Annotated in this window: 40 protein-coding genes and 2 tRNA genes; 19 read left to right on the top strand and 23 right to left on the bottom strand. The window is 56.3% G+C overall.

Annotated features, from left to right (window positions below):
- Position 1 precedes the first annotated feature (1 nt).
- Entirely contained in the window at positions 2–1,270 is a 1,269-nt protein-coding gene (gltA, locus tag ACTF5F_RS06640) for a citrate synthase (protein ID WP_438956087.1), read from the top strand.
- Between the two features lie 37 nt (positions 1,271–1,307).
- Here the strand turns inward: gltA and ACTF5F_RS06635 are convergent, their stop codons facing one another.
- Both ACTF5F_RS06635 and dksA read right to left on the bottom strand, forming a co-directional pair.
- Entirely contained in the window at positions 1,308–2,489 is a 1,182-nt protein-coding gene (locus ACTF5F_RS06635) for an FAD-dependent monooxygenase (RefSeq protein ID WP_438956086.1), read from the bottom strand.
- The gene (gene dksA, locus ACTF5F_RS06630) at positions 2,464–2,886 is read right to left on the bottom strand and encodes an RNA polymerase-binding protein DksA (RefSeq protein ID WP_438956085.1); all 423 of its coding nucleotides are present in this window, start codon (positions 2,884–2,886) and stop codon (positions 2,464–2,466) included. The genes ACTF5F_RS06635 and dksA overlap by 26 nt, the downstream gene beginning before the upstream one ends.
- A gap of 185 nt (positions 2,887–3,071) precedes the next feature.
- On the opposite strand from dksA, the gene ACTF5F_RS06625 reads away from it, so the two are divergent.
- The 6 genes from ACTF5F_RS06625 (at position 3,072) to ACTF5F_RS06600 (ending at position 8,789) form a co-directional block, all read left to right on the top strand.
- Positions 3,072–3,911: an AAA family ATPase gene (locus ACTF5F_RS06625; protein WP_438956084.1), complete on the top strand. Its 840-nt coding sequence runs from the start codon at positions 3,072–3,074 to the stop codon at positions 3,909–3,911.
- Between the two features lie 156 nt (positions 3,912–4,067).
- The gene (locus ACTF5F_RS06620; protein WP_438956083.1) at positions 4,068–5,510 is read left to right on the top strand and encodes a DUF2927 domain-containing protein; all 1,443 of its coding nucleotides are present in this window, start codon (positions 4,068–4,070) and stop codon (positions 5,508–5,510) included.
- A gap of 12 nt (positions 5,511–5,522) precedes the next feature.
- Complete coding sequence (locus tag ACTF5F_RS06615; protein WP_438956082.1) at positions 5,523–5,693, top strand: hypothetical protein; 171 nt, start codon at positions 5,523–5,525, stop codon at positions 5,691–5,693.
- A complete protein-coding gene (locus ACTF5F_RS06610) occupies positions 5,694–6,881 on the top strand; it encodes a vWA domain-containing protein (protein WP_438956081.1) in 1,188 nt (395 codons plus the stop codon).
- 39 nt (positions 6,882–6,920) lie between these two features.
- Positions 6,921–8,066 (top strand): M24 family metallopeptidase, encoded by a 1,146-nt coding sequence (locus ACTF5F_RS06605; protein WP_438956080.1) that lies wholly within the window; start codon positions 6,921–6,923, stop codon positions 8,064–8,066.
- A gap of 30 nt (positions 8,067–8,096) precedes the next feature.
- Positions 8,097–8,789, top strand: coding sequence for a M48 family metallopeptidase (locus tag ACTF5F_RS06600; protein WP_438956079.1), 693 nt, complete (start codon positions 8,097–8,099; stop codon positions 8,787–8,789).
- Between the two features lies 1 nt (position 8,790).
- Here ACTF5F_RS06600 and uvrA read toward each other — a convergent pair whose 3' ends face one another.
- Complete coding sequence (gene uvrA, locus ACTF5F_RS06595; RefSeq protein ID WP_438956078.1) at positions 8,791–11,658, bottom strand: excinuclease ABC subunit UvrA; 2,868 nt, start codon at positions 11,656–11,658, stop codon at positions 8,791–8,793.
- A 195-nt stretch (positions 11,659–11,853) separates the two neighbouring features.
- Between uvrA and ACTF5F_RS06590 the strand changes: the two genes are divergently transcribed.
- The 4 genes from ACTF5F_RS06590 to ACTF5F_RS06575 all read left to right on the top strand — a co-directional run bounded on the left by ACTF5F_RS06590 (position 11,854) and on the right by ACTF5F_RS06575 (position 13,216).
- The gene (locus tag ACTF5F_RS06590; protein WP_438956077.1) at positions 11,854–12,147 is read left to right on the top strand and encodes a vWA domain-containing protein; all 294 of its coding nucleotides are present in this window, start codon (positions 11,854–11,856) and stop codon (positions 12,145–12,147) included.
- On the top strand, positions 12,144–12,503 hold the full coding sequence (locus ACTF5F_RS06585) for a hypothetical protein (RefSeq protein ID WP_438956076.1): 360 nt from the start codon (positions 12,144–12,146) through the stop codon (positions 12,501–12,503). Before ACTF5F_RS06590 ends, ACTF5F_RS06585 begins: the two co-directional genes overlap by 4 nt.
- A gap of 87 nt (positions 12,504–12,590) precedes the next feature.
- Positions 12,591–12,749 (top strand): hypothetical protein, encoded by a 159-nt coding sequence (locus ACTF5F_RS06580; RefSeq protein ID WP_438956075.1) that lies wholly within the window; start codon positions 12,591–12,593, stop codon positions 12,747–12,749.
- Positions 12,750–12,883: 134 nt separating this feature from the next.
- A complete protein-coding gene (locus ACTF5F_RS06575; protein ID WP_438956074.1) occupies positions 12,884–13,216 on the top strand; it encodes a hypothetical protein in 333 nt (110 codons plus the stop codon).
- On the opposite strand, the gene lpdA is transcribed toward ACTF5F_RS06575, so the two are convergent.
- The 5 genes from lpdA to ACTF5F_RS06550 form a co-directional block, all read right to left on the bottom strand.
- Complete coding sequence (lpdA, locus tag ACTF5F_RS06570) at positions 13,203–14,597, bottom strand: dihydrolipoyl dehydrogenase (protein ID WP_438956073.1); 1,395 nt, start codon at positions 14,595–14,597, stop codon at positions 13,203–13,205. The genes ACTF5F_RS06575 and lpdA overlap by 14 nt on opposite strands.
- A gap of 145 nt (positions 14,598–14,742) precedes the next feature.
- Positions 14,743–15,330 (bottom strand): DUF924 family protein, encoded by a 588-nt coding sequence (locus ACTF5F_RS06565; RefSeq protein WP_438956095.1) that lies wholly within the window; start codon positions 15,328–15,330, stop codon positions 14,743–14,745.
- A gap of 74 nt (positions 15,331–15,404) precedes the next feature.
- The gene (locus ACTF5F_RS06560; protein WP_438956072.1) at positions 15,405–16,655 is read right to left on the bottom strand and encodes an MFS transporter; all 1,251 of its coding nucleotides are present in this window, start codon (positions 16,653–16,655) and stop codon (positions 15,405–15,407) included.
- A 95-nt stretch (positions 16,656–16,750) separates the two neighbouring features.
- Positions 16,751–17,806, bottom strand: coding sequence for a tRNA preQ1(34) S-adenosylmethionine ribosyltransferase-isomerase QueA (gene queA / locus ACTF5F_RS06555; protein WP_438956071.1), 1,056 nt, complete (start codon positions 17,804–17,806; stop codon positions 16,751–16,753).
- On the bottom strand, positions 17,803–21,081 hold the full coding sequence (locus ACTF5F_RS06550) for a YhdP family protein (protein ID WP_438956070.1): 3,279 nt from the start codon (positions 21,079–21,081) through the stop codon (positions 17,803–17,805). Before ACTF5F_RS06550 ends, queA begins: the two co-directional genes overlap by 4 nt.
- 76 nt (positions 21,082–21,157) lie before the next feature.
- Here ACTF5F_RS06550 and bcp point away from each other — a divergent pair, with 76 nt between their 5' ends.
- The 4 genes from bcp (at position 21,158) to ACTF5F_RS06530 (ending at position 24,381) form a co-directional block, all read left to right on the top strand.
- Positions 21,158–21,625, top strand: a complete 468-nt coding sequence (gene bcp, locus ACTF5F_RS06545; RefSeq protein ID WP_438956069.1) for a thioredoxin-dependent thiol peroxidase — start codon at positions 21,158–21,160, stop codon at positions 21,623–21,625.
- A gap of 9 nt (positions 21,626–21,634) precedes the next feature.
- The gene (locus ACTF5F_RS06540) at positions 21,635–22,462 is read left to right on the top strand and encodes a ferritin-like domain-containing protein (RefSeq protein ID WP_438956068.1); all 828 of its coding nucleotides are present in this window, start codon (positions 21,635–21,637) and stop codon (positions 22,460–22,462) included.
- Between the two features lie 145 nt (positions 22,463–22,607).
- Positions 22,608–23,918 (top strand): DUF5930 domain-containing protein, encoded by a 1,311-nt coding sequence (locus tag ACTF5F_RS06535; RefSeq protein ID WP_438956067.1) that lies wholly within the window; start codon positions 22,608–22,610, stop codon positions 23,916–23,918.
- Entirely contained in the window at positions 23,908–24,381 is a 474-nt protein-coding gene (locus ACTF5F_RS06530) for a bactofilin family protein (protein ID WP_438956066.1), read from the top strand. The genes ACTF5F_RS06535 and ACTF5F_RS06530 overlap by 11 nt, the downstream gene beginning before the upstream one ends.
- Before the next feature lie 46 nt (positions 24,382–24,427).
- Here the strand turns inward: ACTF5F_RS06530 and ACTF5F_RS06525 are convergent, their stop codons facing one another.
- The 8 genes from ACTF5F_RS06525 to ACTF5F_RS06490 form a co-directional block, all read right to left on the bottom strand.
- On the bottom strand, positions 24,428–24,952 hold the full coding sequence (locus ACTF5F_RS06525) for an endonuclease/exonuclease/phosphatase family protein (protein WP_438956094.1): 525 nt from the start codon (positions 24,950–24,952) through the stop codon (positions 24,428–24,430).
- Between the two features lie 3 nt (positions 24,953–24,955).
- On the bottom strand, positions 24,956–25,123 hold the full coding sequence (locus ACTF5F_RS06520) for a hypothetical protein (protein WP_438956065.1): 168 nt from the start codon (positions 25,121–25,123) through the stop codon (positions 24,956–24,958).
- Between the two features lie 281 nt (positions 25,124–25,404).
- Positions 25,405–26,532, bottom strand: coding sequence for a peptide chain release factor 2 (gene prfB / locus ACTF5F_RS06515; RefSeq protein WP_438956064.1), 1,128 nt, complete (start codon positions 26,530–26,532; stop codon positions 25,405–25,407).
- Positions 26,533–26,603: 71 nt separating this feature from the next.
- Positions 26,604–29,105 (bottom strand): penicillin-binding protein 1A, encoded by a 2,502-nt coding sequence (locus tag ACTF5F_RS06510; RefSeq protein ID WP_438956063.1) that lies wholly within the window; start codon positions 29,103–29,105, stop codon positions 26,604–26,606.
- Between the two features lie 279 nt (positions 29,106–29,384).
- Entirely contained in the window at positions 29,385–29,765 is a 381-nt protein-coding gene (locus tag ACTF5F_RS06505; RefSeq protein ID WP_438956062.1) for an N-acetylmuramoyl-L-alanine amidase, read from the bottom strand.
- A 14-nt stretch (positions 29,766–29,779) separates the two neighbouring features.
- Positions 29,780–30,100: a hypothetical protein gene (locus ACTF5F_RS06500; protein WP_438956061.1), complete on the bottom strand. Its 321-nt coding sequence runs from the start codon at positions 30,098–30,100 to the stop codon at positions 29,780–29,782.
- Positions 30,101–30,154: 54 nt separating this feature from the next.
- Positions 30,155–30,277, bottom strand: a complete 123-nt coding sequence (locus tag ACTF5F_RS06495; RefSeq protein ID WP_438956060.1) for a hypothetical protein — start codon at positions 30,275–30,277, stop codon at positions 30,155–30,157.
- A gap of 119 nt (positions 30,278–30,396) precedes the next feature.
- Entirely contained in the window at positions 30,397–31,542 is a 1,146-nt protein-coding gene (locus ACTF5F_RS06490; RefSeq protein WP_438956059.1) for a pyridoxal phosphate-dependent aminotransferase, read from the bottom strand.
- A 119-nt stretch (positions 31,543–31,661) separates the two neighbouring features.
- Here ACTF5F_RS06490 and ACTF5F_RS06485 point away from each other — a divergent pair, with 119 nt between their 5' ends.
- Positions 31,662–32,387: a DsbA family protein gene (locus tag ACTF5F_RS06485; protein WP_438956058.1), complete on the top strand. Its 726-nt coding sequence runs from the start codon at positions 31,662–31,664 to the stop codon at positions 32,385–32,387.
- Between the two features lie 48 nt (positions 32,388–32,435).
- Here ACTF5F_RS06485 and ACTF5F_RS06480 read toward each other — a convergent pair whose 3' ends face one another.
- Positions 32,436–33,629: a helix-turn-helix domain-containing protein gene (locus ACTF5F_RS06480; RefSeq protein ID WP_438956057.1), complete on the bottom strand. Its 1,194-nt coding sequence runs from the start codon at positions 33,627–33,629 to the stop codon at positions 32,436–32,438.
- Positions 33,630–33,734: 105 nt separating this feature from the next.
- Positions 33,735–34,958 carry a 5-aminolevulinate synthase gene (gene hemA, locus ACTF5F_RS06475; protein WP_438956056.1) on the bottom strand — a complete coding sequence of 408 codons (1,224 nt, stop codon included), beginning with the start codon at positions 34,956–34,958 and terminating at the stop codon, positions 33,735–33,737.
- Between the two features lie 236 nt (positions 34,959–35,194).
- On the opposite strand from hemA, the gene ACTF5F_RS06470 reads away from it, so the two are divergent.
- On the top strand, positions 35,195–36,574 hold the full coding sequence (locus ACTF5F_RS06470) for a M20/M25/M40 family metallo-hydrolase (RefSeq protein ID WP_438956055.1): 1,380 nt from the start codon (positions 35,195–35,197) through the stop codon (positions 36,572–36,574).
- 74 nt (positions 36,575–36,648) lie between these two features.
- Here ACTF5F_RS06470 and ACTF5F_RS06465 read toward each other — a convergent pair.
- The 4 genes from ACTF5F_RS06465 to ACTF5F_RS06450 form a co-directional block, all read right to left on the bottom strand.
- A tRNA-Asp gene (locus ACTF5F_RS06465) sits at positions 36,649–36,725 on the bottom strand.
- Between the two features lie 500 nt (positions 36,726–37,225).
- A tRNA-Val gene (locus ACTF5F_RS06460) sits at positions 37,226–37,301 on the bottom strand.
- 42 nt (positions 37,302–37,343) lie between these two features.
- Positions 37,344–37,922 (bottom strand): histidine phosphatase family protein, encoded by a 579-nt coding sequence (locus ACTF5F_RS06455; RefSeq protein ID WP_438956054.1) that lies wholly within the window; start codon positions 37,920–37,922, stop codon positions 37,344–37,346.
- A gap of 12 nt (positions 37,923–37,934) precedes the next feature.
- Positions 37,935–38,114 (bottom strand): hypothetical protein, encoded by a 180-nt coding sequence (locus ACTF5F_RS06450; RefSeq protein WP_438956053.1) that lies wholly within the window; start codon positions 38,112–38,114, stop codon positions 37,935–37,937.
- 415 nt (positions 38,115–38,529) lie between these two features.
- On the opposite strand from ACTF5F_RS06450, the gene ACTF5F_RS06445 reads away from it, so the two are divergent.
- Together ACTF5F_RS06445 and ACTF5F_RS06440 are read left to right on the top strand one after the other, a co-directional pair.
- On the top strand, positions 38,530–38,736 hold the full coding sequence (locus tag ACTF5F_RS06445) for a hypothetical protein (protein WP_438956052.1): 207 nt from the start codon (positions 38,530–38,532) through the stop codon (positions 38,734–38,736).
- A 337-nt stretch (positions 38,737–39,073) separates the two neighbouring features.
- Positions 39,074–39,289: a hypothetical protein gene (locus ACTF5F_RS06440; protein WP_438956051.1), complete on the top strand. Its 216-nt coding sequence runs from the start codon at positions 39,074–39,076 to the stop codon at positions 39,287–39,289.
- Between the two features lie 75 nt (positions 39,290–39,364).
- On the opposite strand, the gene lon is transcribed toward ACTF5F_RS06440, so the two are convergent.
- Positions 39,365–41,071, bottom strand: a 1,707-nt coding sequence (gene lon, locus ACTF5F_RS06435; protein WP_438956050.1) for an endopeptidase La, incomplete at its 5' end; no start/stop codon positions are given.

The raw sequence follows: 41,071 nt of genomic DNA, 5'->3' as shown, positions 1-41,071 counted from the left end.
GCTGACTATTGATGGGCAAGATTACGAATTGCCGATCTGCTCTCCCACCGCTGGTCCAGATGTTTTGGACATCCGCAAGCTTTATGGTCAGGCTGGCGTGTTCACCTATGATCCAGGCTTCACATCGACAGCCTCCACCGACTCGACCATCACCTTTATCGATGGCGGCAAGGGTGAGCTTTTGCACCGTGGCTATCCAATCGATCAGTTGGCGGCAAAATCACACTACCTCGAAGTCTGCTATTTGATGCTTTACGGTGAGCTGCCCTCCGCGACCGAGCTGGAAGACTTTGAAAGCCGCGTGACCAATCACACGATGCTTCACGAGCAAATGATGAACTTTTTTCGTGGCTTCCGTCGCGATGCTCATCCAATGGCTATCATGGTTGGCGTGGTGGGCGCGATGTCTGCATTCTATCACGACTCCACCGATATCGCTGACCCATGGCAGCGCGAAGTCGCGTCCATCCGTTTGATTGCGAAGATGCCAACGATTGCAGCGATGGCCTATAAGTACCACATCGGCCAGCCTTTCGTATATCCGCGCAACGATCTGGATTATGCGTCTAACTTCTTGCGTATGTGCTTCTCCGTCCCGGCGGAGGAATATCAGGTCGATCCGATCCTTGCCCGCGCGATGGACCGTATTTTCACCCTGCACGCGGATCACGAACAGAACGCATCAACGTCCACAGTTCGTCTCGCCTCCTCCTCCGGCGCGAACCCATTCGCCTGCATTGCAGCAGGTATCGCCTGTCTTTGGGGCCCGGCCCACGGCGGCGCAAACCAAGCCTGTCTTGAGATGCTGCGTGAAATCGGCACCGTTGACCGCATTCCGGAATTCATCGCCCGCGCTAAAGACAAAGAGGATCCATTCCGTCTGATGGGCTTTGGCCACCGTGTCTACAAGAACTTCGACCCCCGCGCGACCGTGATGAAGGAAAGCGCGGATGAGGTGCTCGACCTACTGGGCGTGGAAAACAACCCGACGCTACAGGTCGCCAAAGAGCTGGAAAAAGCGGCACTCGCCGACCCATATTTCGCGGAGAAGAAGCTGTTCCCGAACGTGGATTTCTATTCTGGCATCATCCTCGAAGCGATGGGCTTCCCCACATCAATGTTCACGCCGATCTTTGCACTGTCGCGGACGGTTGGGTGGATTTCACAGTGGAAAGAACAGCTCTCCGATCCAGCCCTCAAAATCGGCCGCCCACGCCAGCTTTATATGGGCGAAACGATGCGTGACTACGTCGATATCGAGAAACGCTAAGACGGCGGGCCGCTCTTGAGCGGCCTTTTTTTGATGGTTAGGCGGTAACGTCGTGATCGTAGAGCCATGAGAGTCGTTTCAGGAACGCATCGGGCGCCACCCGCCCAATGCCTTTGAGGGCCATCTGAGACACCACGCGGCGTGATCCAGATAGGTGATAGTTGACAGCATTGGCATTCGCAGCCGCAATGGCGCGTTTTACGCGTGGCACCCGCGTCGCCTGAAAAGTTAGAAGGCCCTCCGCCACACCCAACTCCCCAACTGTCCGCGCCAAGACATAAGCATCCTCAATTGCCAAATTTGCGCCTTGAGCCAAAAATGGGAGCGTCGGATGCGCCGCATCGCCGAGGATCGCGAGACGCCCGGACTGCCACCGCTCCACCAGCTCATGGCGGAAGAGGCCCCAGAGGTGTGATTGTTCAGCACGACCCAGCAACTCTCTGATACTGGGCGCAAAATCTGAAAACGCTGATTGCAGATTTGCTAGATCATCTGGGTGTGACCAGCCTTCCTCCGCCCAGTCTGACCGCTCCTGAACCGCAACGACGTTAATTTGGTCGGAGCCCAATGGATAGGTCACGATATGCTTTCCCGGCCCCATCGCGATCTGCGCACATGGTTCCATGTTGCCAGGCACAATCGCCCGCCATGCGACCTGCCCGGTGAAGAAAGGTTCACTGGCTCCATTCAACAAAATTCGGCCTATCGAATGAATACCGTCTGCAAAGACGACGAGGTCGAAGTCAGTGGCTTGGGACCCGCCCGCTGACAGATCACTTTCAAAGGTCACTTGACCATCTGGGGTGGCACTCAGCACGCGAGTGTCGGTTCGCAAGACCACGCCCCGCTTCCCGCAGGCCCCCGCCAACAGGTCGATGAGTTTGGCGCGATGGACGAAATGATAAGACGGGGACTGCTTAGTAAGACCAAAAGCTGTGATCGGTTTGCCGGTCAGCCCATCTACGGGCACCACAGCCTCCGACACCACACCGAGGACCGACAATTGTTGCAAAAGCCCCAGTGCATCTAGCACGCGGCCCGCGTTTGGGGTAATCTGAATCCCTGCTCCAACCTCAGTAAATTCTGGCGCTTGTTCAAAAACACAAACGGTTGCGCCGCGGTCAGCAAAAGCAAGCGCTGCGGTCAAACCGCCAATGCCACCGCCGACAATGCCAACGGTGGTGTCTGTTAGATCAGTCGTCGCGATGGACTTTCTCACGGCGCTCGTGGCGTTCTTGCGCCTCAAGGCTCATCGTCGCGATCGGGCGTGCATCCAAACGCTTGAGGGAAATTGGCTCCCCCGTAATGGCGCAATAACCGTATTCACCCTCGTCAATGCGACGCAGTGCGGCGTCGATTTTGGTGACCAGCTTGCGCTCGCGGTCACGGGTACGCAGTTCCAACGCGCGGTCCGTTTCCTCTGACGCGCGATCTGCAACGTCGGGAATATTGCGCGTTTGATCCTTCATACCGGCAACGGTATCGCTGCTGTTGTCGAGAATGTCGTTCTTCCAATTCACCAACTTCCGACGGAAGTATTCGATCTGGCGATCGTTCATGAATGGTTCGTCTTCTGCAGGACGGTAATCGTCATCCAAGAAAACTTCAGCTTTCATGCTCATTTCCCTTCAACTTCCCTTTTGGGCCGGGCTACTCGGCGACAAAAGATACTCCCCTTACGAATTGTGCCTCCTCTACGCCTTTGCGGGCGGACTGTCACCCCCAAAAACAGCTGGATACGGACTGTTGATGCAGCGACAAAGCGCGCATAGGGTGCGCAGAAATTTTTGATGAGGCAGACATGCGATTCCAAGGCACTGAAAGCTATGTGGCAACCGAAGATCTGAAAATTGCGGTCAATGCCGCCGTGACGTTGGAACGCCCTCTACTGGTCAAAGGCGAACCAGGGACCGGCAAGACCGAGTTGGCGCGTCAAGTCAGCGCCGCTTTGGGCCTGCCAATGATCGAATGGCACATCAAATCGACCACGAAAGCGCAGCAGGGCCTTTATGAATACGATGCTGTCAGCCGCCTGAGGGACAGCCAGTTGGGTGATGAGCGTGTCCACGACGTCAAAAACTACATCAAGAAGGGCAAACTTTGGCAGGCGTTTGAAGCTGGCGAAAAGGTCGTGCTTCTGATTGATGAGATCGACAAAGCGGACATCGAGTTTCCCAACGATCTTCTACAAGAGCTCGACCGGATGGAATTCCACGTCTACGAAACTGGTGAAACGATCAACGCGGACAACCGCCCGATCGTCATTATCACGTCAAACAATGAAAAAGAGCTGCCAGACGCCTTCCTGCGCCGCTGCTTCTTTCACTACATCCAGTTCCCCGATGCTGACACGATGCGCAAAATCGTTGAAGTGCATCACCCCGGCATCAAAGAGGCGCTTCTGACGACCGCCCTGACCCAGTTTTATGAAATCCGTGACACGTCTGGCCTGAAGAAAAAGCCCTCCACGTCAGAGGTTTTGGATTGGCTGAAATTACTTCTGGCCGAAGACCTCACAGCGGATGATCTGATGCGGGATGGCGCAAATGCGCTGCCGAAGCTCCACGGCGCATTGCTGAAAAACGAACAAGACGTGCATTTGTTCGAACGACTGGCGTTTATGGCCCGCGGCCAACGCTGATCCTGAGTCTTCCATGCAACGCGGCACTGAATTCTGCGCCGCGCTTACTTTAGTGGATGATTTACCTCCCTCTTCCATAGTTGATGGTGCTGACCCCGATCATGAGGGTCCGCAGCCCACTGCGGTTGGGCTGACGGCACGAAGGAGAACAGATCAGTGGCATGGCTGTCTCAGGCATTGTCTTTGCGCCCTTTTGGGCCGCTCAATCGTCTGCGCGACCAATTTCTTCCACCCAACAGTCTCATCGCCCGCCGGTCGGGCATTGCCGCTCTCTGCCTGCTTGTCGCCTGTGCGCCTGTCAATAATGATCCAAGCGCCGTCACCCGCGCAGCAAACACGATCCAGACGCTTCCGCCGCTGAAGGCCTTTGGCGCGTCCACCGTGCGGCCTGCAAGCCGCTCCAACACGGAAATTGCACAAGACTTCATGGATCTGTCTTTCCGCATGGAAAACGGTCGTCGCCTGCCAATCCTGACCCGCTTTGACGGGGCAATCACGGTGCGCTTCGAAACCGTGCCATCGCCAAGCCTGACCAATGATCTGACCGCCCTGCTTACTCGACTGAGGGGGGAAGCTGGGATCAGCATCATGCGGACCGATGCGTATACTGCGAATATCACAATTGAAACGATCCCGCAGCGCCAGTTGCAGCTCGCCGTGCCGCATGCGTCGTGCTTTGTCGTGCCGAACGTCACCTCATGGGCTGATTTTCAGCGCAATCGCCGCACCAAAGCCCTCGATTGGGCCACGCTCACCCACCGCGACACCGCCACGATCTTCATTCCGGCGGAGGCTACCCCGCAAGAGCAGCGCGACTGCCTGCATGAGGAATTGGCGCAGGCTTTGGGCCCGCTCAATGATCTCTACCGCCTACCCGACAGCGTCTTTAACGATGACAACATCCATCCAGTGCTGACAGGGTTCGATATACTGATCCTGAAAGCCTATTACGCGCCCGAATTGGCCAACGGCATGACGGCAGGCCAAGTGTCCAACCGGATCAACGGCATTCTCGCGCGGCTCAATCCCGCAGGCGAATTGCAACGGTCCGAGCGACCAAGGCAAACATCGCCAGAATGGATGGACGCGATGCAAACCGCCCTTCTGCGCGGATCGGCCTTGGCACGCCGTCAACGCGCAGCAGAACGCGCCATCGCACTCGGCGAACGCCAAGGCTGGTCTGGTCCGCGCCAAGGCTTTGCACATTATGCCTCTGGCCGGTTGCTGATCCGGTCTGATCCGGAAGCGGCGCTCAGCGCGTTTGAACGCGCCGATAGCTTCTACCAAGCCAGCCCCGATATGGAAATTCACCGTGCCCATATCTCCGCCCAACGGGCAGCCTTCGCCTTGGCGCGCGGTGATGTTGAAGGGACCCTGTCCATCACCGACGATGCGATCCCCGTGGCGTACCGCCACCAAGACGCCGCCCTGATGTCCACCTTGATGATGTTCAAGGCCGAAGCCTTGGACATGCGCGGCAATGCCCAAGCCGCTGAGACGGTCCGACTGGACAGTCTCGGCTGGGCAAGATACGGCTTTGGTTCAAACCGAAACGTTCAGGCGCGTTTGGCCGAAATCGCGGCGCTGCGCCCCTTCTAGAAGGATCACAGCATGATCTACCCCTTGGCAGGTCTTTTGATCGGCGCAATCGTCGGTGCGGTCCGTGCAAAGATGCGCGGCGGCAAACTGCTCGACATGCTGCAATGGGGCGCGGTCTTCGCCATGATCTTTGCCCTTCTCGGTCTCTTCCTTCTGATCTTTATTGAGCGCAGCTACACCTAAATGTTCCTGCCGTTTTTCGACAATCTGAGACGCGCCAAAGTTCCCGTCAGCCTGCGCGAGTTTCTGTCGTTCTTGGAAGCGATGAAGGCCGGTCTTGCGACCTATGATATCGAAGCCTTCTACTTCCTCGCCCGCGCAATCATGATCAAAGATGAACGCCATATCGATCGCTTTGATCAAGCCTTCGCCACCACCTTCAAAGGGCTTGAGGCAATCTCCACCGCCGAAGTCCTCGACGCGGTCGACATTCCTGCGGGCTGGCTCGAAAAGCTCGCCGAAAAACACCTCAGTGATGAGGAAAAAGCAGAGATTGAGGCCCTGGGCGGCTTCGACAATTTGATGGAGACGCTGAAAAAGCGGCTGGAAGAACAAAAAGGCCGCCACCAAGGCGGCAGCAAATGGGTCGGCACGGCAGGCACGTCGCCCTTTGGTGCCTATGGCTACAACCCCGAAGGTGTGCGGATTGGCCAAAAAGAAGGCCGCCACCGCCGCGCGGTCAAGGTTTGGGACAAGCGGGAGTTTCGTAACTTCGATGGCGACGTCGAATTGGGCACCCGCAACATCAAGGTCGCTTTGAAGCGCTTGCGCCGCTGGGCCCGCGATGGCGCGGTGGAGGAGCTTGATCTGCCGGGCACGATCCGAGCCACAGCAGAACACGGCTATATCGATGTCAAAACCCGCCCCGAACGGCGTAACGCCGTCAAAGTGCTGCTGTTTCTGGACATCGGCGGATCAATGGACCCGCATGTGAAGATCGTGGAAGAGCTTTTTAGCGCCGCACGAGCCGAGTTTAAACACATGGAGCACTTCTATTTTCATAACTGCCTTTATGAAGGCGTGTGGAAAGACAACCGCCGCCGCTGGAACGCACAAACCCCAACATGGGACGTGCTGCGAACCTATGGCCCAGATTACAAATGCATTTTCGTGGGCGACGCCAGCATGTCCCCTTATGAGATTGCCTTCGCGGGCGGTGCCAATGAGCATTGGAACCCAGAGGCGGGTCAAGTTTGGCTCGAACGCGCGCGTGACCAATGGCTAGGGCATCTTTGGATCAATCCGGTGCCTGAGAAATACTGGGGCTACACCCAATCCATCGCCATGATCCAACAAATTTTTGGCGCTGACCGCATGGTCCCGATGACCCTGTCGGGGATAGAAAGCGGGATGAAAGTCTTGGGCAGGTAACGCTTGACCTGACACTACGCCTTCAGGACTATCATTCACATGACATTGCATTTTAGTGAAACCGAATATGCCACCCGCCAAAGCCGTGCGACTGAAGCTCTTCAAAGGTCAGGTCTCGACGCGCTTTTGATGTTCGCGCCTGAAAGCCAATATTGGATATGCGGCTACGACACGTTTGGCTTTGCTATGTTCCAATGCCTTGTTCTGACATCCAAGGGCGACCTGCACTTGCTGACACGAACGCCTGACTTGAGACAAGCGCGCCTAACCTCAACCCTAACTGATGCGCAAATCCACATCTGGCCGGATCAAGAAGCGATCGACCCCGCCCGGCACCTTGCCGCTTTGTTGGCAGAATTGGGCATCTCTTCCAATATTGGTTTCGAGAGCGCAACAGCGGGCCTGACTGACGCCAACGGACAAGCCATTCGCAGAGTAATTCCAAACCTCATCGATACTTCGGAGTTGATCCGCGACCTCCGTCGTGAAAAATCAGAAGCCGAAGTTGCCATGCATCGCAAAGCAGCAAAATTGTCGGATGACGCGTTGGATGCCGCCCTCGACATTGCCGCCCCAGATGCTTTCGAAGGCGACATACTGGCCGCGATGCAAGGCGCTGTATTCAAAGGGGGTGGAGATTATGCAGGCAATGAATTCATCATCGGGTCCGGTGACAGAGCATTACTGTGCCGATATTTCTCCGGCCGGCGGCATCTGAGTTCGCAAGACCAACTCACACTTGAATGGTCAGGCACCTTCGCCCGCTATCACGCAGCCATGATGCGAACGATTGTGATTGGAGAGCTGTGCAATACACAAAAACGCATGCATGATCTGGCAGAAGAAGCGCTCATAGCCTGTGAAACGGCCATCCGACCAAACGCCCCGATGGGAGATGTCTATGCGGCGCATGCCGCCGTATTTGATGCGGCTGGAATGGGTCATGCCCGGTTAAAGGCCTGCGGTTATGGAATGGGCGCGGTCTACACTCCGATCTGGGTAGATTTCCCCATGTTCTACGAAGGCAATCCATTGCTCATGCGAAAGAACCAGGTGTTTTTCTTGCATATGATCTTGATGGATGACGAAACTAAACTTGCCATGACGTTGGGCCACTCTGTTCTTGTCACGGAAAATGGATGCGAACGACTGTCGCGACATAATACCTCAGTTTGCGTCAGATGACACTGTGAAATCGGCCCCCATATTAGCACCATGATAAAATTTTTTCCGATGCTTCTGGCCGTGCTCTATGGCCTCGCCCTCTATCGGTTTTCTGTCTGGCGCACCTCGCGAGAGCTCGACACCAATTCGACCGAATTGGCTGACACAAAGCTCAAGGCCCTAACCGATCAGATGGCCCGCGCCTTGGATATCGAACGGATCAAAGTCCACATTTACGAGATTGAACCAGTTAACGGCCTTGCTGCCCAAGATGGGCGCATCTTCATCACGCGTGGGTTCTATAACCGCTACCGCGCGGGTGACGTATCAGCAGAAGAGATGGCCTCCGTCATCGCGCATGAACTGGGGCATGTGGCGCTGGGACACTCCCGTCGTCGGATGATCGACTTTTCGGGTCAGAACGCGATGCGCACCGCGCTCGCTATGATCCTTGGACGCTTTATCCCGTTTATCGGGCCGTATCTCGCCAGCTTCGCGATGAGCTTGCTGGCCGCACGCCTGTCGCGCGCGGATGAATTTGAGGCAGACGCCTATGCCTCCGCACTCTTGGTGAAATCGGGCATCGGAACAGCCCCGCAAAAATCGCTGTTTGAGAAGCTGGAACATCTCACCGGCGCACGCGGCGCAGCCATCCCTGCATGGATCATGAGCCACCCCAAGACCCACGTCCGCATCGCAGCGATTGAGGCGAATGAAGCGAAATGGCAGGGCGCGGCGAAGTAGTCTATTCCGCCGCGATCTTCGCCTTTAGCATGGGTTTGAGATACCGACCGGTGTGGCTGCCCTCGACCTCCGCCACCTGTTCTGGTGTGCCTTCGGCCACAACCTGACCACCGCCATCGCCGCCTTCCGGCCCGATATCGATGATATGGTCGGCGGTTTTGACTACATCGAGGTTATGCTCAATCACGATCACCGTGTTACCTTGATCCACAAGCTCATGCAGCACATCCAACAGCTTGCGCACATCTTCGAAATGGAGGCCGGTGGTCGGTTCATCGAGAATATACAGCGTGCGTCCGGTTGAGCGTTTCGCCAATTCCTTCGACAACTTCACCCGCTGCGCTTCACCACCTGACAACGTCGTAGCCTGCTGGCCCACCTTGATATAGCCCAAGCCAACCCGCATCAGCGCGTCCATCTTATCGCGAATAGACGGCACCGCTTTGAAGAACTCTTGTCCTTCTTCGACGGTCATGTCGAGCACATCCGCAATCGACTTGTCCTTGAACTTAATCTCCAACGTTTCGCGGTTGTAGCGCGCGCCTTTGCAGGTTTCACATTCAACATAAACGTCGGGGAGGAAGTGCATTTCGATCTTAATAACACCGTCACCCTGACAAGCCTCGCAGCGCCCGCCTTTGACGTTGAAGCTAAACCGCCCAGGCTTATAGCCCCGCGCCTTCGCTTCTGGCAGACCAGCGAACCAATCACGGATCGGGGTGAAGGCGCCCGTGTAGGTCGCTGGGTTCGACCGTGGCGTCCGGCCAATTGGACGCTGGTCTATATCAATCACCTTATCTAGATGCTCGAGGCCCTTGACGGTCTCACAAGGCGCAGGTGTCTGCCGTGCGCCGTTCAGTTTCATCGACGCGGTCTTGAAAAGGGTCTCTATGGTCAACGTGGATTTGCCGCCACCCGAAACACCCGTGACGCAGACAAACTTGCCCAGCGGGAAATCAACGGTCACGTTTTGCAGGTTGTTACCCGTCGCTTTGACGACTTGCAGCTTTTTGCCGTTGCCCTTCCGCCGTTCTAGAGGGACCGAAATCTCCCGTGTGCCGATAAGGTATTGACCCGTGATCGACGCGCCGTTTTCCATGATCTGCTGTGGTGTGCCTTCAGCGACGACCTGACCGCCATGCACACCCGCGCCCGGACCGATGTCAAAGACGTAATCCGCCTCGCGCACCGCTTCCTCATCATGTTCAACAACGATCACGGTGTTGCCCTGATCTCGCAGGTTTTTCAGCGTTGTGAGCAAGCGATCGTTGTCGCGCTGGTGAAGGCCGATGGACGGTTCATCCAAGACATACAGAACGCCCGTCAAACCGGACCCGATCTGGGACGCCAGCCGAATCCGCTGGCTTTCACCACCTGACAAAGTGCCAGAACTGCGCGACAGCGTCAGATACTCCAGCCCGACGTTATTGAGGAAGCCGAGCCGCTCCCGAATTTCTTTCAAGATCGCTTTGGCAATCTCGTTCTTCTGAGGTGTCAGCGCGTCAGGCACCGTCAGGCACCAGTCGTAGGCTTCCTTGATCGACATCTGCACGACCTGACCCACATGCATCAGGTTGTCCGCCTTCCCGATCTTCACCGCCAAAGCCTCCGCCCGCAGGCGATAACCGTTGCAGGTGCCACAATGACGGTTGTTTTGATATTGCTCAAACTCTTCGCGGATCCAGTTGCTGTCCGTCTCGCGATAGCGCCGCTCCATATTCGGGATCACGCCTTCAAAGGCCCGCTCCACCTGATAGACGCGGCCACCTTCGTCATAGCGGAACTTGATCTCTTCCTCGCCGGACCCGCGCAGGAACACTTGCTGGACCTTTGGATCAAGGTCTTTCCAGCGGTCGTTCTTGTTGAACCCATAGTGTTTGGCGATGGCTTCAATGGTTTGCAGGAAATAGGGGCTTTTGCCCTTCCGCCACGGGGCCAGCGCCCCATCTGCGATCTTCAGCGTCACATCTGGTACGACCAATTGTTCGTCAAAGAACAGCTCAACGCCCAAGCCGTCACAGTCCGGACAGGCCCCAAAAGGCGCGTTAAAGGAAAAGAGACGCGGCTCAATCTCTGGAATGGTGAAGCCAGACACAGGGCACGCAAAATTTTCGGAGAAGGTGACACGTTCAGGATCACCCTCCGTCGGCGCGGTTTCCAGAATACAAATGCCGTCTGCCAAATCCAAAGCGGTGCGGAAACTGTCGGCCAAACGGGTCTCTATCCCCTCCCGCACGACAATCCGGTCGACAACAACGTCGATGTCATGTCGGAATTTCTTATCGAGTGTTGGCGACTCATCCAGATCGTAGAATTCACCATCAACTTTTACACGTTGGAAGCCCTGCTTGCGCAGTTCCAAAAACTCTTTGCGGTATTCGCCCTTCCGGTCGCGGATGATCGGGGCCAGCATGTAACCGCGTGTCCCCTCTTCAATTGTCATGACACGGTCGACCATGTCCTGCACCTGCTGCGCCTCAATCGGCATCCCTGTGGCCGGCGAATAAGGCGTCCCGACACGCGCGAACAAAAGCCGCAGATAGTCGTAAATCTCGGTAATTGTCCCGACGGTCGACCGCGGGTTTTTGGAGGTCGTCTTCTGCTCAATCGAAATCGCCGGCGACAGGCCAGCGATGTGATCCACATCCGGCTTTTCCATCATGTCGAGGAACTGCCGTGCGTAGGCCGACAGGCTTTCCACATACCGCCGCTGCCCTTCGGCATAGATTGTATCGAAGGCCAAAGAGGACTTGCCAGAGCCCGACAGCCCCGTAATCACAACCAACTGATCCCGAGGAATATCAACATCAATCGATTTCAGATTGTGCTCCCGCGCACCGCGCACTTCGATATTTTTGAGTTCTGGCATGTAAGCCCCCATGGCGTGTTGCTGGTTAGATAACGCGCTAAATCAATTACGCCACCCACAGTAAGGAACAAAGAAAGAACATGCGGGAAATTATTTTCGCCAAGGGTGAGGTATTCCTGACCTCTCCTGACAAAGCCTTTGCTGGATCAATGCACTGTGGTCTGGTGGGGTGAATTTGTAGAATGGGATATTGTTATGCGCTTTTTGACAGCCTGCGCTGCCACGGCTTTGGCAGCGTCTACCGCTTTTGCACAAGACCGACCAAACACCATCCTTGTCATGGATGGGTCGGGCTCCATGTGGGGCCAGATTGATGGCGTCGCCAAAATCACCATCGCTCAGGATGTGGTGGGCGATCTGTTGGAGTCGATCCCGACGGAACGCGGCAACTGCACGGATATTGAGACGGTTGTCGCCCCTGCCCCGACACCGCTGACGCAATCCGCGCTGCCGTCTCCGGCATCAAACCGTTGGGCAAGAAACCGATGACAGATGCCGTCATCGCCGCTGCCGAGGCGCTGCGCTATACTGCAGACACGGCAACAGTGATCCTCGTCTCAGATGGCGTTGAAACCTGTAATCCCGATCCTTGCGCCGCAGCCGAAACCGGTGGCAAATTCCTAACCGCCGACACAGCCGACCAGTTGGTCGAGGCTTTGACAGAGGTCGCAGTTGCAATCCCCGTGCAAGAGCCGGAGCCGCTGTTTTCAACCGGCAAACTGACGGCAGTGATCGAGGGGACCGATATGATGGTCGACGGGCCAGTGCACTCGGACATTAATGATGGCGATGGGCTCAATCTGGACGATGTGACGGGCAACCCACTGATGCAAGATCTGCCATAAGGATCCCATGTCGCCAACGCCTACTGCGTCGCGCTGGGGACAGACCTTAACAAGCAGTTTGTCGTCATAGGCGGCAAACCCGCTGAGGTGAAGATTGCCTTCCCCGACCCTGTTGAAACCGCGCGTGTCATTGCGCCAAGCGTAGCACCGCTAGGCTCCACGATTGAAGTGGGCTGGGACGGGCCAGGGGAGGATGACGACTATATCGGCATCGGCAAAGTTGGCGCGACGGGTGCAGATGCGTGATAAAACTTCACCTATCTGCGAGACGGAAATCCGTCACCCTGATGATGCCCCAGAAGAAGGCCCGCATCTGATCCAATACTTCAAAGCCGACGGTCGCGACCCCCTTGGCGGTGCGGAGATTATGATCACGGGTGTTGAGATCAGCGTGTCACCTTCCCGCCGAAGAAGAGGCTGGCAGCACAATCACCGTCGATTGGGTCGGACCCAATTACAAGGGTGAATACATCTGCATCGGACAGGTCGGCGCGACAAACAGTGCGGCATTGCAAGCCTACGGCTACACCGATGCGGGCAACCCTGCGATAATCATGCTACCTGAGGAGCCCGTCGATTATGTCGTCACTTACTTCATCGGCCTCGATCGATCTGTCGCGGGGCAGGTGCCATTGACCGTCGATAAAGAAAGAGCCGCCCGATCAGGGCGGCTCCTCATCCCCTCACGGGGCGCAATAATTACATGTGGATGACCTGCCCGTAGGCGTCCAGAACGCTTTCGTGCATCATCTCTGACAGTGTTGGATGCGGGAAGACGGTGTGCATCAGGTCTTCTTCCGTTGTCTCCAACTGGCGCCCGACGACATAGCCTTGGATCAATTCGGTCACTTCAGCGCCGACCATATGGGCGCCCAAAAGCTCACCCGTCTTAGCATCAAACACGGTCTTGATCAGGCCTTCAGGCTCACCCAGCGCAATCGCCTTGCCGTTGCCGATGAACGGGAAGCGGCCGACCTTGATGTCATAGCCCTTCTCTTTCGCCTGTGCCTCAGTAAACCCGACGGAGGCCACTTGTGGATGGCAATAGGTGCAGCCCGCAATGCTTTCCGGCTTCACCGGATGCGGATGCTTGCCCGCAATCAATTCGGCCACCATCACGCCCTCATGGCTCGCCTTGTGCGCCAGCCACGGTGCGCCCGCGATATCGCCAATGGCAAAAAGCCCATCAACACCTGTACGGCAGTATTCATCGGTCACGACATGGGTGCGATCAATTTTCACGCCCAAGTTTTCGAGGCCGAGGTCTTCAACATTGCCCACAATCCCGACAGCGGAAATCACCGTGTCGAACTCCAGCTTTTCAACCTTGCCGCCCGTCTCAATATGCGCGGTGACTTTGCCGTCGGCGCGGTCCAACTGCTTGACCATGGATTTCTCCATGATCGTCATGCCTTGCTTGACGAACTGCTTCTTGGCGAATTTGCTGATCTCTTCATCTTCGACAGGCAAAACGCGGTCCATCACCTCGACAACGGTGGTATCCGCACCCATCGTTTTGAAGAAACTCGCAAATTCTATGCCGATTGCGCCGGAACCGATAACCAACAGCTTCTTGGGCATACGTTTGGGCTGTAAGGCATGCTTGTAGGTCCACACCAGATCACCATCCGCCTCCAAACCCGGCAATTCGCGCGCCCGCGCGCCGGTGGCCAAGACGATGTTCTTGGCGGCCAGCTCTTCTATGCCCTTCTCGGTTTTCGCCGACACCTTACCTTTGGCAAGGATCGTCGCCTCACCAATGATTGTGGTGATCTTGTTCTTCTTCATCAGATGAGCAATGCCACCTGAGAGTTGCCCAGCCACGGCACGCGACCGTTTGACAACTGCGTCGAGGTCAAATCCCAGCTTGTCAGCAGTCAGACCAAATTCTTTCGCGCGGTGCATCAGATGGAACACTTCGGACGACCGCAACAGCGCTTTGGTCGGGATACACCCCCAGTTCAAGCAGATGCCGCCCATATGTTCCCGTTCGATGATGGCGACGTCCATGCCCAACTGCGCACCCCGAATGGCAGCCACATAACCACCTGGACCTGCACCAATCACGATCAAATCAAACGTCTTCGCGGCCATGAGCCTCTCCCCACAGAAATTATTTTGTTTAGCATTAAACTATTTTTTCCAGCCCTGCTAGTGACGTAGGGGAATTGCGGGTATTCGCGCGACGCAAGGCTCGCGCACGGGTCATCGTTTCTAGATCTTTGGAATAGCTGCGGCCCTAGGCCACTTCCTCGGCCATCTGCAGCTCCCGCAGAATGACGCCATAGCCACCGCCAGACATAAACTTTTCCTCAGCCTCGCTGGATGTCCGGCCCAAAACCTCGTTCCGGTATGGGAAGCGCCCGAAACGGCGGATGATCTCACGGTGCGCGCGAGCATGGTCAATATTGTGATGGCCGGTTTCTGGCATCCGTGTCATGAACAGACGGACCGCTCGGTCTTGGTCGCATTGGTTTTCCGAATGCATCAGTGGCATGTAGAAAAACTGTCGCGCAGGCTCATCAATCCTAAGATCCCAGTCGCGGCTGATGGCGAGTTTCGCAGCCGCCAGAGCCGCCGCATCCAGTTTAAAGGAGTCCGGAGATTCACGATGCATGTTACGCGACAATTGATCGAGCAGGATGATATAAGCCAACGTCTCTGACGCACAGGTTAGCCAAAGCCCAAGCGACCCTTCCTTGGCCCGCTCCCACGTTGGCAGGAACTTCTCCCGAATTTCGGCATCCAGCGCATCAACCCTTGCATACCAGCCTTCGGCTCCAACCTCATCCAACCAAAACGACAACACATCTTGAGGCGTCATAATCGTAACTCCGCGTCTATCTTACGAATTAGCCAAACACCTTCCCCAAGGGAAGGCAAATTATTTTGCGCTAACGGTCAGGATTCGTCTTCTTCTGTCTCAATATAGACCTCCTGCGCAATTTCGGCAGCAACCTGTGTGGTCGCCGCCGAGACAGGAACATAGGACACAGCCTCGAAATCCAAATCGCCACGTGGACGCTGGATCATCCGGAAGCCCGCATAACTGGCTACAGCAATCAAGAGCAGCGCAGTGAAAAGCCAGAAACCTTCGGCGCCCATGGTCTCCATCATCCAGCCCACGATAATGGGGCCCATAATCGCCCCCACCCCGTTGATCAGCAGCAGACCCCCAGCGGCTGCGGCCATATCCTCTTTCTCAAGATAGTCATTCGCATAGGCGATCAGCAGCGCGTAAAGCGGGTTTGAGGTGCCGCCAACAATGGCCGCAGAAATCAGGATAACGGTGAAATTCCCTGTCCAGATAAACGCGACCAGGCCACCCAGCCCCCCAATGGCCGTGGTCAGGATGATCAAAATGCGTCGGTCGATACGATCGGAGAGCCATCCAATCGGCCATTGCGCCACTAGCGCAGAGACATAGACCACCGACACAAAAAGCGAGATTTGAGAGACGGTTAGCCCCGCTTGCGAGCCATAGACCGCACTCATACCAAATTGGGCGGAGAAGACACCCCCCAACAAAAACATCCCAACGCAGGCCAAAGGCGATGCCGCAACAAGCTGTTTCATCGTCATCCGTTTCGCCTGTTCAAACGCAGGCGTCGGGCGGATCGACAACAGGATCGGCGCAAAGGCCAAAGAGACGAAGACAGACGGAATGATGAACAGGATATAGCCCGACACATCGCCTTGCGTGATGATGTATTGCGCTGCAACGATCCCCGCCATTTGAACCATCAAATAGATCGACAGCGCTTTACCGCGCGTCTCATTCGAGGACGCATCGTTGAGCCAGCTTTCCGCAGTGATGTAGACGCCGCAAAAACAGAACCCGACAATAACGCGCCCAATGGTCCACGCCCAAGGCTCCGTCAGCACGGGATAGAGGATCAGGACCGCAGACACAGTCGAGCCCAAAGCCGCAAAGACCCGCACATGACCCACCCGCTGGATCAGCAAAGGCGTCAGGCGCGAACTGAAAAGGAAGCCCACAAAATATGCGGACATGACCACGGACAAGGCAAAAGTGGAAAAGCCCTCAAGCTCACCCCGCAAACCCAGCAGCGTGCCTTGAAGGCCGTTACCGATCATCAGCATGAACATGCCAAGGAACAAGGCCCAAGAGGCGTTGAATACCTGTATCATAGCCGTCGCTTTCTATGCGTTGGTCATCAAAGTTTACTGTTGGCCGTGCGGTCGGGGTCTTGGTCGCAAACGACTCGCCTTGTCGCGAATGGGCTCTAGCGCCCCTTTGGCATCAAAAGAGACGCATCGCCATAGGAAAAAAAGCGATATTCGTTTGAAATCGCCTGCGCGTAGACCTCTTTGATCCGCTCCGGCCCCAGCAATGCAGAGACAAGCATCATCAAAGTCGATTTGGGGAGGTGGAAGTTGGTCATCAGAGCGTCTGTGATCTGAAACTCAAAGCCCGGCGTGATGAAGATATCAGTTGGCCCATCCCAAGCGTGAAGTTCGCCATCCTTAGCTGCACTCTCGACCAGCCGCAGCGCTGTCGTCCCCACAGGGATCACCCGCCCCCCTGCCGCTTTAGTCGCGTTCACCGCATCCGCCGCAGTTTGCGAGACATGGCCAAGCTCTGCATGCATCTTATGATCTTTGATGTCGTCAACCTTCACAGGCTGGAACGTCCCTGCCCCCACATGCAAAGTCACATAGGTGAACGTCACGCCTTTGGCTTTCAGCGCCTCCAACAGCGGACGGTCAAAATGCAAAGAGGCCGTGGGCGCAGCCACCGCACCGCTGTGTTTCGCCCACGCGGTTTGGTAGTCGGTCTTGTCCTGCTCATCCGCGGGCCTCTTTGCCGCAATATAGGGCGGCAAGGGCATTGCCCCGACATCGGCCAGGGCCGCGTCAAAGGCTTCACCTTCACAGCTAAACTTCAGGCGCGCCTGTCCATCCTCCCGCCCGACCATCGTCGCCGAAAACGCATCAGAAAAGGTGATGACTTCCCCGTCTTTCACTTTCTTCAACGGCTTCACCAAGGCTGACCATGTGCCATCGGATTTGGGTTCCAACAAAGTGACCTCAATCGCCGCCTCTGTCAGACCGGCCTCGCCATCCCGACGCCGTACACCCAACAATCGTGCAGGGATAACTTTGGTGTCGTTCAGCACCAATCGGTCGCCTGGGTTGAGCAGATCGACAAGATCGGTGACCTGCAAATCCTCAATCGTCTCTGGCCCAGCCACCAACAGTTTCGCCGATGACCGTGGCTTGGCGGGCCGTGTCGCGATCAGCGCCTCGGGCAACTCGAAATCAAAGTCGGACAGCTTCATTGGCCAACCTGAGGTGCGGGCCTGCGGAAAATCTCGCGGAACATGCCGGGTGTCAGCGCGGACAAGGGGTTCACAGCGACCGATGGCGCGTCTGATGGCCCCCGCAATGAGAAATTAAACCCAATCAACCCTTCGCCCTTTCGCGTCAAAATGGATCCAATCCCGTTCAGCAAATACACAGGAGAGATCACACCCTGAAAATCCATCTGCTTGCTGGCCAGCGTGTAGAGCCCGTCCAAAGAAATGCCAAGGCCCGGCCCTACCGCGCTCGATTGGGTCACAATCACTTGTGTGGGCGTCAGGCGGAACTGTGCGTCGACCTCTTCGAAGGCAAGGCCCTGCCCGTCCAGCTGCTGAAGCAAGCCAACGACGCTGACCGCGTTGAGCAGCGCCGCCATCGCGGGCGCATCCCGCACCCTCAGACCGACGATCCGCAACGCGCCGTCAAACCTGCCCTCGCCTTCCGTTGGCAGCAGCGTGAGATCAAGCGTACCACCGATGCCATTCTTCAAGAAACCAGCAGCAGCTACGGCCCCACCCGCATCATCACTTTGAATGCGCACGGCGGAGCGGCCATTGCGCGGGGCTACGACACCGCGCACCTCCGCCTGACCGTTCACACGCCCGCGAAACTCACCCGACAAGCCACCTGTGCCATCAAACTCACCGCTGAAATTGGTCAACGCGATCCCTTCTGTGATCTGCAACCGATCGAGCGCAACGGTCAAAGGTCCGCGATCCCCACTGGCACCGCCCCCAAGCTGCGCCCGTCTGAGGTCAAGCGTCCCACCCGCCATTTCAATGGCCACCGGCACGCCGGCCCCGCGCCCGCGTACGGTGATCGGCGAGTTCAGCCAACTGCCCATTTGCACTCGTGCAAACCGTGCTTGGCTCAACGACCCATCAGGCCGCAAGCGCACAGCGCCTACAGCGCTCAAACCGCCGCCCGAAATCTCGATCCGATCAATGCGGGCGGGCTGGGCGAATTCACCTTCGACACTCAAAACCCCTTCGCTGGCCTCTGGCAGCCTCCACCCCAACGCAGGGATCTCGACACTGACACCGCGGAGGTTTGACGAGAGGGCAAACTGCGGCGGTTGATCTTTGGGCAAAGCTATTTCGAAATCGGCGCGACCACGACCATCGATTGAGCCTGGCGGTAGAGCGATGTCAAACCCATCTAGAAATCGCTGCGACAGCTCCACTTGCCCCGTCAACCTGCGTGCGCTGTCTTCGCCGAACGTCTGCTCAAACCGAGCAATCACAGGAACTCCGCTTAGACGCGCAGGCCCAGAAATGATCAAACCATCGCGGTCCACATCCAAATTCAACGACACCGACCGAAGATCTCGATTGGGCACCAAGCGATTGCTCCGCACCCGATTAATGTCGGCCTCGAACGCATATTCGACTTCATTGTAGGTCATTTTGGTTTTCATCGGGACTTGAACAAGCCCGTCCACAACGACCTGCCCATCGGCCACATCAACCGGAAGATTGGCGCGTTTCATCAGCTCAAAGGGTTTCAAATCCATCGTCGACAGTGCGGCGGGCAACGCACCTTTGATCGCCAGCTTTATCTGCATGGGTCCGTGTTTGACGGTGAAATCGGGGATGAACATCTCTGACCCTGCAAAATCGAGCACGCCACCCTGCGGGGCGACGACCACGCCTTCTGATAGGGCGATGGCAAAGCTGTTGCCTACAAAGCTGGCATAGCCGCGCCCACGGATCAGCGGCGCCACTTCTTTCAGGAATTTAACTTCTGCCTCGTCAAATTCATAGCCAAGGCTGAAATTGGGCGCCTGCCCTTGCTTCAATCGCAGCGCCCCAACCAGATCGGTCACATCGCCTGCGCGGACGTTTGCGGTCAGCCAACGCCGCGCACCGGGTTTGGCGTCAATGGGCCACCAAGCAAAGACACTCTCAGGATTTGTGCGCGCTACTTCGAAATCAACGGCCGCCTCCCAGCCGTCGTCGCCCGCCGAAACCTCCCCCGATGCCACCACCGGCAGCGCGTCATCCTCCAAAACCACCTGTCCGATATCGACGGTAAACGGATCAAGCCGCAGCCGCAGATCGACGCTGGCCCGATCCGACTCATGCCGCGCCTCGAACACGTCAGGCGGGTCGATCAAGATGTCTGACATGGCCAACTGCATGATAATTTCGCTTGGGAGGCCGTCGGCCCCGATATCTAGCAGCGCCTGCCCCTGTGCGTGCATTCCACCCCAATCCGTAGACAAGCCGACATCGGAGAACTGCACAGACTGGTTACGTGGGTCGTAGACAAGGCGCGCAGTGACCTCATCAAAGGCCACAGGCGTCGCAGTTTCCGTGGGACGCAACGCACCTGCGGACAGATCAAGCTGCGCCTCAACCGGACCCAGATTGCTGGCCGCATCCAAAGTCACATCGGCTTTGATGCTCACATCCGCGTCCACCGCTGTCAGCCATGCCAAGGCCGCGGACTGGAGCGCGATCACATCGGCTGGCGCTTCTTCAATCTCCGCATGAATCGCAGTTGTCCCCTGCACCCTGTCGCGCAGAAAGGCGGCGCTCACGACCGCCCCCTTCTGCCCCTCTTCAATCAGGTGCAGCGTGGCGCGGGCGTTCGTCTCCTCCCCCCGCAGATCAAGCGCGATGTCGCCATCGACAAACTCAAAGTCACGACCCGCGCGGTCATCCTCAAAAATCAAGTTCAAGTTGCTGAATTTGACTTGCTCCAATGCAACCAGCGCCGGACGCTCGAACAGTGCATCCAGTCGCAAGAGCTGACCCTGCAAATCCAGTGCCTCTTGTTGGCCTTCCTCATCCAACTCAAAGGATAGCGCAAAACCACCACCCGCATCGCGACGCAAACGGAACTCTGTGCCCGCCAGCGTAACTTCTTGAAAAAGCGCCACTTGCTCAAACAAGACACCCCGCGGCGACAAGAGCCCCTCAATCCTGTCCACCGCCGCGAGCCGCACGCCATTAGCGTCAAAGAACTCCGTCTGTGTCAGTGTCACTCTAGGATGCAGATCGTGTCCTACCCGCACGGTCATTGCGTCAAAGTCGAGCGACCCACCCGCCAGCGCCTCCGATGCGCGCTCAATCACGGTGGTCTTGATCCAACTGGGCGCGGTCACTTCGCGATCAAACATCATGACCAACGCGACCAAGCCAAACAACAACGGCGCAGCGGCCACCACCACGATCGCGCGCAAACTCAGCCAGCCGCGTCGCCGCCGCTTGCGCTTTGCGTCCTCAAGCTCTGGATCGGTTTCAGCCATGCGCCCCCTTTAACTTCCCCCGTTGTGCCCTAAAACCACCAACAACGGTACGCCAAAATTACAAAGGAGCATCCAAATGGTCGAGCTCTCAATCGGGGATCCCGCACCAACCTTTGACCTGCCCCGCGATGGCGGCGGCTCCGTGTCTTTGGCGGATTTGAAGGGCAAGGCGGTCGTGCTCTACTTCTACCCAAAAGATGACACGCCGGGCTGCACGACAGAGGCGATTGCCTTCACCGAACAGGCTGAAGACTTCGCTGCAGCCAACACAGTCATTTTGGGCGTTTCAAAAGATACCGTCGCCAAACATGAGAAATTCATCGCCAAACATGATCTGGGCGTGATCCTTGTCTCGGACGCCAACGCGGAAACCTGCGAGGGTTACGGCACATGGGTGGAAAAATCGATGTACGGCAAAACCTACATGGGCATTGAACGTGCGACCTTCTTGATTGATCAGGACGGTAATATCGCGCAGATATGGCGCAAAGTAAAAGTGCCCGGCCATTCCGACGCGGTGTTGGAGGCAGCGAAGGCACTCTAGGAACACCAGATGCTGCCACTCCGCGACATGGCGCTTGATGTGCTGACCACAGCCGACGGGCGGGAGAAAACCGCCCGCTCCCGCGCCCACGCAGCCGCGTGGCAAGCCGCACGGTCCAAAGGTGAGAAGCCAGAGATTGGCCGCGTCACGCCGCCCAATTTCCCAGCACGTCCCGAAGCACCCGAACTGCTCGACCCGCGCAACGTTCCAAAGCGCAAACCTGGCAGCGATGCGGGACGCATCGCGATGTTGCATGCCGTGGCTCATATCGAACTCAACGCAGTCGACTTGCATTGGGACATGATCGCGCGTTTCCCCGACATCGAGATGCCCATTGGGTTTTACGATGATTGGGTCAAAGCTGCGGACGAAGAATCAAAGCATTTCAACCTAATGTGTGACTGCCTTGAAGAGCTGGGGAGCCACTACGGCGCCCTCCCCGCTCATGCCGGCATGTGGCGTGCGGCATCTGACACCACGGATGACATCATGGCCCGCCTTGCCGTTGTGCCAATGGTGTTGGAGGCGCGCGGCCTCGACGTCACGCCGGACATGATAAAACTCTTCAAACAGGCCAAGAACACAAGCGCGGTTGCAGCGCTTGACGTGATCTACGCCGAAGAGGTGCACCACGTGGCCTATGGGTCCAAGTGGTTCAACTACCTTTGCGGTCGTGACGGGCTCGACCCTACGCCGGTCTTTCATGACCTCGTGCGCAAATATTTCCACTCCACCCTCAAGCCGCCCTTCAATGAAGAAAAGCGGGCAGAGGCGGGACTGCCGCCCGATTTCTATTGGCCTCTCGCCAATGAGGCTGCGGCTGTGCCGCAGACCTAAGGACAAGCGGCAAAAAGTCGCTTGAGCCATCCAAACGCAACGGATTTTAACCAAATTCGTTGCAGGAATGTGCTGAGGTCTATAAAACTGCCGCGGACGACGTGCTGGGGTGGTGCGCATTCGGGATCGGGACGGACTTTCAAAGTTGAGAACACGACTGACACAACGCATCCATGCACGGCTCGAAGCGTGGTTTCCGGAAAAGCGTCTTTTCCTGCGCTCTGATGAAGAGACACGCTTTATCCGCCTCAAATCCGAAACACAGCTTGTCGCCTGGGCCGGTGTCTCCATCATCGTGGCTTGGACGATTGTGGCGACTGCGATCCTTTTGATGGACAGTATTGGCGCTGGCAATTTCCGCGCCCAAGCGCAACGAGATCAACTGCTTTATGAACAACGCCTGAACGCCTTGTCTGAAGAGCGTGACCTTCGCGCGGGTGAAGCACTCGCCGCGCAACAGCGGTTCAGCACTGCACTTGATCAGATCTCGATGATGCAGACAGAGCTTTTGCGGACCGAAGAGCGGCGCCGCGAATTGGGAGCAGCACTCGATACCGTTCAAACCACGCTGCGCGACACGATGCAGGAACGTGAAGCGGCCCGTGCGGAATTGGCATCCATTGCGGATGCCACCAACGGCCAAGGGAGCGTGGCGCAAACGTCCGAAGTAACCAACGACACGCTTGATCTGCTGGCCACGGCTCTTGCTGACACGGCGGCAGAGCGCGATCAGATCGCCTCAGACGCGGCCTTCGCGCTCGACCATGCGGCAGAACTGGAATTGGAACTGCGACTACTCGAAGAAAAGAACGACCAAATCTTCCGTCAGTTGGAAGAGGCGATGCTTGTGTCCGTCGAGCCACTTGAAAAGATGTTCCGGAACGCCGGCTTGAACCCTGACAGCCTCATCTCTTCTGTGCGTCGCGGATATTCCGGCACCGGCGGCCCACTGACCCCACTGCAATTCTCCACCAATGGGGGGGAGCCTGATCCAGACGCAAGTCGCGCCAATAGGATCATCGACCGGATGGATGAGATCAACCTTTACCGCATCGCGGCTGAGCGTGCACCATTCGATATTCCTGTAAAGGCCAACTTCCGCTACACATCCGGATTTGGCCCGCGCTGGGGTCGGATGCATTCGGGTACCGATTTCGCTGGACCTGTGGGGACACCCATCTATTCCACTGCGGACGGCGTTGTCACACACGCAGGCTGGTCGTCGGGCTATGGCCGCCTCATCAAAATCCAACATGATTTCGGGATTGAAACGCGCTATGCACATTTGAATGCGATTCGTGTGAGCGTCGGCGAAAGAGTCTCGCGCGGCGAGCGAATTGGTGATATGGGAAATTCTGGACGGTCCACCGGACCACACTTGCACTATGAAGTGCGCGTTGGCGGTAATGCCGTCAATCCAATGATCTACATAAGAGCTGGACAAGATGTTTTCTAAATCCAAAATCAATGAACCTGGCCCAGGTGCTGACAATGCGGCAAAGCCGGAAAGCAAGCCAGCGGCGCCTGCCCCATCTTCTGCGCCAGTAACGCCAAAAGCAAAACCACCGGCATCGCAACTTTCTTCTGACTTGCTGATCACCGGCAACCTGAAAACCACCGGTGACATTCAAATCGAAGGTCAGGTCGAGGGCGACATCCGCGCGCATCTTCTGACCGTCGGTGAGGGCGCAACCGTGAAGGGCGAAGTTGTTGCTGACGACGTCGTCATCAACGGCCGCATCGTGGGCCGTGTCCGTGGTTTGAAAGTCCGCCTCACATCCACCGCACGGGTTGAAGGCGATATCATCCATAAAACAATTGCGATCGAAAGCGGCGCCCATTTCGAAGGGTCCGTCCAACGTCAGGATGATCCTTTGTCTACCGGCGGCGGTGCAGCAAAGGCAAAATCAGCCGATTAGCTGAACTTCTCAAGCAAACGGAAAGCGGGCGAGTAGGCCCGCTTTTTTATTGTCCGATCGTCACATCCAGAACGACAGGGTAGTGATCGGTTGGCCATTCCCCATCGAATTTCTGGCGCAGCACAACCGGCTCTCCCACGGGCTCCGTAGCACCGGACAAACCAATGTGATCAATCGCCCTAAACAGGTTTAGCCCGCGATTGAAATAATAAGTCGTCCCGTCGACTTTCAGAAACCGCAGGCCCACATCCTTCAGAACTTTCAACGTGCTCGACCCATGCCTTACGTTGAAATCTCCAACAACCAGAACAGTTTCACCGTCTTCAATCAAACGACGCACCCGCTCGGCCACCAGTTCAATCGATTGGGTTCTGTTAGAGCTGCTTCGGAAATCCGTGTGGATGTTGACGACCCGAAACGCAGCGCCTGATCCCACATCTCTTAACGCCGCCCAAGAGCCCAAAGCTGGAAACGACCCATTGAAGGTTCGCGAATAGATCACATCAGGCATCGTAGAGAAGACGAACCAGCCCTGATCCTCCACCGATACCCTATCCCGTCGATAAAGGATTGATTACGTCGATGGGAAGGCGGCTGGGTTGCCCACCGCGGCGACATCATAGTCCAGATTATTGGCGAGGGACCAATACAACTTCAGGTTCTCGGCGCTCGCCGACCGGTCCCCGAAACTTTCCATCTCCTGAAACGCGATGACATCCGCACCAACGGCTTTGAAGGCCAAGTCAAGCGGCCCCTTCCACCGTTACAAATCCCCAACAGACCACGGGCCAGTAACCTGCGACATGATGCTGTAATGGATGTTGTAAGTTTCAATCCGCAGTGCTTTCGCCGGCGCAGGCGCCAAAGACGCAAACCCAGAATTGCGGATGATCTGCACGCAGGCGGTGAGAGCTATGACCGCCAAGAGTGCAAGAAGATAAAAAAAAACGCTGAAGCATGTCAGACCAAATTGGAACGATATGCCGCAGCACTGCAACCAGACGGGCGCTGCGTCAAACTTGCCTAGTCCTCAGCCTGCGCATCCGCACGGCTCTTACCCGACACATCCAAAGCCAGCGTCGCAGCCATAAACGCATCGAGATCCCCGTCTAGCACGCCTTTGGTGTCGGACGTCTCATGGTTCGTGCGCAAGTCTTTCACCATCTGATAAGGCTGCAGAACGTAAGACCGGATCTGGTTGCCCCAGCCCGCGTCACCCTTGTTTTCGTGCGCCTCGTTGATCGCCGCGTTCCGCTTATCAAGCTCCATTTGATAGAGCCGCGATTTCAACGCTTTCATCGCAATATCGCGGTTCTGGTGCTGCGACTTTTCAGAACTCGTGACGACAATTCCTGTCGGGTTGTGTGTAATCCGAACGGCGGAGTCGGTGGTGTTTACGTGCTGACCACCAGCCCCCGACGACCGATACGTGTCGATGCGGATGTCGGCAGGGTTCACCTCTATCTCGATGTTGTCATCCACAACCGGATAGACCCAGACAGAGCTAAAGGAGGTGTGGCGCTTTGCAGCACTGTCAAAGGGCGAAATCCGCACCAACCTGTGCACACCACTTTCGGACTTAAGCCAACCGTAAGCATTGTGACCGCTGATTTTAAAAGCCGCCGATTTGATGCCTGCTTCTTCGCCCGCTGTCTCCGACTGAAGTTCGACCTTATAGCCCTTCTTCTCCGCCCACCGCACATACATACGCGCCAGCATGGATGCCCAATCGCAGGATTCCGTCCCGCCCGCGCCGGAATTGATTTCTAAGAAAGTGTCGTTGCCGTCCGCCTCCCCATCAAGCAGCGCTTCAAGCTCTTTCTCAGCAGCTTTGGCCTCCAGCGCTTTCAGCGCCTCTTCAACCTCTGACACAACCTCTGCGTCACCCTCCATTTCCCCCAATTCAATAAGGTCGATGTTGTCCTGCAACTCAGTCTTGATGCTCTCATAGCCGTCCAGCGCATCCACCAGCATTTGACGCTCACGCATCAGTTTCTGGGCAGCGTCCGGATTGTCCCAAAGGTTCGGGTCTTCCACCCGCGCATTGAATTCTTCCAACCGATGCGGCGCCGTCTCATAATCCATCCGCTGCGCCAAAAGCTCCAAAGACTTGCGCACGGCGTCAATTGAATTCTGAGTTTCCGCACGCATGTTATCTCTTTTCGGCTGACGTCAAACTTAAAGGATGTGATAGCTGCGCATCCGCAGGTCGGCAAGCAGGCTTAGTACTGCCCACCTGTTGAGAGCGATCCAAACGTGGCCTTTGGACCCACAGTCGCCGTCGCACCAGTGGAGGTCGTCACCTGCCGCGCCTGCTGCGCCACTTCGTCAAAGAGCGGCAAATCAGCCGCCATTGCAAAGCCACCGTCAAAAGTGATGCCAAAGATCGGCTCTTCACCCGCGCGGAAGCACTCAGCCACAACGTTTTCGCCGAATGTGGCATCTGGCAACCGCGCGCCAGTAAAGCGGTCGATGCTGATGAACTGACAATCTTCAGGTGCGCGGAACGCGCCGCTGCCATAGGTTTCAATTGCTTTGGACATGAAGCTGTTGAACACAGGGCCGCAAATCCCGCCACCTGACGCGCGCGCGCCCAGAGACCGTGGCGTATCAAACCCGATGTAGCACCCCGCCACGATGTTGGAGGAGAAGCCAACAAACCATACGTCTTTGGCGTCGTTCGTCGTTCCGGTCTTGCCAGCAATGGGCACGGGCAAATTGATCGCGGATCGCGCCGTGCCACGCTGCACAACACCCTGCATCATCGACGTGAGCTGATACGCAGTGATTTCATTCATCACGCGCTCACGGTTGGACGTGATGTCGGGCAAGTCGCCAGCGGGTAAGTCTACATTACACTCCAGACATGTGCGTTGATCGTGGCGGAAAATCGTCTGGCCATAGCGGTCTTGCACACGGTCGACCAAAGTTGGCTCAACCCGCTCACCGCCATTCGCGAACATCGCGTAGGAGGCAACCATTTGGTACAGGGTCGTTTCATCTGAGCCAAGAGCGGTCGACAAGACCGGGCTCATCCGATCATAGACGCCAAAGTCTTCTGCATAGCTTGCGATAATATCCATTCCCACCTCTTGAGCGAGGCGGATGGTCATCAGGTTTCGTGACTGTTCGATGCCCGTCCTCAGCGGTGTCGGTCCGTAGAACTGATTGGAGGCGTTCTGCGGCCGCCACACACCTTGCGGTGTGTTGATCTCAATTGGCGCGTCCACCACGATAGTTGCCGGCGAATACCCACTGTCGAGCGCGGCGGCGTACACAAACGGTTTGAACGATGATCCGGGCTGGCGGCGGGCCTGTGTTGCGCGGTTGAACGACGAATGTTGGAAGCTGAACCCACCTTGCATCGCCAAGACGCGGCCGGTGTTGACGTCCATCGCCATGAATCCGCCCTGTACTTCTGGCACTTGGCGCAGAGTCCAACCTTCGTCCAGCTTGCTCACATGGATGACATCGCCAACCTCGAAGTTGGCAAACAAATCGCCAGAGAACCAAGCCGTGTCAGATCGCGGTACGGTGTTTCCGCGCGCGTCATCGGTTGCGATCCCTTCGATGCCCAAGATCAGCTGCTGATCCTCAACCGCCAGCACCACAGCTGGATGCCAGTAGCCGCCCAAGAATACATCGCGTGGCACGTCAGCCGCACTCAGCGCCACGCGCCATGCGTCTTCATCCACCAAAGCCTCAGCAGGGAGTTTGACGTCAGACCCACGCCACGCGCCCACGCCACGGTCATATTCCTCCAACGCTTGTTGCAACGCGATGGCGGCTTCTTTCTGCAAACTCGGATCAACGGTTGCACGGATAGAATAGCCTGAGGCTGAGAAATCGATGTCATCCTCGCCAAACTGCCGCGTTAACTGACGCCGCACTTCGGATGTGAAATAATCCCGATCTGGTCGCTGGCTTTGAAAGCTTGGGAAATCGCCATTCTGAACAGTCCGCAAAGGGTCCGCCAACGCGACCTGATATTCCTCATCCGTCAGATAACCGTTCTCGAACATCTCTTTCAGAATGAAATCCCGCCGCTCCAACGCTGCTTCGCGGTTGTTGACGGGGTGGTAGCTATAGGGCGCTTTCGGATGCACGGCAAGGAATGCCGCCTCCGCCGCCGACAGCTCCGTAAGTGGTTTGTTGAAGTAGGACAAAGATGCCGCCGTCACACCAAAGCTGCGCACGCCAAGGTCAATCTCATTGAGGTAAAGCTCAAGGATTTGTTCCTTGCTCATCGCACCATCGATCCGTGCGGCAAGGATGATCTCTTTGATCTTCCGCTCCGCCGTACGTCCGCCATCGAGCAGGAAGTTCTTCATCACCTGCTGCGTGATCGTGGACGCACCGCGCAGGTTATCCCCCCGTGACGCAATCGCTTCATACCCAGCCGCCGCAATACCGCGCAGGTCGTATCCGGCGTGCGTGTAGAAATTCTTGTCCTCGGCAGAGATAAACGCCTGCTTCACAATGTCAGGGATTTCTTCAGCCGGAGTGAACAGGCGCCGCTCCACCGCATATTCGTCAATTATCTGACCTTCTCGGTTGTAAATCCGGCTGATCGTTTTTGGCGTGTACTGCGACAAGACCTCATATGACGGCAGGTCCCGGCCATACATGTAGAACACAGCGCCCACGACAAATGCCGCCATCGCCAGCCCTAAGGTCAGCATCGAAAAGATGCCCCCGAAAAACGATAAGATAAACCGAACCACGGTTGTGCTCACACCTTCATGTCGTTGTGTGTCTTATATGGGGAGCATTTCCTTGCGTCAAAGCCGCAAACAGCCGCAGTCAGCCAAGTTTTTCTGCGCATTTGGGGAGAATTTATGCAGGTCATTCCCGCCCAGCCTCCGCCAACGACTAATCGAGCACTGCCGCGACGATTGCATCCACGATCACCGCCCGCTGGTCGCGGTCTTGGAGTATTGCGCGGTCTCGGTCGCTGGAGAGCTAGCCAACCTCAAATAAAACAGAAGCAAAGTCCGCCGCGTTCAGAACCGCGAGTGGCCCCTGCCGCAATGCATTGCGATAAGCCTGACATCCCGCTCGTGCAGCGCGCCCACCAAAGCGCCCGCAAACCGCTGCCCCTGAGGGCCGGTTTTGGCCCGTGCAAGGTCCATCAAAACAACCGCGACGCGCTCATCCTGTTCGGACAAATCCAGCCCTGCAATGAGATCGCCGCGCTCATGCCGCTCCGCCATTCGCCGCATCCTCAGATAAAGTATGGACCGACCCCCCTCTCGCGCGCGTTCTTCCGCCAAGGCATCCGCTTGGAGTGAAATCAGCAAATCCGCGTCGTTCTGTCCGGCAATGGTCATCCGCTTAGTCAAGGGGACGAATTGGTCTCGATCTCGCGTCAGAATTGCGGTCACGCCGTCTGTCTGGCTCAATGCCTCCGCGACTTCGATCCCCAGGACAGCATGAGGTCCGCTTCCCGCTGGCCACCATGCTCCGCCCCTGGATCAATACCGCCATGCCCAGGGTCAATCACCACCACTGTCGCACCGTCCGCATGCGGTTGTAGTCCGACTACAGGTTCGGTCAGCAGATCGTCCCAGCCTGTCGAAACCGGCGGTCCGGAGCGTTCGACAAACTCTTCTGTGCTGACCGGCACCAAACTCACCGAAAGCTGTGCGACACCCGTTTCATCATCCACTGCACCCGCGACGGCGTTCACCGCAAACGGGCCGCTCAGTCTCAATACCATTCTCAACCATCCGGGGCGGAGCGTGCCGAAATTCACCGCATCAACACGCTCGGATTAGTCCAATTCGTCCGCATCAACGCCGGTCCTATCAACCTCTCGAAAATCCAGAACCAACCGCTCTGGCGCGGCCAATGTGAACACACGGTACGGCACAATCTGGCTCAGTACAAAAGTCACCTGGACACCATCGGTAGTGTCCCTGATCCGAGCGGTGTCTGTGTTCACACGGGCCAGACCAGAAAAATCCTACGCCGCAACAGAACCTGCTTATAGCAGCAAAGGGATGACCCAATGCATCATCTGCGACGCGCCTCCATAAACGCCGTCAGCCGAGCGAGCCCTTCGACCATATCCGCCATCGATCCCGCATAAGAGAAGCGCAACCAATGCCGCCCATCGACATGATCAAAATCCCGTCCCGGCGTTACGGCCACGCCCGCCTCATCCAAAATCTCTTTCGAGAAAGCGAGCGACTCTTCGGTATGCTCCGACACATCGGCATAGATATAGAACGCCCCATCTGGTGGCGCGATCTTGTCAAAGCCAGCCTTTGGCAACCCGTCGAGCAACAACCGACGGTTCTCTGCATAAACAGCCAGATTGCGCTGCAATTCATCGTCACAGTTCATCGCTTCCAACGCCAATCGTTGAGAGGCATGGGATGGACAAATGAACATATTTTGCGCCAACCGCTCCACCCGCCGAACGTGATCTTCCGGCACAACCATCCAGCCCACACGCCAACCGGTCATCGAAAAGTATTTGGAGAAGGAATTGACGACATAGACATCATCCGTTACCTCAAGCGCGGTCACTGGTTTCTTGTCGTAATCAATGCCATGATAAATCTCGTCAGAGATGAACGCCGCCCCTGCCTGCTGGCACGCCTTAGCGAGTTCAGCCAATGCAGGCTTGTCTAACATCGTGCCTGTTGGGTTTGCAGGTGACGCGACAATCAACCCGTCCAACTGATGCTTGGCCACATCCTCGGGCACAGGTTGGAAACGCGCTTCAAGCGTCGTCTCCATCTCGACCGCTGTCAGGCCCACAGCCTTCAATATCTGCCGGTAGGATGGATAACACGGCAACCCGAGCCCTACCCGTGCACCGTTGTCGAACAAAGCCGAAAACGCCAACAGAAACGCGCCAGAGGCGCCAGCAGTGATGACAATCCGGTTCGGATCAAGCGTTAGACCGTACCAATCTACATAAAGCTGCGCGATCCGCTCCCGAAGCTCCGGCAATCCCAAGCCCACGGTGTAGCCCAGCGGATTATCAAGCGATGCCGCAAGTTTGGCCCGCGCCGCCGCTGGCGCGCCAGTTCCGGGCTGACCCACTTCCATATGAATGATGTGCCGTCCCGCAGCCTCCGCTTGACGCGCGGCTTCCATCACATCCATCACTATGAATGGGTCAACATCGCCCCTGTTCGAACTGCGCATGCTCCACCTCCTCTTCCTTCTTCCTAGATGCCTTTCGAACCGATATGACGTCAATGTGTCTTGGCAGCAGGTCACGGATATGTTTTGCCTAACGCACCCCAACCCAAAGGTGCCTTTTCATGCGTTTTCTATTGTCAGTCCTCCTCTTCTTTGCAGCACCCCTGCAGGCGCAAGAGATGACCGATGCCGAAAGGTCCTCCTTTCGGGCAGAGGTCCGCGAATACCTTTTGGAAAATCCAGAGGTGATCATGGAAGCCATCGGCATCCTGCGGGCGCGTGAAGAGCAAGCTAAAGTCCAAGCTGACGTCACAATGGCGCGGGCCAATGCGGATGCGTTGTTCAACGATCCGACGTCTTTCGTCGGTGGCAATCCAGATGGTGACATCACCTTGGTCGAATTCATGGATTACCGCTGTAGCTTCTGCAAACGCGCCTTCCCTGAAACCAAGGAGCTGCTCCACACCGATGGAAACATCCGCTACATCATCAAGGAATTCCCAATTTTGGGTGAACAGTCTGAGCTCGCCTCCCGCTTCGCGCTGGCCGTTCGGAATGTTGAGGGAGATGAGGCTTATGAATCCGTCCATGACATTTTGATGGAGTTTCGCGGCGACGTAACGATTGACAGTCTGACCCGCCTCGCGGTGACGGTCGGGCTCGACCCCGATAGCATCGTTGCCGAAATGAACAGCCCAGACGTGACCCACGTCATCGCGACCAACCGCGCCTTGGCGCAACGGCTCCAAATCACTGGAACACCCACCTTTGTGATGCAAGATCAGATGCTGCGCGGCTATGTGCCGCTCGATCAGATGCAACAGATTGTGGAAGCCATCCGCGGATAAACAAAAGGCGGCAGAGGGCCGCCTTATCATTCAAGTCAATCGCTTGCGCTACTCTTCCAGCGCCAACTGTGCGAGAATAATATCCGCCAAATCCTGATCCCGCGTGGTGTCCGCAGGCTCATAAGACGCAAGCAGATTCACGCTATCGAGCTTAATGTTATCCGTTATTGTCCCATCCGGACCCGCCGGACCGAAAAGTTTGCCGTTTACCGCAAAGTAAAGCGCACCACTGGCCCCCACACGCAAGGTCGCGGGCTCTTCTGTCTGTGGCAGTTCGAACGTCTCACCAGCATTCATGTTGCCCGTGAAGATGATAGTTCCATCAGCCGCCTTCACACGGACCCATGCAGGACGTGCCGCGACCAATACAACCTCCGGAATCGGTGCCTCATTCACCTGAACCGCCGGCGCGATGGGTGATTCGACGGGGTTGGCGACGGCTTCAGCAATCGCCGCGTCAATGCCCGTGACAGGCTCAATCACCCCGAAGGAGCCGGGATTCAAGGTTGAAATCGGCGCATCACGCGCGACCAGAACGGGCACTTGCAAGGGTTGAGGTCTGTACAAGCGGTCCAACGCATCCGCCGATGGCGCGTTCAAGGCCAAGCGATCCTCTTCCGGCTGAACGAGGTCGCTGCCCCCTGCCAATGGATCAAGTGTGGAGGCCACTTGAGGCGTTTGTTCTACAGGTGCCAATTGCACCTTTTGCACTTCTTGCAGGATCGTCCAGCCACCGTAGCCCAGGCCGCAGATCACAGCGATCAAAATCCCGAGAGAGCCAATTGCTCCAGGCTCCACCCGTCCGAACATCGGTTCGTTCGACGGCAGATACGGCGCACCCGCGCTGGCAAAGATGTCGTTGCCGGGCGCAAGGCTCGCAATCACTTCAGACTTTGGCTTGCTCGACGACGCATCCGCCGACATCCCGTGCGCGGTGGCAAAACCGCTTTCCGCACAGAAGGACGTAAATGCCCATTCGGGGTCCATGCCAAGGTAGCGCGCATAGGACCGCACATAGCCCGCGATAAATCCAGGCGTGTCGAAAGCGGAGGGATCACAATTTTCAATCGCTGCAATGTATCCGGCTTTGATTTTAAGCTCGCGCTGAACATCCAGAAGGCTTTTGCCAAGGGTCGCCCGCTCCCCACGCATCAGATCACCAAGGCGCAAATCAAAGGCGTCGAAGCCTTTCGCTTCGACTTGCTCAGCCACATCAGTGCGTCTGAAGCCTTTTCCGATCATGAGCGATCCCGTTAACGCTGCCCCTGACTGTGCCCCGTCGAATCGGAACACTCAGCCTTTATAAGAACTTATCATAAGCGCACCGAAAATGCACCCGCGTTTGACCTATCCGGCAAGTTTGCCACGGTTCAGCGCACAATGGGACCAAAGCGCGTCAAGTGCTTCAACAAGTTGCGTCATCTCCCCCGATCCGTGCACCGGCGACGGAGTGAAACGCAGCCGTTCTGTCCCTCGTGGCACAGTTGGGAAATTGATCGGCTGAACATAAATCCCATGCTCTTCCAACAGCATGTCGGACAGCTTTTGTGTATGCACCGGATCTCCGACGATCAGCGGCACAATGTGCGTCCCGTGATCCACAATCGGCAGGCCAAGACCCTTGAGCCGCAGCTTCAAGATCTTCGCTTGTGTCTGGTGCTGCTCTCGCAACGTGTCGTCTTGTTTCAGAAACTCCACGCTTGCCAAAGCGCTTGCGGCAACGGCTGGTGGCAGTGATGTTGTAAAGATGAACCCCGGCGCATATGATCTTATGGCATCGCACATTTTGGCAGAGGTAGCGATGTAACCACCCATGACACCGTAGGCTTTGGCGAAGGTTCCGTTGATGATGTCGATGCGATGCATCACGCCGTCACGGGCCGCAATCCCTGCGCCGCGCGGACCGTACATGCCGACCGCATGAACCTCATCCAAATAGGTCAGCGCGCCGAATTCCTCGGCCAAGTCACAGATCGCTTCGATCGGTGCTACGTCGCCGTCCATCGAATAAATCGACTCAAACGCGATCACTTTAGGGACGTCGCTATCTTCGGCTTCCAACAACTCCCGCAGATGCGCGACGTCGTTGTGACGGAAGACGCGCTTGGCCCCGCCATTACGCCGCACACCTTCGATCATGGAGGCGTGGTTGAGCGTGTCGGAAAAGATCACGAGGCCTGGGAACAGCTTTGGCAACGTCGACAACGTTGCGTCATTTGCGATGTAGGCGCTGGTGAAAAGAAGAGATGCCTCTTTCCCGTGCAGATCCGCCATCGCGGCTTCAAGCTGATTGTGATAGGTCGTTGTCCCAGAAATGTTGCGCGTGCCACCGGACCCTGCGCCGGTTGCCTCAACCGCGTCCTGCATCGCGGCGATGACAACCGGATGCTGACCCATGCCAAGATAATCGTTGCCGCACCACACGGTAACCTGCGCCTGGCTACCATCTGACTTGCGCCAAACAGCGTGCGGGTAATGGCCACGGGTCCGCTCAATATCGATGAAGGTTCGGTACCGGCCTTCCTCATGCAGTTTGTTCAGGGCCCGATCGAGGGGCGCGTTATAATCCACAACGTGTTCCTTTGGTTCGTCAGAAGCCGCCTTTTCGGCCTACTTTGAATCGTTCTAAGCGTCATATAGTGCCTCTCCCCACCGGGCAATATGGTACAGTTTGACGCCCCCTCTAAACCTTGCGCCCTGCACGAAACTTTTACCTCAATTAAATGACCCCAAAAGTGTCAAAGATTGATTGACGCTGGGCTGAAACATCGCAAGCTAGGCACGACAAAAACCAAAGGCCGCCCCTGATGACACTCGCTCCTGTTCTTGACCGCATTGATGCCGACCTCGACGCTTCGGTCGAACGACTTTTCACATTGCTTCGTGTCCCGTCAATTTCGACCGATCCCGCCTATGCGAAGGACTGCCAGAAAGCGGCGGACATCTTGGTCGACGACCTCAAAAGCATTGGCTTCGACGCCAGCAAGCGCGAGACGCCGGGTCATCCGATGGTCGTGGCGCATGCCGATGGCGAGGGCCAGCATGTCATGTTCTACGGTCACTACGACGTGCAACCCGTTGATCCACTTGAGCTTTGGGACAACGACCCTTTTGATCCCAAACTCGAAGACGCGCCCAAAGGCAAAGTGATCCGAGGACGCGGAACCTCTGATGACAAAGGCCAGCTGATGACCTTTGTGGAGGCGTGCCGCGCTTGGAAAGCGGTGCATGGGAGCTTGCCTGCGAAAATCTCCATCTTCTTTGAAGGGGAAGAAGAATCAGGCTCTCCCTCACTCATCCCGTTTATGAAAGAGAACGCGGAGGAGCTGACTGCTGACATCGCGCTCATCTGTGACACGGGGCTCTACGGTGACAGCACGCCTGCAATCATCACCCAACTGCGCGGCCTTCTGGGTGAAGAAATCAAAATCACCGGCCCCAACAAAGACCTGCATTCTGGCATGTACGGCGGACTGGCGATGAACCCTGCCCGCGTTCTTGCCAAAATCATCGCGTCGCTTCACGACGAAACGGGGCGGATCACGCTGCCTGACTTCTATGACGGCGTGCCGGAACTTTCGAATGAGCTTGCTGCAAGCTGGGACGATCTGAAGTTTGATGAGAAAGACTTCCTCGGTGACGTGGGCCTAAGCCTCCCTGCTGGTGAACAAGGTCGCCGCCCGTTGGAGATGATCTGGTCGCGCCCAACCTGCGAGGTCAACGGCATGACCTCCGGCTACACCGGTGAGGGTTTCAAAACTGTCCTGCCCTCCGAGGCTTCTGCAAAAATCAGTTTCCGCCTCGTCGGGCGACAAGACCCGCTGAAGATCCGTGAAAACTTCCGCAAAATGGTATCCGACATGGTGCCGGAAGATTGCAACGTAACTTTCCACGATCATGGTGCAAGCCCTGCAAGCCAGATGAGCACGACCCATCCAGCCTTTGATCAAGCCCGTAAAGCCTTGACAGATGAATGGCCAAACGCGGCCACCTTCGTCGGCTGCGGCGGCTCGATCCCAATCGCTGGTCATTTCAAAAAATACCTTGGCATGGATGCGATGCTGGTCGGGTTCGGCAAGGACGACGATCAGATCCACAGCCCAAACGAAAAGTACGACCTCTCCAGCTTCCATAAAGGTATTCGAAGCTGGGCGCGCATTCTGCATAAGATGTCGTCTGACGGCTGATTCAGCACGCGCATGTGCGCACGGCGTACATACGCCCTGTGTACGAACGGTGTACTAATATTTTAATGGAGAACTGGCGCGGTTGACGGGGCTCGAACCCGCGACCCCCGGCGTGACAGGCCGGTACTCTAACCAACTGAGCTACAACCGCGCGTGAAGGGTGGAGTAGGCTAAGGGTGCTGGGGCGTCAAGTCAGAAAGTGCGCATTTCAGCCTAGAATTTTCGTCATGGCTTTGTGGCCGACGACTCAAATACCAAACACTCCAAAAACATCACCCAATTGCGTTCGCTGAGGCAAGTATGAGAGCGTTTAACTGTTCGGGCAAGATTTGAGGCAGGGACTGCTCAAAAGTGGTAAGAACCACCCTACCGCAACATTGGAATGTGTGTCCCGAAACTAAATAACAACCCCAGTTTCGGCGAAAACTAATTGAAAATCTGATAGTTAAAATGGATCACCGTTCTTACCGCCAAGGGGCGTTCACCTAAAGGTCGAGTTACTGCCCTGAGGAAATCCAGCCCAAGTTGCTGCATTCTGATGACACGTGACTGAAGGAACATGTTCAAATGTACAAGTCTGAGCGCCAACTGCTCAAAAGGACGGCACATCAGCAGCATGGTGCCGCTTCGTAATCGCAAAGTGAGGGAAAGTGGTGGGTCGTGAGAGGCTCGAACTCCCGACATCTTCGGTGTAAACGAAGCGCTCTACCAACTGAGCTAACGACCCGTCTGGCGGGGTACTACTGGATGCATTTGCGCATTGCAAGCATCAAACAATCTCTTTTTGCACCCCATCTTTGAGATGAAACAAATTCCCCTGTCCACCTGCGATCTTACCCAATTCAGAGCGCCCCAAACCTAAGACGATCGTGCGCAACATGCGCGACGTAATCCCATGCGTGACAAGGACAGATGGCCCCGTCAAATCATTTAGAAACGCGCGGCAGCGCGACTCCAACGCATCAAACCCTTCGCCCCCTGGCGCCTGCTCGTACATGACAATCGGGCCATCAGGACCATCCGCTAAATCGCCATCCACCCTCAACTCTGATCGAAGCAGCCCCGACCAAGCGCCGACCTCAATCTCCCGTAAGCGCTCATCGGTCCGGACGCGTCCCATGAGGGGTGCAACCGCGATCCCCGCTGTTTGAAACGCGCGCCCTTGCGGGCTGCAATACGCAGTCCAATCGCTCACATTCATCTGTTCTAACAGCGCACCCTGTTGGCGCGCCTGTAATTGACCTTTCTCCGTCAATTCGGAATTCAACGCCCCCTGCATGCGCTTCTCCCGATTCCAAACGGTTTCCCCGTGGCGAAGAACAATAAGCTCTGGATATGTGTTGGTCATGGGTCCGTCGGTTTAGGCGCCGTCATCTGACAAGGCTTTTCGGCGGAGCTTTAGCGTATGGACCACCGCTCCGGAAGCCAGTTCCTTAGTCTTAATCTGCCGGAGCTTGCCAAGCGGCATTGCATTCAAGTCTCGCCCGTCTGCCATCGCTTGCGCCATCGCGGCGAGTGATGCTTCCACAACAGCCTTCACATCGTCGCTTCAGACCCGTCACCTCTGTCACTTGCGCGATTAAATCCGCTTTCTTGAACGGTTCCTCCGTCACCATGTCAGTGGCTGGAGGGACCGCTTAAGCTTCAAACTGGTCCGCAACAGCGATGGCCGAGCCCTTGGTTTTGGGACGCGCAGTATTCCGACTCACCACTACTTCGGCTTCGTTTTCTTTGTCTTAGTCATGTTCCCGCATCATTGCTTTGTGCTTTTTCTACCCCAATTCTGCACTTGATGACCATAATTATGAGATTTTGGTTCGAAAATAGGCACAAATCTCTTGCCCAACCCAATTCATTCATTAGCATTTCTTCTACCTCTCGGGGGCAGAACAATTGATGGGCGCGCTGCTCATGACCCTCGTTCGGGCGGTATATAAGTGATCAAGGAGATCAAAATGAAATTTGTTAAACTTGCTGCTGCAGCCATCGCTGTTTCCGCGACAACTGCCACTGCTGGTGGTATGGCAGACACTGTTGTCGAGCCAATATTGGTTGAACCTATGATGGAGCCTACGAGCTCTCTTGGCGGCTTGATTGTTCCTGCAATCTTGCTTGCATTGATTGCTATCGCCGCGACTGCTGAGTCCGACAGCGACTCATAAGTCCGATAGCGACACGGCAACAGACAGCTAAGTCGTCCATCCGACATAGAAGTTTCGGCAGACTCGGATTCGGGTCTGCCGCTGATAACGTAGTTTAAAGCCTTCACTTTCTGCGATTGCTGGATAACGCGCGCTAAAAATAGCGTCCAACCTGTGGTTTCAATGCCTCACCCCCCCTTTGATCGTCAGCAAAACTTGCTTTGACAAATGCCGGCGCTTGTTTTTCGCGTCTTACCAATCCATAAAATAATTAACTGATTATGGGGCCACATTACGCCGGCTCGCTGTCGGCACCCTCGTAGTCCAGTTCACAGTTTCGACTATCAAGGAGATCGATATGACTTTCGTTAAACTCGCTGCTGCAGCTGCTCTGGCTGTTTCTGCAACTACTGCGACTGCTGGTGGCCTGGCTCCAGAAGTCGTGGAAGCACCTGTTGTTGTTGTTGACGCACCAGCACCAACATCCTCCCTGGCCGGCCTGATCGTTCCTGCGATCCTGCTGGCTCTGATTTTTGTCGCAGCAACCGCTGAAGACGACAGCATGAGCGACTAAGACTTACTGGCCATCTGGCTGAGAAAGGGCACGTCTCGGCGTGCCCTTTTCTTTTGCGTGGTTGGTGAAGCCGTCCTAGTGGACGCCTGCACCTACTACGCCATTGCTGTCCTTGGACGCTGCAACCCGCGCTTCCTCAGCAGCCTCATCCCATTCGATCGATGTCGGCTCTGACACCAGCGCGAGTTTCAGGACCTCTGACACATGCGTCACTGGGATGATCTCCAAGCCATCTTTCACATTGTCTGGAATGTCCGGCAGATCTTTCGCATTCTCTTCTGGGATCAGCACGGTTTTGATGCCACCGCGCAGCGCGGCCAGCAGCTTTTCCTTCAGGCCACCAATCGGCATCGCATTCCCGCGTAGGCTTACCTCACCCGTCATCGCGATGTCTTTGCGCACGGCAATACCGGTCATGACGGAAACTATAGAGGTCACCATAGCCAGGCCAGCAGACGGACCATCCTTGGGCGTTGCTCCGTCCGGCACGTGCACGTGGATGTCGATCGCGTCGAATTTTGGCGGTTTGACACCAATCTCTGGCGCGATGGAGCGGACATAGGAAGAGGCCGCATCAATCGACTCCTTCATCACGTCACCCAACTTGCCGGTTGTCTTCATCCGGCCTTTTCCGGGTAGGCGCAACGCTTCGATGTTGAGCAACTCACCCCCAACAGAGGTCCATGCAAGGCCTGTGACCACACCAACCTGATCTTCCTTCTCGGCAAGACCAAAGCGATGCTTTTCGACCCCGAGGTAGTCATTAAGATTGTCCTCAGTTACGGAAATCACATCGGCGTCTTTCTTCACAATCTTCGTGACCGCTTTCCGTGCGACCTTCGCAAGTTCACGCTCCAAATTCCTGACGCCCGCCTCTTTCGTATAAAGGCGGATCGCCTTTGTCAGAGCTTCGTCTGAGATGAAGAATTCCTTCTCCTTCAGCCCGTGATTCTTCAGAACCTTGGGTAGCAAATGCTGACGCGCAATCTCCCGTTTCTCATCCTCGGTGTAGCCCGCGAGGGAGATAATCTCCATCCGGTCCAACAGAGGTCCCGGCATGTTGTAGGAGTTTGCAGTGGTCAGGAACATCACGTTCGACAGGTCGTATTCCACCTCAAGATAGTGGTCGACGAAGGTCGCGTTCTGTTCCGGATCAAGCACCTCAAGCATCGCCGAGGCTGGATCGCCACGGAAATCCTGACCCATCTTGTCGATCTCATCGAGCAGGATCAGAGGGTTTGTGGTTTTCGCCTTTTTCAACGCCTGAATAATCTTGCCAGGCATGGAGCCGATGTAAGTCCGACGGTGGCCACGGATCTCAGATTCGTCCCGCACACCACCAAGCGAAATTCGAATGAATTCACGGCCTGTGGCTTTGGCAACGGACTTACCCAGCGATGTCTTACCAACACCCGGAGGGCCGACAAGGCACATGATCGGCCCTTTCAGCTTTTTGGAGCGTTGCTGCACGGCAAGATACTCAACGATCCGCTCTTTAACCTTCTCAAGGCCATAGTGATCGTTGTCCAAAATCTCTTGCGCGCGGTTTAGGTCCTTCTTGGTGCGTGATTTAACACCCCAAGGCACGCCCAACACCCAGTCAAGGTAATTACGCACAACTGTGGCTTCCGCCGACATCGGCGACATGTTTTTCAGCTTTTTCAGCTCGGCATCGACCTTTTCCTTGGCTTCTTTGGAAAGCTTGGTCTCTGCAATCTTGGCTTCAAGCTCTTCAACCTCGTTCTGGCCTTCTTCGCCGTCGCCAAGTTCCTTCTGAATGGC

It is taken from the genome of Cognatiyoonia sp. (genome assembly GCF_965661665.1).
GTDB lineage: Bacteria > Pseudomonadota > Alphaproteobacteria > Rhodobacterales > Rhodobacteraceae > Cognatiyoonia.
This window is presented reverse-complemented; position numbering and strand designations above follow the sequence as displayed.

What these genes read in the sequence shown, in the direction of transcription:
- ACTF5F_RS06480 (WP_438956057.1), bottom strand. Translation starts at nt 33,629, where the DNA reads ATGATCGGAAAAGGCTTCAGACGCACTGATGTGGCTGAGCAAGTCGAA.
- ACTF5F_RS06610 (WP_438956081.1), top strand. Translation starts at nt 5,694, where the DNA reads ATGTTCCTGCCGTTTTTCGACAATCTGAGACGCGCCAAAGTTCCCGTC.
- ACTF5F_RS06485 (WP_438956058.1), top strand. Translation starts at nt 31,662, where the DNA reads ATGCGTTTTCTATTGTCAGTCCTCCTCTTCTTTGCAGCACCCCTGCAG.
- ACTF5F_RS06500 (WP_438956061.1), bottom strand. Translation starts at nt 30,100, where the DNA reads ATGGTATTGAGACTGAGCGGCCCGTTTGCGGTGAACGCCGTCGCGGGT.
- ACTF5F_RS06625 (WP_438956084.1), top strand. Translation starts at nt 3,072, where the DNA reads ATGCGATTCCAAGGCACTGAAAGCTATGTGGCAACCGAAGATCTGAAA.
- dksA (WP_438956085.1), bottom strand. Translation starts at nt 2,886, where the DNA reads ATGAAAGCTGAAGTTTTCTTGGATGACGATTACCGTCCTGCAGAAGAC.
- ACTF5F_RS06605 (WP_438956080.1), top strand. Translation starts at nt 6,921, where the DNA reads ATGACATTGCATTTTAGTGAAACCGAATATGCCACCCGCCAAAGCCGT.
- bcp (WP_438956069.1), top strand. Translation starts at nt 21,158, where the DNA reads ATGGTCGAGCTCTCAATCGGGGATCCCGCACCAACCTTTGACCTGCCC.
- ACTF5F_RS06445 (WP_438956052.1), top strand. Translation starts at nt 38,530, where the DNA reads ATGAAATTTGTTAAACTTGCTGCTGCAGCCATCGCTGTTTCCGCGACA.
- ACTF5F_RS06550 (WP_438956070.1), bottom strand. Translation starts at nt 21,081, where the DNA reads ATGGCTGAAACCGATCCAGAGCTTGAGGACGCAAAGCGCAAGCGGCGG.
- ACTF5F_RS06455 (WP_438956054.1), bottom strand. Translation starts at nt 37,922, where the DNA reads ATGACCAACACATATCCAGAGCTTATTGTTCTTCGCCACGGGGAAACC.
- ACTF5F_RS06490 (WP_438956059.1), bottom strand. Translation starts at nt 31,542, where the DNA reads ATGCGCAGTTCGAACAGGGGCGATGTTGACCCATTCATAGTGATGGAT.
- ACTF5F_RS06600 (WP_438956079.1), top strand. Translation starts at nt 8,097, where the DNA reads ATGATAAAATTTTTTCCGATGCTTCTGGCCGTGCTCTATGGCCTCGCC.
- queA (WP_438956071.1), bottom strand. Translation starts at nt 17,806, where the DNA reads ATGAAGCTGTCCGACTTTGATTTCGAGTTGCCCGAGGCGCTGATCGCG.
- ACTF5F_RS06530 (WP_438956066.1), top strand. Translation starts at nt 23,908, where the DNA reads ATGTTTTCTAAATCCAAAATCAATGAACCTGGCCCAGGTGCTGACAAT.
- ACTF5F_RS06615 (WP_438956082.1), top strand. Translation starts at nt 5,523, where the DNA reads ATGATCTACCCCTTGGCAGGTCTTTTGATCGGCGCAATCGTCGGTGCG.
- ACTF5F_RS06440 (WP_438956051.1), top strand. Translation starts at nt 39,074, where the DNA reads ATGACTTTCGTTAAACTCGCTGCTGCAGCTGCTCTGGCTGTTTCTGCA.
- lpdA (WP_438956073.1), bottom strand. Translation starts at nt 14,597, where the DNA reads ATGGCCGCGAAGACGTTTGATTTGATCGTGATTGGTGCAGGTCCAGGT.
- prfB (WP_438956064.1), bottom strand. Translation starts at nt 26,532, where the DNA reads ATGCGTGCGGAAACTCAGAATTCAATTGACGCCGTGCGCAAGTCTTTG.
- ACTF5F_RS06585 (WP_438956076.1), top strand. Translation starts at nt 12,144, where the DNA reads ATGACAGATGCCGTCATCGCCGCTGCCGAGGCGCTGCGCTATACTGCA.
- uvrA (WP_438956078.1), bottom strand. Translation starts at nt 11,658, where the DNA reads ATGCCAGAACTCAAAAATATCGAAGTGCGCGGTGCGCGGGAGCACAAT.
- ACTF5F_RS06470 (WP_438956055.1), top strand. Translation starts at nt 35,195, where the DNA reads ATGACACTCGCTCCTGTTCTTGACCGCATTGATGCCGACCTCGACGCT.
- ACTF5F_RS06590 (WP_438956077.1), top strand. Translation starts at nt 11,854, where the DNA reads ATGCGCTTTTTGACAGCCTGCGCTGCCACGGCTTTGGCAGCGTCTACC.
- ACTF5F_RS06560 (WP_438956072.1), bottom strand. Translation starts at nt 16,655, where the DNA reads ATGATACAGGTATTCAACGCCTCTTGGGCCTTGTTCCTTGGCATGTTC.
- ACTF5F_RS06540 (WP_438956068.1), top strand. Translation starts at nt 21,635, where the DNA reads ATGCTGCCACTCCGCGACATGGCGCTTGATGTGCTGACCACAGCCGAC.